Origin of the sequence: Mycolicibacterium brumae (genome assembly GCF_025215495.1) — a bacterium.
Taxonomy (GTDB): Bacteria; Actinomycetota; Actinomycetes; order Mycobacteriales; family Mycobacteriaceae; genus Mycobacterium; species Mycobacterium brumae.
The window spans coordinates 3,225,181-3,281,895 of record NZ_CP104302.1 but is presented as its reverse complement, the minus strand read 5'-3'; the positions used below and the strand labels follow the sequence as shown (position 1 = coordinate 3,281,895).

The 56,715-nt window shown below is 70.6% G+C and carries 59 protein-coding genes (2 of these 59 cut by a window edge); 42 read left to right on the top strand and 17 right to left on the bottom strand.

The genetic code is table 11. The annotated features are described in order from the left end of the window. The 13 genes from eccCb to glmM all read left to right on the top strand — a co-directional run. Window positions 1-3,032, top strand: partial view of a type VII secretion protein EccCb gene (gene eccCb, locus L2Z93_RS15905; protein WP_090588161.1) — the 3' portion only. Its footprint begins 304 nt before the window's first position; only the last 3,032 of its 3,336 coding nucleotides appear in the window; its start codon lies off the left edge, out of view; its stop codon occupies window positions 3,030-3,032. Continuing rightward, window positions 3,029-4,132: a type VII secretion-associated protein gene (locus tag L2Z93_RS15900; protein ID WP_090588159.1), complete on the top strand. Its 1,104-nt coding sequence runs from the start codon at window positions 3,029-3,031 to the stop codon at window positions 4,130-4,132. The genes eccCb and L2Z93_RS15900 overlap by 4 nt, the downstream gene beginning before the upstream one ends. A gap of 63 nt (window positions 4,133-4,195) precedes the next feature. Continuing rightward, a complete protein-coding gene (locus tag L2Z93_RS15895; RefSeq protein WP_090588157.1) occupies window positions 4,196-4,549 on the top strand; it encodes a WXG100 family type VII secretion target in 354 nt (117 codons plus the stop codon). 6 nt (window positions 4,550-4,555) lie between these two features. Then, window positions 4,556-4,852, top strand: a complete 297-nt coding sequence (locus L2Z93_RS15890) for a WXG100 family type VII secretion target (protein WP_090588154.1) — start codon at window positions 4,556-4,558, stop codon at window positions 4,850-4,852. A gap of 96 nt (window positions 4,853-4,948) precedes the next feature. Further along, window positions 4,949-6,238 carry a GAF domain-containing protein gene (locus tag L2Z93_RS15885; RefSeq protein WP_090588152.1) on the top strand — a complete coding sequence of 430 codons (1,290 nt, stop codon included), beginning with the start codon at window positions 4,949-4,951 and terminating at the stop codon, window positions 6,236-6,238. A 76-nt stretch (window positions 6,239-6,314) separates the two neighbouring features. Continuing rightward, window positions 6,315-7,838, top strand: coding sequence for an acetaldehyde dehydrogenase ExaC (gene exaC / locus L2Z93_RS15880; protein ID WP_090588149.1), 1,524 nt, complete (start codon window positions 6,315-6,317; stop codon window positions 7,836-7,838). Window positions 7,839-7,898: 60 nt separating this feature from the next. Then, complete coding sequence (gene eat / locus L2Z93_RS15875) at window positions 7,899-9,344, top strand: ethanolamine permease (RefSeq protein ID WP_090588147.1); 1,446 nt, start codon at window positions 7,899-7,901, stop codon at window positions 9,342-9,344. After that, window positions 9,341-10,753 carry an ethanolamine ammonia-lyase subunit EutB gene (locus L2Z93_RS15870; protein ID WP_090588145.1) on the top strand — a complete coding sequence of 471 codons (1,413 nt, stop codon included), beginning with the start codon at window positions 9,341-9,343 and terminating at the stop codon, window positions 10,751-10,753. Before eat ends, L2Z93_RS15870 begins: the two co-directional genes overlap by 4 nt. Then, window positions 10,750-11,517: an ethanolamine ammonia-lyase subunit EutC gene (gene eutC / locus L2Z93_RS15865; RefSeq protein WP_090588143.1), complete on the top strand. Its 768-nt coding sequence runs from the start codon at window positions 10,750-10,752 to the stop codon at window positions 11,515-11,517. The genes L2Z93_RS15870 and eutC overlap by 4 nt, the downstream gene beginning before the upstream one ends. Window positions 11,518-11,557: 40 nt before the next feature. Next, window positions 11,558-12,814 (top strand): haloacid dehalogenase-like hydrolase, encoded by a 1,257-nt coding sequence (locus L2Z93_RS15860; protein WP_090588874.1) that lies wholly within the window; start codon window positions 11,558-11,560, stop codon window positions 12,812-12,814. A 193-nt stretch (window positions 12,815-13,007) separates the two neighbouring features. Continuing rightward, on the top strand, window positions 13,008-13,451 hold the full coding sequence (gene rplM / locus L2Z93_RS15855; RefSeq protein ID WP_090588141.1) for a 50S ribosomal protein L13: 444 nt from the start codon (window positions 13,008-13,010) through the stop codon (window positions 13,449-13,451). Then, window positions 13,448-13,915 (top strand): 30S ribosomal protein S9, encoded by a 468-nt coding sequence (gene rpsI, locus L2Z93_RS15850; protein ID WP_370745847.1) that lies wholly within the window; start codon window positions 13,448-13,450, stop codon window positions 13,913-13,915. Before rplM ends, rpsI begins: the two co-directional genes overlap by 4 nt. An 85-nt stretch (window positions 13,916-14,000) precedes the next feature. Continuing rightward, window positions 14,001-15,335 carry a phosphoglucosamine mutase gene (gene glmM / locus L2Z93_RS15845; protein ID WP_090588872.1) on the top strand — a complete coding sequence of 445 codons (1,335 nt, stop codon included), beginning with the start codon at window positions 14,001-14,003 and terminating at the stop codon, window positions 15,333-15,335. A gap of 65 nt (window positions 15,336-15,400) precedes the next feature. On the opposite strand, the gene L2Z93_RS15840 is transcribed toward glmM, so the two are convergent. The 12 genes from L2Z93_RS15840 to L2Z93_RS15785 are packed head-to-tail and all read right to left on the bottom strand — an operon-like array spanning window position 15,401 to window position 28,077. Continuing rightward, window positions 15,401-16,093: a DUF3298 domain-containing protein gene (locus L2Z93_RS15840; RefSeq protein ID WP_234786085.1), complete on the bottom strand. Its 693-nt coding sequence runs from the start codon at window positions 16,091-16,093 to the stop codon at window positions 15,401-15,403. Continuing rightward, a complete protein-coding gene (locus L2Z93_RS15835) occupies window positions 16,090-17,529 on the bottom strand; it encodes a carotenoid oxygenase family protein (RefSeq protein ID WP_234786084.1) in 1,440 nt (479 codons plus the stop codon). The genes L2Z93_RS15840 and L2Z93_RS15835 overlap by 4 nt, the downstream gene beginning before the upstream one ends. Before the next feature lie 25 nt (window positions 17,530-17,554). Further along, window positions 17,555-18,247 (bottom strand): hypothetical protein, encoded by a 693-nt coding sequence (locus L2Z93_RS15830; RefSeq protein ID WP_128111816.1) that lies wholly within the window; start codon window positions 18,245-18,247, stop codon window positions 17,555-17,557. A 25-nt stretch (window positions 18,248-18,272) separates the two neighbouring features. After that, window positions 18,273-19,535 carry an MlaD family protein gene (locus L2Z93_RS15825; protein WP_234786083.1) on the bottom strand — a complete coding sequence of 421 codons (1,263 nt, stop codon included), beginning with the start codon at window positions 19,533-19,535 and terminating at the stop codon, window positions 18,273-18,275. Beyond that, on the bottom strand, window positions 19,532-20,656 hold the full coding sequence (locus tag L2Z93_RS15820; RefSeq protein WP_090588133.1) for an MlaD family protein: 1,125 nt from the start codon (window positions 20,654-20,656) through the stop codon (window positions 19,532-19,534). Before L2Z93_RS15820 ends, L2Z93_RS15825 begins: the two co-directional genes overlap by 4 nt. Beyond that, a complete protein-coding gene (locus L2Z93_RS15815; protein ID WP_090588130.1) occupies window positions 20,653-21,759 on the bottom strand; it encodes an MCE family protein in 1,107 nt (368 codons plus the stop codon). Before L2Z93_RS15815 ends, L2Z93_RS15820 begins: the two co-directional genes overlap by 4 nt. Then, entirely contained in the window at window positions 21,756-22,787 is a 1,032-nt protein-coding gene (locus tag L2Z93_RS15810; protein ID WP_090588128.1) for an MCE family protein, read from the bottom strand. The genes L2Z93_RS15815 and L2Z93_RS15810 overlap by 4 nt, the downstream gene beginning before the upstream one ends. Beyond that, window positions 22,778-23,818, bottom strand: coding sequence for an MlaD family protein (locus L2Z93_RS15805; RefSeq protein WP_260575448.1), 1,041 nt, complete (start codon window positions 23,816-23,818; stop codon window positions 22,778-22,780). The genes L2Z93_RS15810 and L2Z93_RS15805 overlap by 10 nt, the downstream gene beginning before the upstream one ends. Further along, a complete protein-coding gene (locus L2Z93_RS15800) occupies window positions 23,815-25,077 on the bottom strand; it encodes an MlaD family protein (protein WP_090588125.1) in 1,263 nt (420 codons plus the stop codon). The genes L2Z93_RS15805 and L2Z93_RS15800 overlap by 4 nt, the downstream gene beginning before the upstream one ends. Further along, window positions 25,074-25,928, bottom strand: a complete 855-nt coding sequence (locus L2Z93_RS15795) for an ABC transporter permease (RefSeq protein WP_090588122.1) — start codon at window positions 25,926-25,928, stop codon at window positions 25,074-25,076. The genes L2Z93_RS15800 and L2Z93_RS15795 overlap by 4 nt, the downstream gene beginning before the upstream one ends. 1 nt (window position 25,929) lies before the next feature. Next, window positions 25,930-26,784 (bottom strand): MlaE family ABC transporter permease, encoded by an 855-nt coding sequence (locus L2Z93_RS15790; RefSeq protein WP_090588118.1) that lies wholly within the window; start codon window positions 26,782-26,784, stop codon window positions 25,930-25,932. A 21-nt stretch (window positions 26,785-26,805) separates the two neighbouring features. Beyond that, window positions 26,806-28,077, bottom strand: a complete 1,272-nt coding sequence (locus L2Z93_RS15785) for a cytochrome P450 (RefSeq protein ID WP_128111815.1) — start codon at window positions 28,075-28,077, stop codon at window positions 26,806-26,808. Between the two features lie 143 nt (window positions 28,078-28,220). Between L2Z93_RS15785 and L2Z93_RS15780 the strand changes: the two genes are divergently transcribed. Continuing rightward, a complete protein-coding gene (locus L2Z93_RS15780; RefSeq protein ID WP_234786082.1) occupies window positions 28,221-28,610 on the top strand; it encodes a transketolase C-terminal domain-containing protein in 390 nt (129 codons plus the stop codon). On the opposite strand, the gene L2Z93_RS15775 is transcribed toward L2Z93_RS15780, so the two are convergent. Beyond that, complete coding sequence (locus L2Z93_RS15775) at window positions 28,519-29,346, bottom strand: FadR/GntR family transcriptional regulator (RefSeq protein WP_090588111.1); 828 nt, start codon at window positions 29,344-29,346, stop codon at window positions 28,519-28,521. The genes L2Z93_RS15780 and L2Z93_RS15775 overlap by 92 nt on opposite strands. A 113-nt stretch (window positions 29,347-29,459) precedes the next feature. Between L2Z93_RS15775 and L2Z93_RS15770 the strand changes: the two genes are divergently transcribed. From L2Z93_RS15770 to L2Z93_RS15705, 14 genes are all read left to right on the top strand, one after another. After that, on the top strand, window positions 29,460-30,239 hold the full coding sequence (locus L2Z93_RS15770; RefSeq protein ID WP_234786081.1) for an SDR family NAD(P)-dependent oxidoreductase: 780 nt from the start codon (window positions 29,460-29,462) through the stop codon (window positions 30,237-30,239). 26 nt (window positions 30,240-30,265) lie between these two features. Then, on the top strand, window positions 30,266-31,672 hold the full coding sequence (locus L2Z93_RS15765; protein WP_202971870.1) for an aromatic ring-hydroxylating oxygenase subunit alpha: 1,407 nt from the start codon (window positions 30,266-30,268) through the stop codon (window positions 31,670-31,672). 8 nt (window positions 31,673-31,680) lie between these two features. Then, window positions 31,681-32,292 carry a TetR/AcrR family transcriptional regulator gene (locus tag L2Z93_RS15760; RefSeq protein WP_234786080.1) on the top strand — a complete coding sequence of 204 codons (612 nt, stop codon included), beginning with the start codon at window positions 31,681-31,683 and terminating at the stop codon, window positions 32,290-32,292. 74 nt (window positions 32,293-32,366) lie between these two features. After that, window positions 32,367-33,815 carry a carotenoid oxygenase family protein gene (locus L2Z93_RS15755; RefSeq protein ID WP_090588105.1) on the top strand — a complete coding sequence of 483 codons (1,449 nt, stop codon included), beginning with the start codon at window positions 32,367-32,369 and terminating at the stop codon, window positions 33,813-33,815. A gap of 74 nt (window positions 33,816-33,889) precedes the next feature. Continuing rightward, complete coding sequence (locus L2Z93_RS15750) at window positions 33,890-34,876, top strand: thiamine pyrophosphate-dependent dehydrogenase E1 component subunit alpha (RefSeq protein ID WP_090588102.1); 987 nt, start codon at window positions 33,890-33,892, stop codon at window positions 34,874-34,876. Continuing rightward, a complete protein-coding gene (locus L2Z93_RS15745; protein ID WP_090588099.1) occupies window positions 34,873-35,892 on the top strand; it encodes an alpha-ketoacid dehydrogenase subunit beta in 1,020 nt (339 codons plus the stop codon). The genes L2Z93_RS15750 and L2Z93_RS15745 overlap by 4 nt, the downstream gene beginning before the upstream one ends. A gap of 2 nt (window positions 35,893-35,894) precedes the next feature. Further along, window positions 35,895-37,403, top strand: a complete 1,509-nt coding sequence (locus L2Z93_RS15740) for an AMP-binding protein (protein ID WP_090588096.1) — start codon at window positions 35,895-35,897, stop codon at window positions 37,401-37,403. Then, the gene (locus tag L2Z93_RS15735) at window positions 37,400-38,395 is read left to right on the top strand and encodes an acyl-CoA dehydrogenase family protein (RefSeq protein WP_234786079.1); all 996 of its coding nucleotides are present in this window, start codon (window positions 37,400-37,402) and stop codon (window positions 38,393-38,395) included. The genes L2Z93_RS15740 and L2Z93_RS15735 overlap by 4 nt, the downstream gene beginning before the upstream one ends. Further along, window positions 38,388-39,317, top strand: a complete 930-nt coding sequence (locus L2Z93_RS15730; RefSeq protein WP_090588094.1) for an acyl-CoA dehydrogenase family protein — start codon at window positions 38,388-38,390, stop codon at window positions 39,315-39,317. Before L2Z93_RS15735 ends, L2Z93_RS15730 begins: the two co-directional genes overlap by 8 nt. Window positions 39,318-39,327: 10 nt before the next feature. Beyond that, on the top strand, window positions 39,328-39,642 hold the full coding sequence (locus L2Z93_RS15725; RefSeq protein ID WP_090588865.1) for a 2Fe-2S iron-sulfur cluster-binding protein: 315 nt from the start codon (window positions 39,328-39,330) through the stop codon (window positions 39,640-39,642). Further along, window positions 39,635-40,057 (top strand): Zn-ribbon domain-containing OB-fold protein, encoded by a 423-nt coding sequence (locus tag L2Z93_RS15720; RefSeq protein WP_234786078.1) that lies wholly within the window; start codon window positions 39,635-39,637, stop codon window positions 40,055-40,057. The genes L2Z93_RS15725 and L2Z93_RS15720 overlap by 8 nt, the downstream gene beginning before the upstream one ends. Beyond that, a complete protein-coding gene (locus L2Z93_RS15715; RefSeq protein WP_090588091.1) occupies window positions 40,054-41,202 on the top strand; it encodes a thiolase family protein in 1,149 nt (382 codons plus the stop codon). The genes L2Z93_RS15720 and L2Z93_RS15715 overlap by 4 nt, the downstream gene beginning before the upstream one ends. After that, window positions 41,199-41,390, top strand: a complete 192-nt coding sequence (locus L2Z93_RS15710) for a ferredoxin (RefSeq protein WP_090588089.1) — start codon at window positions 41,199-41,201, stop codon at window positions 41,388-41,390. Before L2Z93_RS15715 ends, L2Z93_RS15710 begins: the two co-directional genes overlap by 4 nt. A gap of 13 nt (window positions 41,391-41,403) precedes the next feature. Then, entirely contained in the window at window positions 41,404-41,646 is a 243-nt protein-coding gene (locus tag L2Z93_RS15705) for a lipoyl domain-containing protein (RefSeq protein WP_234786077.1), read from the top strand. Here the strand turns inward: L2Z93_RS15705 and L2Z93_RS15700 are convergent. Further along, a complete protein-coding gene (locus L2Z93_RS15700) occupies window positions 41,643-42,656 on the bottom strand; it encodes an NADP-dependent oxidoreductase (protein ID WP_202971871.1) in 1,014 nt (337 codons plus the stop codon). The genes L2Z93_RS15705 and L2Z93_RS15700 overlap by 4 nt on opposite strands. Window positions 42,657-42,730: 74 nt before the next feature. Here L2Z93_RS15700 and L2Z93_RS15695 point away from each other — a divergent pair, with 74 nt between their 5' ends. The 4 genes from L2Z93_RS15695 (at window position 42,731) to L2Z93_RS15680 (ending at window position 45,016) form a co-directional block, all read left to right on the top strand. Further along, on the top strand, window positions 42,731-43,039 hold the full coding sequence (locus L2Z93_RS15695; protein WP_090588083.1) for a type VII secretion target: 309 nt from the start codon (window positions 42,731-42,733) through the stop codon (window positions 43,037-43,039). A gap of 1 nt (window position 43,040) precedes the next feature. Then, complete coding sequence (locus L2Z93_RS15690; protein WP_090588081.1) at window positions 43,041-44,402, top strand: hypothetical protein; 1,362 nt, start codon at window positions 43,041-43,043, stop codon at window positions 44,400-44,402. A 67-nt stretch (window positions 44,403-44,469) separates the two neighbouring features. Continuing rightward, on the top strand, window positions 44,470-44,703 hold the full coding sequence (locus L2Z93_RS15685; RefSeq protein ID WP_128111814.1) for a hypothetical protein: 234 nt from the start codon (window positions 44,470-44,472) through the stop codon (window positions 44,701-44,703). Continuing rightward, a complete protein-coding gene (locus L2Z93_RS15680) occupies window positions 44,693-45,016 on the top strand; it encodes a hypothetical protein (RefSeq protein WP_128111813.1) in 324 nt (107 codons plus the stop codon). The genes L2Z93_RS15685 and L2Z93_RS15680 overlap by 11 nt, the downstream gene beginning before the upstream one ends. Window positions 45,017-45,108: 92 nt before the next feature. On the opposite strand, the gene L2Z93_RS15675 is transcribed toward L2Z93_RS15680, so the two are convergent. After that, on the bottom strand, window positions 45,109-45,951 hold the full coding sequence (locus tag L2Z93_RS15675; protein ID WP_090588078.1) for a dienelactone hydrolase family protein: 843 nt from the start codon (window positions 45,949-45,951) through the stop codon (window positions 45,109-45,111). A gap of 66 nt (window positions 45,952-46,017) precedes the next feature. On the opposite strand from L2Z93_RS15675, the gene glmS reads away from it, so the two are divergent. After that, entirely contained in the window at window positions 46,018-47,886 is a 1,869-nt protein-coding gene (gene glmS, locus L2Z93_RS15670; protein ID WP_090588075.1) for a glutamine--fructose-6-phosphate transaminase (isomerizing), read from the top strand. Here glmS and L2Z93_RS15665 read toward each other — a convergent pair whose 3' ends face one another. Continuing rightward, window positions 47,887-48,219, bottom strand: coding sequence for a hypothetical protein (locus L2Z93_RS15665; protein ID WP_090588072.1), 333 nt, complete (start codon window positions 48,217-48,219; stop codon window positions 47,887-47,889). A 75-nt stretch (window positions 48,220-48,294) separates the two neighbouring features. Between L2Z93_RS15665 and L2Z93_RS15660 the strand changes: the two genes are divergently transcribed. The 9 genes from L2Z93_RS15660 to tsaD all read left to right on the top strand — a co-directional run bounded on the left by L2Z93_RS15660 (window position 48,295) and on the right by tsaD (window position 56,416). Further along, window positions 48,295-48,744 carry a putative quinol monooxygenase gene (locus L2Z93_RS15660; protein ID WP_090588070.1) on the top strand — a complete coding sequence of 150 codons (450 nt, stop codon included), beginning with the start codon at window positions 48,295-48,297 and terminating at the stop codon, window positions 48,742-48,744. Then, entirely contained in the window at window positions 48,666-50,081 is a 1,416-nt protein-coding gene (locus tag L2Z93_RS15655) for an NAD(P)H-hydrate dehydratase (RefSeq protein ID WP_090588068.1), read from the top strand. The genes L2Z93_RS15660 and L2Z93_RS15655 overlap by 79 nt, the downstream gene beginning before the upstream one ends. 11 nt (window positions 50,082-50,092) lie before the next feature. Beyond that, entirely contained in the window at window positions 50,093-51,487 is a 1,395-nt protein-coding gene (gene gad, locus L2Z93_RS15650) for a glutamate decarboxylase (RefSeq protein WP_090588065.1), read from the top strand. 26 nt (window positions 51,488-51,513) lie between these two features. Further along, window positions 51,514-52,686, top strand: coding sequence for an alanine racemase (gene alr / locus L2Z93_RS15645; protein ID WP_370745846.1), 1,173 nt, complete (start codon window positions 51,514-51,516; stop codon window positions 52,684-52,686). After that, on the top strand, window positions 52,683-53,810 hold the full coding sequence (locus tag L2Z93_RS15640) for an alpha/beta fold hydrolase (RefSeq protein ID WP_090588861.1): 1,128 nt from the start codon (window positions 52,683-52,685) through the stop codon (window positions 53,808-53,810). The genes alr and L2Z93_RS15640 overlap by 4 nt, the downstream gene beginning before the upstream one ends. Further along, a complete protein-coding gene (tsaE, locus tag L2Z93_RS15635) occupies window positions 53,807-54,277 on the top strand; it encodes a tRNA (adenosine(37)-N6)-threonylcarbamoyltransferase complex ATPase subunit type 1 TsaE (protein ID WP_162561902.1) in 471 nt (156 codons plus the stop codon). Before L2Z93_RS15640 ends, tsaE begins: the two co-directional genes overlap by 4 nt. Further along, window positions 54,274-54,912, top strand: coding sequence for a tRNA (adenosine(37)-N6)-threonylcarbamoyltransferase complex dimerization subunit type 1 TsaB (gene tsaB, locus L2Z93_RS15630; protein ID WP_090588062.1), 639 nt, complete (start codon window positions 54,274-54,276; stop codon window positions 54,910-54,912). Before tsaE ends, tsaB begins: the two co-directional genes overlap by 4 nt. 65 nt (window positions 54,913-54,977) lie before the next feature. Next, window positions 54,978-55,376, top strand: a complete 399-nt coding sequence (gene rimI / locus L2Z93_RS15625; protein ID WP_090588859.1) for a ribosomal protein S18-alanine N-acetyltransferase — start codon at window positions 54,978-54,980, stop codon at window positions 55,374-55,376. Continuing rightward, window positions 55,373-56,416, top strand: coding sequence for a tRNA (adenosine(37)-N6)-threonylcarbamoyltransferase complex transferase subunit TsaD (gene tsaD, locus L2Z93_RS15620; protein ID WP_090588060.1), 1,044 nt, complete (start codon window positions 55,373-55,375; stop codon window positions 56,414-56,416). Before rimI ends, tsaD begins: the two co-directional genes overlap by 4 nt. Here the strand turns inward: tsaD and L2Z93_RS15615 are convergent. Next, window positions 56,391-56,715, bottom strand: the 3' portion of a protein-coding gene (locus L2Z93_RS15615) for an NIPSNAP family protein (RefSeq protein ID WP_090588057.1). Its footprint extends 224 nt past the window's final position; the window shows 325 of its 549 coding nt (coding positions 225-549); its start codon lies off the right edge, out of view; it ends in the stop codon at window positions 56,391-56,393. The genes tsaD and L2Z93_RS15615 overlap by 26 nt on opposite strands.

Genomic DNA, 56,715 nt, shown 5'->3' with positions numbered 1-56,715 from the left:
ATGCCGCGCAACGGGATCAGCTGCTCACCGAGCATCCCGACCCGCGCACGCTGTGGCGCCCGGCGCCCGCCGCCCGGGCCGGCGAACCGGGCGTGCTGCGCGCCCGGATCGGCATCGGCGCCGCGCCGCCGGACACCCCGGTGACGATCGCCCCGGCCGACCCCGACGCCGACCCGGTGCTCGCGCAGGCGGCCGCCGACGTCGCCCATGCGCACCGCGAGGTCCCCGACGCGCCGGTCACCGTCGCGCTGCGCGGATCCACCGTCCTCGGCGTCCACGGCGACCCGGAGGACGCCCGCGCGCTGCTGCGGGCGATGCTGTGCGGGCTGGTCGCCGGGCGCCACGGCGGCGAACTGTCCATCACCGCCGTCGTCACCGAAGCGACGGCCGCGCACTGGGATTGGCTCAAGTGGCTGCCGCAGGCCCGCCCGCCGGCACTGGCGTGCGCCGCTGCGGCGGCAGCCGCGCACCCGGGCCCCGGGCTGCTGGTCCGCGTCGTCGACGTGCCCGGCGCCCCGGCGCCGGAACCGGCCGACGGGGTGTGCGCCCTGCGCCTCGGCGACACGACCGCAGACCCCGGCATCACTGTCACCCCGCAGCAGGTGCGCGTCGACGGCCTTGGTCCGGTGCTGCAGGCGCGACCCGACCTGCTCGGACCCGCGGCCGCGGCCGCCGCCGCGCGGGGGCTGGCCGCGGCCGCGCGACACGACGGCCCGGACCCCGCCGGGGCGCTGCGCGTCCCGCTCGGCCGCGACACCAGCGGCAACTCGGTGTTCCTGGACATCAAGGAAGCCGCCCACGGCGGCATGGGGCCGCACGGGCTGTGCGTCGGGGCCACCGGATCGGGGAAATCCGAGCTGCTGCGCACCGTGGCGCTCGGCATGATCGCCGGGCACCGCCCCGACGAACTCAACCTGGCCCTGATCGACTTCAAGGGCGGCGCCACCTTCCTCGGTCTGGCGGGGGCGAACCACGTCGCCGCCGTCATCACCAACCTCGCCCAGGAAGCCCACCTGGTGGACCGGATGGCCGAGGCGCTCACCGGGGAGATCAACCGCCGCCAGCAACTGCTGCGGGTCAGCGGGAACTTCGCCTCACTGGCCGAGTACCACGCCGCCCGCCGCGCCGGCGCCGCGCTGGCCCCGCTGCCGACGCTGTTCCTGATCATCGACGAATTCTCCGAACTGCTGGTCCAGCACCCCGAATTCGCGGAGGTGTTCGCCGCCATCGGCCGCGTCGGCCGCTCGCTCGGCATGCACCTGCTGCTGGCCACCCAGCGGCTCGACGAGGGACGGCTGCGCGGTCTGGAATCGCACCTGTCCTACCGGATCTGCCTGAAGACCCTGTCCGCGGGGGAATCCCACACCGTGCTCGGCAGCCCGCAGGCCTACCAGCTGCCCAACACCCCCGGCGCCGCGTACCTCAAGGCGGGCGCCGCGGACCCGGTGCGCTTCCACAGCGACTATGTCGGCGCGCCCGCGTCGCCGACACCGCCGCCGGTGGACCGACCGCAGCCGTTCGGCCCGCAGCCGGCCGCCACCGAGCCGGTCACCCGCACCCGGATCGAGGCCACCCTGGACGCCGTCGCCGGCCTCGGCGAACCCGCGCACCAGATCTGGCTGCCGCCGCTGCGCACGCCCCCGCAGCTCGCCGAGCTGGGATCGCCGCGCCGGCGCGGACTGACCGTCGCGATCGGGCTGGTGGACCGGGTCGCCGAGCAGCGCCACGGCGCCTGGGAACTGGACCTGACCGGAGCGCGCGGCAACGTCGCGGTGGTCGGCGGATCACGGTCGGGCAAGTCCACCGCGCTGCGCACCCTGATCGCCGCGCTGGCGCTGGGAAACGACCCGGGCGCGGTGCGGTTCTGCTGCCTCGATCTGGGTGGCGCGCTAGCGGATCTGGCGGAATTGCCCTGCGTCGGCGCGGTCGCCGGCCGGGGTGACCCGGACCTGGTCCGCCGCGTCGTGCGGCACGTCGAAGCCGAGATCGCCCGCCGCGAGCAGCGCCCCGCCCCCGACGCGCTGATGCTCGTGGTCGACGGCTGGTCCACCCTGCGTGCCGAGTTCGACGACCTGGAACCGGCCATCGCCGCCATCGCGGGATCCGGGCTGGCGCACGGCGTGCACGTGCTGCTCGCCGCCGCCCGCTGGGCCGAACTGCGCCCCGCCCTCAAGGACCACCTCGGCGCCCGGATCGAGTTGCGGCTCGGCGACCCGCTGGACTCCGAGATCGACCGAAACCGCGCCCGCGCGGTGCCCGCCGACCGGCCCGGCGCCGGGCTGTCCCCGGACGGGCTGCCCGCGCTGCTGGCGGCCCCCACCCCGGTCGCCGACCTCGCCGCGGACCTGCGCGCCCGCGCGCCCGGCTACCGGGCCAAGCCGGTGCCCGTGCTGCCCGACCGTCTCGGAGTCGCCGACCTGCCGGATCCGCGCGGGCTGTGGACCCCGATCGGCGTCCTGGACGACGACGAACTCAGCCCGGCCGCAATCGATTTCGGCCGCCAGTCGCACCTGCTGATCCTCGGCGACGCCGGCGCCGGAAAGACCGCCGCGCTGCGATTGCTGTGCGGCCGGCTGGCAGTCCCGGGCCATCGGTTCGCCCTCATCGACCCGCGCCGGACTCTCACCGGGGCGCTGCCGGGCGCGCTGCGGATCGCCCTGCCCGAACTCGTCGGGGAACTGAGAGGCGGCGCGCCGCAAACGTCGCGGACCCTCGTCGTGATCGATGACCTGGATCTCTGCGCGGGCGCGCCCGAGCTGGCGGAGCTGGCCGAATTGCTGCCCCGCGCAGCCGATTTCGGGTTGCACGTGCTGGCCGCCCGACGGATGGCCGGGGCAGCGCGCGGCATGTGGGAACCGTTTCCCGCCGCGCTGCGCGACGCCGACCCGGTCGGGTTGCAGTTGTCCGGGAACCCGGAGGAGCCCGCGCTGTTGGGCCGGGCCCGGCCGCGCCGACTGCCGCCGGGACGCGGCACGCTGGTCACCCGCGACCACGGCGAACAGCTGGCCCAACTGGCCTGGAGCACGCCGTGAGCGCTCTGCTGGAACTGCTCCCCGACGGCCCGGCCGCCGCCGCGCTGCACGCCGCCGACGATCCGCTGACCCTGCTGGGGGAGGAGGTTCGGGAGGTCGACGAGCTGTGGCGCGACCTGCTGGCGCCACTGCGCGACGAGCCGGCCGTCATCGCCCACCCCACCGGCTGGCCACCGCGCCGGATCGCCCGGGTCGCCGCCATCGCCGCCGAATTCGGGCCCGCCACCCTGGCGCCCCGGGCCGTGCTCTGCGCGCAGGCCGGCGCCGCGGTCGTCGAAATCGACGGCGACGCCGTGCTGATCGCCGACGACACCGGGACCCCGGTGGCCCTGACGCCGCGGCGCGGTGACCCCGCGACGGTCGCCGAGCAGGTGGCCGCGGCGGTGACCGCCACCGGCTTCGGCCGGGCCCGCCTCGACGCCCCGGACGCGGTTCCCGGCGCCACCGCGCTCGCCACGCTGATCATCGACCGGCTCCGCGACGCCGGCTGCGCCGCACTGCCGGTCACCGCGGCCATGCGCGCCGAGGCCGCCCGGGCACGACTGCCCCGGGCCGAGACCGCGCCGGCGCCCCGCCTCGCCCGACGGGTCGCAACAGCCGCGGCGGCGCTGATCCTGGCCGCGCTCGTCGCCGTCACCGTCATCCCCGGAAACGAACCCGAACCGCCGCCGGACACGGTCGCCCTGCTGGAGGGCCGGCTGGCGGTGCGGATCCCGGCCGGCTGGGCCACCCGACGGGTGACCACCGGGCCGGGCTCGGCCCGCGTCGAGGTGAGCTCCCCGGCGGACCCGACGCTGGCCCTGCACCTCACCCAGGCCCGGGTCGGCGCCGACGCCGACGGAACCGCCGCCGCCATGCGACGGGCCATCGTCGCCGCGGCGGCCCCCGAGGTGTTCGTCGACTTCCGCGCCGAGGACACCCGGGCCGGCCGGCCCGCGGTCACCTACCGCGAACTCCGCCCCGGACGGGAGATCCGCTGGACGGTGCTGACCGACCGGCAGCTGCGCATCGGCGTCGGCTGCCAGAGCGCGCCCGGGAACGCCGCGGACATCGACGCCGCCTGCGCCACCGCCGTCGCCTCCGCCCACGCCGTCGGCTGAGCCCAGGGAACCGAACGACCCCGCGCAGCGTCTGACACCGAACACCCGCCACAAGGAGGACCGATGAAGGGGACAACCAGCACACCCACCCCGCCCGGCGACGCCGGGCTGCGCAGCGACCTGACGCTGATGAAAACCGTGGCCGACCTGGCCGACGCTCGCAGCGCCGACCTCGCCCTGCTGCTCGGCCAGTTCGGCGCCGCCATGCAGGCCGTGCCGGATTCGGTGTGGGGCGGACCGGCCGCCGCCGAGTTCAAGAACGTGATGACGCGTTGGAACCTCGAGGCGCGCGCTCTGACCACCGCGCTGACGGCCATCGCGACGACGCTGCGCGCCAACACCAGCGGCCTGCGGGCCGCCGGCGGCGCCCATTCCGATCTCATCGCCCGCGCCGCGGTCGAACTTCCGGTCAGGTGAGCGGCGATGGACGGCGAAGTCATCAACTACCAGTTCGGGGCCATCGAGGACCAGGTCAGCTGGCGGATCCGGACCACCTCGATGCGGATGAACACCGAACTCGCGGACCTCAAAACCCGGATCGCGCCGTTGCGCGCGACCTGGACCCGGGAGACCGCCGCCGCGTTCGGCGCGGAAGCCGATCGTTGGGATCGGGCCGCCGGCGCGCTGAACACCATCCTGGACCGGCTCTACGGCGCGGTCACCCAGGGCGCCGCGGGAGTGTCGACCGCCGACCGCGCCGAAGCCGGCCGGTGGCGCTGACGGCCGGGCGGCCCGCCGGAGAGGAGAGCTCCGCGGGCCGCCCGGGTCATTCATCCGGCGTTCGCCGCCCGGCAAACAGGGCTACCCTGATGCGCAATGGCCAAGGCTGCGCTGCGATCGCCGGACCGGACATCGGCCCGGGCGGTTCTCGCTGCCCACGACCTGTTCGTGACGGGCGAGGTCGACGCCCCCGCGCTGGACCAAACCGTCCGCTCGGTGGTGGCCCGCAGCTGGCAGCGAAGCCGTGACAGCGGCGTCGACCCGGACCGGGTGGCCCGGGCGACCGACGTTCCGCTGGATCAGCTGCGCGCGGCGCACCCGCTGGCCGCCGCCCTGCCGGTGATCCGCCGGCTGCTGGTGCAGGACGCGCTGGACGCCGGGGTGGTCGTCGCCGTCACCGACGCCGACGGCGCGCTGCTGTGGGTCGAGGGCGATCCGCGGGCCTGCCGCCGCGTCGAGGCGATGAACTTCGTGCCGGGCGCGGACTGGAGCGAACGCGCCGCCGGCACCAACGCGCCGGGGACCGCGCTGGCGCTGGACGGCGAGGTGCAGATCCGCGGCGCCGAACACTTCTCCCGCATCGCGCGGACCTGGAGTTGCACGGCCGTGCCGGTCCACGACCCCGACACCGGGGCGGCGCTGGGCGCCATCGACCTGACCGGCGGCGCCCGGGTCGCCTCCGCGCAGACCCTGGCGCTGGTCCGCGCCACCGCGACCGCGGTGGAGAACCACCTGGCGTTGCTGCGGCTCACCGGCGCGAGCGCCGCGCCCAGCGCCGGCCCGCCGCACCTGGCGGTGCTCGGCGCCGAGCGCCCCCGCTGGATCACCGGCAGCGACTCCGGCTGCCCCCGGGTGGCCACCCTGACCGGACGCCACGCCGACATCCTGGTGCTGCTCAGCCGCCACCCCGAGGGTCTGTCCGCCGACCACCTCGCGATGCTGCTCGACGAGCGGGACCTCGACGTCGTCACCGTTCGCGCGGAGATGTCCCGGCTGCGCAAGGTGATCGGACCGGCGCACCTGGCGTCGCGGCCCTACCGGCTGCTCGAACCCATCACCTCCGATGTGGGCGGGGTGTTCGCCGCGCTGGACTCCGGCGACGTGCGGGCGGCGGTCTGCGGCTACCCGGGTCCGCTGCTGCCGCAATCGGTGTCCCCGGCGGTCGCCCGACTGCGCGCCGAACTGTCCGCGGCGCTGCGCGCGGCCGCGCTGGCCGAATGCGAACTCGGCGACGACACGGCGCTGCGGCGCTGGCTCGCGCTGCCCGAGGGCCGGGACGACCGTCGCGGCTGGCAACTGCTGCGCGACGGCGCGCCGGATGTGTCCGCCCGCGCCCGGGCGGCCGGCCAGATGGCCGGCATCGACTACGAATTCGGCAGCGAATAGTTCGGTAACGATGCAACGGTGATGCAACGGCGCCATCTTTAGGGTTTGTGACAACCGACACACTCTGGAGGCGCTGATGACCGTTTACGCACGACCTGGCACCGAGGGCGCGGTGATGTCCTACGACGCCCGCTACGACAACTACATCGGTGGGCAGTGGACCCCGCCGGCCGCCGGGCGGTACTTCGAGAACCGCACCCCGGTCACCGGCGAGGTGTTCTGCGAGGTCGCGCGCTCCGACGAGGACGACATCAACGCCGCGCTGGACGCCGCGCACGCCGCCGCGCCGGCCTGGGGCCGCGCCTCGGCCGCCGAGCGGGCGCTGGTGCTCAACCGCATCGCCGACCGGATGGAAGAACACCTGGAGTCCATCGCCGTCGCCGAGACCTGGGACAACGGTAAGCCGGTCCGGGAGACCCTGAATGCCGACGTGCCGCTGGCCATCGACCACTTCCGGTACTTCGCCGGGGCCATCCGCGCCCAGGAAGGCTCGCTGAGCGAGATCAACCACGACACCGTCGCCTACCACTTCCACGAGCCGCTCGGCGTGGTCGGCCAGATCATCCCGTGGAACTTTCCGATCCTGATGGCGGTCTGGAAGCTGGCACCCGCGCTGGCCGCCGGCAACGCGATCGTGCTCAAGCCCGCCGAGCAGACCCCGGTCTCCATCCTGTACTTGTTCTCCCTGATCGGGGACCTGCTGCCGCCCGGCGTGGTCAATATCGTCAACGGCTTCGGCGTCGAGGCCGGCAAACCGCTGGCCTCCAGCAACCGGATCGCCAAGATCGCGTTCACCGGCGAGACCACCACCGGACGGCTGATCATGCAGTACGCCACCCAGAACCTGATCCCGGTCACCCTGGAACTCGGCGGCAAGAGCCCCAACCTGTTCTTCTCCGACGTGCTGGCCGCCGACGACGAGTACCGGGACAAGGCGCTGGAGGGCTTCGCCATGTTCGCCCTCAACCAGGGCGAGGTCTGCACCTGCCCGTCCCGGGCGTTGATCCAGGCCGACATCTTCGACGAGTTCCTGGAACTGGCCACCGCCCGCACCAAGGCCGTCAAGCAGGGCGACCCGCTGGACACCGACACCATGATCGGCGCGCAGGCCTCCAACGACCAGCTGGAGAAGATCCTGTCCTACATCGAGATCGGCAAGAGCGAAGGCGCCAAGCTGCTCACCGGCGGTGACCGGGCCGAACTCGACGGCGACCTGGCCGGCGGCTACTACGTCACCCCGACGGTGTTCAGCGGGCACAACAAGATGCGGATCTTCCAGGAGGAGATCTTCGGCCCGGTGCTCTCGGTCGCGTCGTTCACCGACTACGACGACGCCATCGCCCAGGCCAACGACACCCTCTACGGGCTGGGCGCGGGGGTGTGGAGCCGGATCGGCTCGACCGCGTACCGCGCGGGCCGCGACATCAAGGCCGGCCGGGTGTGGACCAACACCTACCACCAGTACCCGGCGCACGCCGCGTTCGGCGGTTACAAGCAGTCCGGCATCGGCCGGGAGAACCATTTGATGATGCTGGATCACTACCAGCAGACGAAAAACCTCCTGGTGTCCTACGCTGCTGGAAGTCAGGGCTTTTTCTGATCCGGCCGACGACGTCCGAATCCTGAGTTGTCGTCCCGTCCGGAGTAGAAGGAGGCTGCCATGACGCACCCCGAACACCACGAGCATCACCTGAACCTCGGCGCCGAGGAACACCTGGAAAGCGCCGAATATCTACGGAAGCGCCAGCTGCGCAAGGGCAGTGCCGGCTGGCTGCTGCTCGCCGGGCTCGGGGTCAGCTACGTCATCTCCGGTGACTACTCCGGCTGGAACTTCGGGCTCGGGCAGGGCGGCTTCGGCGGGCTGGCGATCGCCTCGGTGATCATCGCCGGGATGTACCTGGCGCTGGTGCTGGGCATGGCCGAGCTGTCCTCGGCGCTGCCCGCCGCCGGCGGCGGGTACACCTTCGCCCGCCGGGCGATGGGCCCGTGGGGCGGGTTCGCGACCGGCACCGCCATCCTCATCGAGTACTCGATCGCTCCGGCGGCCATCGCCACCTTCATCGGGGCCTACGTCGAATCGCTCGGCCTGTTCGGCATCACCAACGGCTGGTGGATCTATCTGGGCGCCTATGTGCTGTTCATCGGCATCCACCTGACCGGCGTGGGTGAGGCGCTCAAGCTGATGTTCGTCATCACCGCCATCGCGCTGGTGGGCCTGGTGGTGTTCGCGATCGCCGCCGTCGGGCATTTCGACGCGGCCAACCTGACCAATATGGCCGTCGACGAGACCGCCGCCGGGGCGTCGGGCTTCCTGCCGCACGGCTACTTCGGCATCTGGGCGGCCATCCCGTTCGCGATCTGGTTCTTCCTGGCCGTCGAGGGCGTGCCGCTGGCCGCCGAGGAGACCGCCAACCCGGAGCGCAACGTGCCGCGCGGCATCATCGCCGCGATCAGCGTGCTGATGGTCACCTGCGTGACGGTGCTGGTGCTGGCCACCGGCGCCGGCGGCGCGGAGGCCATGTCGGACTCGGGCAACCCGCTGGTCGAGGCGCTCGGCGACGGCACCGCGGCCAAACTGGTCAACTACATCGGCCTGGCCGGCCTGATCGCCAGCTTCTTCTCCATCATCTACGCCTACTCCCGGCAGTTGTTCGCGCTGTCGCGGGCCGGCTATCTGCCCACCGCGCTGTCGATCACCAACAAGCGCAAGGCGCCGACGCTGGCGCTGATCGTGCCCGGCGTCATCGGCTTCCTGCTGTCGCTGACCGGCAAGGGCGATCTGCTGCTGAACATGGCGGTCTTCGGCGCGGCGCTGAGCTACGTGCTGATGATGGTCAGCCACATCGTGCTGCGGATCCGCGAGCCGCAGATGAACCGGCCCTACCGCACCCCGGGCGGCGTGGTGACCACCGGCTTCGCGCTGGCCATCGCCTTCGTCGCGGTCATCGCGACGTTCCTGGTCGACCCGGTCGCCACCGGCCTGTGCCTGCTGGTGTTCGCCGCCTTCATGGCTTACTTCGCGCTGTACAGCCGCCACCGCCTGGTGGCGAACTCGCCGGACGAGGAGTTCGCGATGCTCGCGGAAGCCGAGAGCGACCTGAAATGAAACGCCACCAGCAGGTCGCCGGGGTGAACTACAGCTTCGACGGGCTCGTCGAGCTGATGGCCAAGGCCACCCCGGAACGCTCCGGCGACCAGCTGGCCGGCTGCGCGGCCGAAACCGACGCCGAACGGGCCGCCGCGGCCTGGGCGCTCGCCGACGTGCCGCTGGACGTGTTTCTGGAAGAACAGGTGGTGCCGTACGAGACCGACGAGGTCACCCGGCTGATCATCGACGGCCACGACCGGACGGCGTTCTCGGAGATCTCGCACCTGAGCGTCGGCGGGTTCCGGGACTGGCTGCTGGAGGCCATCGCCGGCGACGACGCCGCGGCGCGCATCGGCGCCGTCACCGACGGACTCACCCCCGAGATGGTCGCGGCGGTCAGCAAAATCATGCGCAACCAGGACCTCATCGCGGTGGCCGCCGCGCTGCGGGTCAGCGCCGGATTCCGCACCACCATCGGCACGCCCGGCACGCTGGCCACCCGGCTGCAACCGAACCACCCCACCGACGACCCGCGCGGCATCGCCGCCGCCGTGCTCGACGGGCTGCTGCTGGGCAGCGGCGACGCCGTCATCGGCATCAACCCGGCCACCGACTCCCCGCACGCCACCTCCGACCTGCTGCACCTGCTCGACGACATCCGCACCCGATTCGCCATCCCCACCCAGTCCTGCGTGCTGTCGCACATCACCACCACCATCGGCCTGATCGAGACCGGCGCCCCCGTCGACCTGGTCTTCCAGTCCATCGCCGGCACCGAGGGCGCCAACTCGGCGTTCGGCGTCAACATGGCGCTGCTGCGCGAGGGCAACGAGGCGGCCCGGTCGCTGCGCCGCGGAACCGTCGGCGACAACGTCATGTACCTGGAGACCGGGCAGGGCTCGGCGCTGAGCTCCGGGGCGCACCTGGGCGTCGGCGGCAAACCGGTGGACCAGCAGACCCTGGAGACCCGCGCCTACGCGGTGGCCCGCGAACTGCAGCCGCTGCTGGTCAACACCGTGGTCGGGTTCATCGGCCCGGAATACCTCTACGACGGACGGCAGATCATCCGCGCCGGCCTGGAGGACCACTTCTGCGGCAAACTGCTGGGCCTGCCGATGGGCGTCGACGTCTGCTACACCAACCACGCCGAAGCCGACCAGAACGACATGGACGTGCTGCTGACCCTGCTGGCCGCGGCCGGGGTGGCGTTCGTCATCACGGTGCCCGGCGCCGACGACGTCATGCTCGGCTACCAGAGCCTGTCGTTCCACGATGTGCTGGTCACCCGGCGCACCCTGGGGCTGCGGCCCGCCCCGGAGTTCGAGGCGTGGCTGCGCAGCGTCGGGATGGCCGACGAGTTGGGCCGGCTGACACCCATCGACGTGGCCGGCTCACCGCTGCGGGCGATCGCTGGAGGCGGCGCATGACCGGAAACGAACCCGCCACCGACTTCTGGGGCGCGCTGCGCACCACCACCTCGGCCCGGATCGGGCTGGGCCGGGCCGGCAACTCGCTGCCCAGCCGCGACGTGCTGGACCTGGCCGCCGCGCACGCCGCCGCCCGCGACGCCGTGCACGAGCCGCTGGACACCGACGCCATGATCGCCGCGGCGCGCGAGGTGGGCCTCGGCGAGCCGACGGTGGTGACCAGCCGCGCGGCCAACCGGGCGGAGTACCTGCGCCGCCCGGACCTCGGGCGGCTGCCCGCCGAACCGATGAACCTGACCGCCGGCGACTGGGACGTCGGCTTCGTGCTGGCCGACGGGCTGTCCCCGGCGGCGCTGGCCAAACACGGCGCGGCGCTGCTCGGCGCGCTGACCGGGGCGCTGGCCGGGCTGACCATGGCCCCGCCGGTGATCGCCACCCAGGCCCGGGTCGCGCTCGGCGACCACATCGCGGCGGCGTCCGGGTTCCGCACCCTGCTGGTGATCATCGGGGAGCGTCCCGGGCTGTCGGTCGCCGACAGCCTCGGCGTCTACCTCACCCACCAGCCCCGGCCGGGCCGCTCCGACGCCGAACGCAACTGCGTGTCCAATATCCACCCGCCCGACGGCCTGGGCTACGCCGAAGCCGCCCGGATCACCGCCGGCCTGGTCACCGGCGCCCGCGCGCTGGGGCGTTCCGGGGTGGACCTCAAGGACACCTCCCGGTCGGAGCAGCTCAGCGCCGAGCGCCTCGACGAACTCGGCTGAAGGCCACCCACCCCACCCGAAACGGAGAATCACCGTGTCGATGCGCCGTCTGCTGCTCGTCCCCGCCGTCACCGCGCTGCTGGCCGCTGCCGGCTGCGGCAGCCCAGCCGAGGAAGCGTCGGAGACGACGGCCGCCGCGGACACCGGTTGCCGCACGCTGGCCGAGGACCCCGGCTGGTACGGCGACAACCGCGATCGCCTGGACGCCATGCTGGCCGAACTCGGCAGCTGCGACGCCCCCGATGGCGGCCCCGCGCCGCTGGCGTTGTTCGACTGGGACAACACCGTCGTAAAGAACGACATCGGCGACGCCACCTTCTTCTGGATGCTGCGCAACGGCAAGTTCCGCGCGCCCGCCGACGGCGACTGGACCACCACCAGCGCCTTCCTCACCCCGGCGGCCGCCGCGGCGCTGGGCAAGGCCTGCGCGGCGGCGAAGCCGGGCGCCCCGATGCCCACCGACACCGACACCGCGTGCGCCGACGAGATCCTGTCGGTCTACGCCGAGGGCGAAACCCGGGCCGAGGAGCCCGCCTTCGCCGGTTTCAACGCCCGACGGATCGAACCGGCCTACGCGTGGGCGGCGCAGCTGCAGGCCGGCTGGACCGAAGCGGAGCTGACCGAGTTCGTCGAAGCGGCCAAGGCGGAGAACCTGGCCGCCGCCGAGGGCGCCGAGCAGCGGGTGGGCAGCGAGGACGTGACCGGCTGGGTGCGCTACTACCCGCAGATGCGGGATCTGATCGAAACCCTGCAGGCCAACGGGTTCGACGTGCGGATCATCTCCGCCTCCGCCGAGCCGGTGGTCCGGGTCTGGGCCGCCGAGCTGGGCCTGCCCGCGGAGAAGGTGATGGGGGTGCGCACCGAGCGGGACGGGGACGTGTTGACCTCGCGGCTGGCCCAATGCGGCGGCGAGATCGCCATCCCGTACATCGAGGGCAAGCGTTGCCGGGTCAACGAGGAGGTGTTCGGGGTCAGCGGGGCCGCGGCGTTCGAGCAGCAACCCGAGCCCAACCGGCCCGCGTTCGGCGCCGGCGACTCCGACACCGACGTCACGTTCCTGACCGACGCCACCGCGCTGCGGCTGGTGATCAACCGGAACAAGACCGAGATCATGTGCTCGGCGTATGACAACGCCGACGGGAACTGGCTGGTCAACCCGATGTTCATCGAGCCGAAGGAGCAGGCCGAGCCGTACGAGTGCGCCACCGAGGGCTACATCGAGCCCGACGGCGGCGAGGGCCCGCTGCGCCGACCTGACGGCAGCGTGGTCGGCGAGCAGGTCGACGGCGTGTACTGACCGGAGGCTGTTTTGACCAGCGGGGATGCCCGCCGGTAAAGTGCCTCGTTGGCATGCGTCCGCCTCCGGCGGCACGGATCCCGGGTCAACGTCGGTCGCCGGGAATCCAGGTGGCTGCCAACTGACCGTCCCCCGGCTCACCCCGGGATCCACCAGCCTCGGGGCAACCCGGGGATAACCGAGAGGTAGCGCTGTGTCTACGTACACGCCGAAGGCGGGTGACACCACGCGAGCGTGGTACGTCATCGACGCCACCGACGTGCGGCTCGGCCAGCTCGCTGTCGCCGCGGCAAATCTGCTGCGCGGCAAGGGCAAGCCGACCTTCACGCCGAACACCGACGAGGGCGACTTCGTCATCGTCATCAACGCCGAGAAGATCTCCCTGTCCGGCAACAAGCTCACCGACAAGTTCGCCTACAGCCACTCCGGTTACCCGGGCGGTCTGCGCAAGCGCACCATCGGCGAACTGCTGGACAAGCACCCGACCCGCGTCGTCGAGAACGCGATCGTCGGGATGCTGCCGCACAACAAGCTGAGCCGCCAGGTTCAGAAGAAGCTGAAGGTCTACGCGGGCCCCAACCACCCGCACGCCGCCCAGCAGCCCCAGACCTATGAGATCAAGCAGGTGGCCCAGTGACCGAAATCGAAACCGTCGAGGTCGTCGAGACCCCCGAGGCCGTCGAGGTGACCGCCACCCGTGAGCCGGTCTACCTGGACCGTCCGATCCAGACCGTCGGCCGCCGCAAGGAAGCCGTCGTCCGGGTTCGCCTGGTGCCCGGCACCGGCAAGTTCAACCTGGACGGCCGCACCCTGGAGAACTACTTCCCGAACAAGGTGCACCAGCAGCTGATCAAGGCCCCGCTGGTGACCGTGGACCGGGTGGACGCGTTCGACATCTACGCCCACCTCGATGGTGGCGGCCCGTCCGGGCAGGCCGGCGCGCTGCGCCTGGCGATCGCCCGCGCGCTGATCCTGGTGTCGCCCGAGGACCGTCCCGCGCTGAAGAAGGCCGGCTTCCTGACCCGCGACCCGCGCGCCACCGAGCGTAAGAAGTACGGCCTCAAGAAGGCCCGCAAGGCTCCTCAGTACAGCAAGCGCTGATCGGCCTTTGGCACCACGGGCGGGCGCGCCGCACTTCCGGCGCGCCCGCCCGCGGTGTATCCGCAACTTCACGAAAGGGGTGGCCGTGTCCCGGCTGTTCGGCACCGACGGTGTGCGAGGCGTCGCCAACCGCGATCTGACCGCAGAGTTGGCGCTCGGCCTGAGTTCGGCTGCCGCCCGCCGGCTGTGCCGCCCCGGGAACCGTCGCCGCACCGCAGTGGTGGGCCGCGATCCGCGGGCCAGCGGCGAAATGTTGGAGGCGGCGGTCATCGCCGGACTGACCAGCGAAGGCGTCGACGTGCTGCGGGCCGGTGTGCTGCCCACCCCGGCCGTCGCCTACCTGACCGGCGCCTACGACGCCGACTTCGGCGTGATGATCTCCGCCTCGCACAATCCGATGCCCGACAACGGGATCAAATTCTTCGGCCACGGCGGCCACAAACTCGACGACGACACCGAGGACCGGATCGCCGAGCTGCTGGCCTCAGGGCCGGGGGAGCGCCCGGTCGGCGCGGCGATCGGCCGGGTCACCGAGGCGGTCGACGCCCTGGACCGCTACCTCACCCACGTCGGCGCCGCCGCCACCTCGCCACTGAACGGCCTGACCGTGGTGGTCGACTGCGCCAACGGCGCCGCGTCGCGGGCCGCGCCGGCCGCCTACCGGGCCGCGGGCGCCTCGGTGATCGCCATCAACGCCCGCCCCGACGGCCTCAATATCAATGACCGCTGCGGTTCCACACACCTGGACGTGCTGGCCGCCGCGGTCACCGAGCACGGCGCCGACCTGGGCTTGGCGCACGACGGCGACGCCGACCGCTGCCTGGCGGTGGACGCCGACGGCCGGGTCGTCGACGGCGACGCCATCATGGTGGTGCTGGCGCTGGCCATGTCGGCCGCGGGCCAGCTGGCGGCGAACACCTTGGTCGCGACCGTGATGAGCAACCTCGGTCTGCACCTGGCGATGCGCGCCGCCGGCATCGAGGTCCGCACCACCGCGGTCGGGGACCGCTACGTGCTCGAAGAGCTGCGCGGCGGTGATTTCAGCCTGGGCGGTGAGCAGTCCGGCCACATCGTGCTGCCATCGTTCGGCACCACCGGCGACGGTGTCGTCACCGGGCTGGCATTGATGTCGCAAATGGCCGCCACCGGCCGGTCGCTGGCCGAGCTGGCCTCGGCGATGCGCACGCTGCCGCAGGTGCTGATCAACGTGGCGGTCGCCGACAAGGCAGGCGTCGCGGCGGCCCCGGAGGTGCAGGCCGCCGTCCGCGCCGCCGAGGACGAGCTCGGCGATTCGGGGCGAATCCTGTTGCGCCCGTCGGGAACCGAGCAGTTGGTGCGGGTCATGGTGGAAGCCGCCGACTCCGACACCGCGCAGCGGCTGGCCGGTTTCGTGGCGGACTCGGTCGGCCGGCAGAGCTGAAATTGCCGGGCCCGCTGCGAAAAACCTCCGTTCCTCCGGTTTTCCTTGCGACCCGGCATTGCTGACTAGATGATCGCCTGGAACTCCGGGGCGATCAGGTCCCGCACCCGCTCCCACGGCACGGTGATCCAGGACTGACCGCGGCCGAATTGCCAATCGGCGAAATGCAATTCAATGCCCCCGTCGGTGGGGATCCAGTACCGGTAGTTGGCGTCCACCGGCGCGATCTCACTGCCGAACTGCCACACCCCGGTCCGCGACGGCGGGGCGTAGGTCTGCGGCAGGATCTCCCGGGTCGCCTCCGACAACCGGTTGAGCCCCTCCTGCTTGTTGACGAACAGATTGTCCCAGGAGATCAGGATGCCGCTGCGGGTGTCGAACACCCGGGTGCCGACGGTGTGGAACGGCATGTTCGGCAGGTCGGTGTCATAGAGCCCGGTGAACAGCGCCGAGACGGTCACCGGCCGGAACCCCAGCACCCCGTCGATGTCGAGGGTCCAGTCGGTGGTCTTGGACGCGCTGGCGTCGTAGGTGGACACCTGCCCGCGCGCCTCGGCGTCGATCACCTCGTTGATCCGGTCGATGATCGGGCCGGATCCGGCCAGCCGCTGATACCGAACCACCCAGTGCCCCAACCCATCCGGTCCGACACCGGAGATCTCGTGCCCGACCGCCGACAGCGGCGGATCGGCTGCCGCGGCGGGCGCGGCCGCGAGCGTGACAGCCACCGCCGCCAGCGCCGCCAGCGCCCGCCTCACCGCGGCGGCCTCGCCACGCGCGGGGTGTAGCAGCCGTGGAACGTCAACGGCAGGTGATGGCTCAGCCGGCCGGTGTACACCGGCCCGGCCTCGATATCGCGGGCGTCGACGATGGTCAGGTTGGCGATGTTGTTCACCGCGTCGAGCACCGGCATCAACAGCCAGCCGTCGTCCTCGGACTGCGCGTCCGGACGGGCGGCGAACACCGCCTCGTGCGGCAGGTGCCCGTCGGGCATCCGCAGCAGCGTCTCCTTGCCGGTGTCGGCGTCGATCTTGGCCAGCGCGTTCGGGACGACGCTGCCGTCCAGACCGGCCGACAGGTAGGTGTAGCGGTTACGGGTGGCCATCCGCTTGACGTTGATGGCCGGGAACTCGCCGTTGAGGCCGGAGAACTCCTCCACCGAGATGCGACCGCCGCGGCCGATCCGCATCCGGGTCGGGATCCCGCCGTAGGGCATCGTCCCGGTGTCGGCGAGCGAGTCGATCGCCGACAGCTGCCCGTTGAGCTGCTCCCAGGTGGCGTGGTAGTTCAGCAGTTCGACGACGGTGTCGTCGCCGTCCTCGTAGGCGTTGCACATGTGCAGGTGCAGTTGCGGATCGGTGTGCAGGATGCGGGGTTTGCCGCCGTCTCGGGGCACCAGCGCGATCATGGTGCCCCGCGACGCGTCGTACTCCAATGCGTCCATGTAGTTGCGCAACCCGAACGCCGCGCCGAAGAACTTCGGCAGCGGGAACACCAGCGGCGGCACCACGAACACCATGTGCTTCTTGGTCAGCCCGACGTCGTGGTTGAACATCGGGCCGGGCAGGTTCACATGCGCGAGCCGGCGCATCTTCCCGGCCCGGTCCACCCGGTAGCAGATCAGCCGCGGCACCGGCGCCATCGCCATCCCGAAGTTGAAGAGCTCCCCGGTGTCCCAGTCCCACTTGGGATGCGCGGAGAACGCGCCCAGCCATTTCAGCTCGCCGTCGAAGTCGTGCTCGCCCTTGGTGCGCAGCGTGTCCGGGTCCAGTTCGGTGGGCCGACCGCCCTCCCACAGCGCCAGCAGCTTCCCGGCGTGCATCACCACCGCGGTGTTGGCCACATTCGCCGGGAATCGCAGCGCGTTGGCCAGCACCCCGCCGGCGCGCATGGTGCCCAGCGCCCGGAACGGCGCCGCGTCGGAGACGATGGATTTCTGATAGTGCTTGGTCTGGATGAACCGGTTGCGGAAGTGCGTCTTCCCGTCGGCCATGGTGAACATCGACAGCATCCCGTCGCCGTCGAACAGGTGCCCCAGCGGGGTTCCGCCGGCCTCCATCTTCCCGGGCCCGTTGCGGTACAGCGTGCCGCGCAGGTCCTCGGGGAGTTCGCCCTCGACATCGTCGATGGTGTAGTTGTACTCGTCGTACAGCGGTGTGTAGGTCTTGATCTTGGGCTCGGCGACGTCGGTCACGGCGGGTTCCAATCTGGTGGGTGGGCTAGGTGGCCTTGCGCACCCGGAGGGTGCAGGACAGGCCGGGCAGGTGCGGATCGAACTCCAGCGGCATCGGCCCGCCGGCGTGGAACACCTTCTCGCAGGACGCTTTACACCCCATCAGGCACGAGTTCTCCTGCGCGGAGCCGGTTCCGGCGACGGTGTGCATGGCGCATTCGGGGATCTCGTAGAGCAGAGTGCCGTCGGGCTCTTCGCCCGCCGCGTGGATCGGGCCGACCAGGAACGTCGCGAACGCCACCCCGGCGTCCATCACCGGGGAGTAGATGGCGTCCGGCACCAGCTTCACCGAACCGAACATCGGCATCATCACCCGCAGCCACCGGTTCAACCGGGCGGCGACGGCGTCGGAGATCAGCTCGGTGGTGGCCTCCAGGCCGAGCTCGGCGCGCAGGCCGGTGGCGGTGAACTCCAGTTCCCGAACGAACTGGCCGTAGTGGCGTTCCCAGGCCTTGCTGGGGGATTCCCACCGCCGGTGGCGCTGCCGGGTGCCGATCACCTGCGCCCAGCCGGCGTCGACGGCGTCGCGGTCGGGCGCCAGCAGCCGCAGCATCGGCAGGAACATCGACTCTGGCAGGTCGCCGACCCGCTTCATCATGGACCGGATCAACCACTCGTCGCGCAGCATGGTCAGCGGCCCCATCCGGGCGACGCCGCTGCCGATCGACACTGTTGCCATGCGCTGTCCTCTTCTCCTCGTGGCCCTACCAGGCCGTTCCCTGGCGGATGGGCTGGGACTCCGGGGGGAGCACCGGTCCGCCATAGGGGATGTCGATGGTGTGTTCGGTTCTCGGCGTCGGGTCCGCGCGGCGCAGCGTGTCCAGCCCCTCGGGCGGGTTCGCGGTGTCGTCACCGGCCGGGCGCGGCGCGTTGCGGGCCCCGCGGACCAGCAGCGAGGGGTCGTCGTTCTGGCAGTAGGTGTAGAGGAACGGTTCCGGGTAGCTCGGAATGAACGGCACGTCGCGCGGGTGCGGGTAGTGGCACACGTAGCGGGGGTAGATGTCGGCGATGGCCCAGATCGCGCCGTCATGCATCAGCGAGGCGATGCCGTCGAGCATCGGCTGGCGCTCGTCGTTGAACAATTGGTCCAGCGCCGGCACCCGCACGTAGGACAGTTGGGCGACGGTGGTCAGGTTGCCGAGCAGTTCCACCATGGTCGGTGAGTTCTCCTCGATGACCCGGTCCACGCTGGCCAGCACATCCGGGGTCTGGGTGAGCATCCGGCGGATGCCGGCATCACGCGCGCCGACCCCGCGCAGCGTTCCGGACAGGTTCGCCGACATCGCCTGCATCCCCGACGACGAATCGGAGAAGACGCGGAACACCGTGCGGCTGCCGCGCATCAGCGTCATGGTCTCCGGCAGCACCCCGTCCAGCGCGGACAGCAGCACCTGCGCGCCGCCGAGCAGATCCCGCAGTTTCTGCGGGCCCGACGCGCTGACGCCGAGTTCGTCCAGCACACCCTGGATCCGCGCGGGTTGCGCCTGAGCGAGCACCCCGTCGATATTGGTCAGCAGCTGCCACAGCGGCACCGGCGTCACGGTGTGCTCCCGGTCGATCACCGCCCCGTCGCGCAGGTACGGGCCGGCGGTCCCGGTCGGCTCGAAGTTGACGTACTGCTCACCGGCAGGGGACAGCGCGGACACCCGAACCGCTGTGCCCTGGAACGGGATTCGGTGGTCGGCGTCGAGCACCGCGGTCGCGACGACCTGGTCTCCGGACAGGTCCACCGAGGACACCCGGCCGATCGGGACGCCGCGCAGGGTGACGTCCTGGCCGGCCAGCAGGCCGCCGGAGTCGGCGAGTTCGATCTGCACGGCGATCTGGCTGCGCAGCGGGTTCACCCCGAGCGTGCCGAACATCAGATAGCCGACGCCGGCCACCACCAGCAGCAGCTGGCCGACCACCGACAGGATCAGCCGGTGGGAGACGGCGGCGCGGACCGCCCGCAGCAGCAGCGCGCTCACCGGGGCGGCCCCCAGATCTGGTCGTCGTCGGGCCGGTCGTCCCACACCCGGTCGCCGAGTTGGGTGAGCACCTGCCGGATGGAGCCCACCAGGGCGTCCCAGTTGTGCCACTTCGGGCCGGTGAAACCCGGATCGGCGAAGTGGTTCATGTCCTCGATGTGGCCGAGCGCCAGCTGCTGCAGGTCGACGTCGGCGGCCGGGGCGTTGGTGGAGAACAGTTTGATGCCGACCGGGATGAAGCGCAGCAGGTTGTCCAGGGTGACCCGCGGATCCAGCGAGGTCTCGTTGAACGCCGCGGACAGCGTGTTCAGGTCCGCGATGAGGCTGCGGGTGTCGGTCCCCTGGATGGACGGGAATTTCTTGAGTTGTTCGGTGACCGAACCCATTTCGTTGATCAGCGTCACGATGGCGGTGGTGTTGTCGGCGATGGTCGCCAGCGCGGGACTCGACGCGTCCAACACGCCGTTGATGGTGTCGCGCCGACTGTCCAGCACGTCGGCGAGCTGCTTGGTCGCGGTGAGCATGGTGTGGATCTCCTCGGAGCGACCGGCCATGGTGGACACCAGGGCGCGGGACTCCCGGATCAGCTCCGTCAGCCCGGCGCCGTCCTTGCCGACCGCCGAGCCGACCCCGTTGAGCACCCGGGTCAGGTTGCGCACCACGCCGCCGTTGACCAACAGCGACGCCGAGGCGAGCACCTGCTCCACGGTGGCCGCGGCGGCGGTCGCGTCCAGCGCGATGGTGTCGCCGTCGGCCATCACCGGCCCGGCCGGACCGGCGTCGGCGGGCGGGCGCAGCGCCACGAAGACGTCGCCGAGCGGGGTTGCCGAACGCAATTCGGCGGTGGTGCCCTTCGGCAGCCGCACGTCGTTGATGATCCGCATCGACACCACCGCGGTGTAGTCGACGGCCTTCATCGCCACCACTTCGCCGACATCGGCGCCGTCGACACGAACCTTCGCGCGGTCCGGCAGGTTCAGCGCGTTGGAGAACTCGGCGCTGATCTGGTAGCTGGGCCCGCTCAGCCCGGGCGCGGGCAGCGGCAATTGCTCGACCCCGGCCGAGCAGCCGGTCAGCGTCACGGCGGCGGTGACGGCGATTCCCAGGATGCGGTGTCTCATTTGCCCGGCAACCTCGTCATCGCCTCCAGCATCGAGGTGACACCGAAATCGGGGCCCAGGTCCTTGATCGACCCGGTGCGGCAACCCAATTGGCGCAGACCCATGATGTTGCAGACCTCCTTGGTCATGGAGCTGTCGAAGAACACCGAGTCGAAATGCGCCCCGACGCGCAGCATTCCGTTCTGGGTGTCCATGGCGCCGGAGACGTTGTCGATGGCCAGCGGCGCCACGTCGAACACCTCGGAGAGTTCCCGGCGGTAGTCCGACAGTGATTTGGTCAGCCGGTTGGCGCTGCCCAGGGTGCTGGTGAGGTTCTCGCCGCCGGAGTCGAGCAGTTCATTGACCTGGGTGAGCACCTCGTTGAGTTTGCGGCCGGTGTCGCCACCACCGACGTTCTGCTCGGCCAGGATGTCGCTGACGGTCCGCACGTAGGTCCCGAATTCGCGCACCTGCGCGTCGTTTTGGGCGGCGGCGTCGGTGAGCGCGGCGAGTTGGGTGACGATCGCGGTGATGTTCTCCCGGGTCGCCGCGCCGCCGTCGGCCCCGGTCCGCAGCGCCTCCGAGAGCTGGGTCAGCGCGGTCTTGATGTGTTTGCCGTTGCCGGTGGTGATATTCGAGGTGGCGGTGAGCACATTGTCCAGCGGACCGCCGCCGTGGCCGTCGCCGCCCATCGCCACACCGAGCTTCTCCACCATCGCCAGCACCCGGTCGAATTCGATGGGGGTGCGGGTGGATTCCGGGCCGAGCACCGCGCCGTTGTCCAGTTTCGGCCCGCCGGCATACGGCGGGGTGAGTTCGACGTGCCGGTCGGTGAGGATGGAGGTGCCCACCGTGACGGCCTGGACGTCGGCCGGCAGGTCGTGGCCGGGGTCGATCTCCAACTCCACGTCGACGTGGTCGCCGGCCGGGGTGATCGAGCCGACCGTGCCGACCGGCATGCCCAGGATCGCCACCGAGTTCCCGCTGTAGAGGCCGATGACATTGTCGAACTGCGCGGTGATCACCATCTTCTTGGGCTCGTCGGGGCGCATCAGCACCGCGCCGCCGATCAACACCGCCACCGTGGCGAGCAGCGCGGCCAACCCGATCGTGCCCCGCCTCATTGGCAGTCCTTGAAGTACTGGTAGCGCTCGGGCCAGTGGTACTGCTCGGCGCGGCTCGCGATGGCGCACATCCAGGAGTCCACCATCAGCCCGCCGGGCAGCATGAAGTCCAGGAACGGGCCGGATCCGGTGGCGTTGGCGGCGTTGCGCATCGCCACCGGCATGATCTGAAACAGGTTGTGCAGCAGGTCTTCGTGGTCGCCCATCATGGCGGTGACCACCTTGAGGTCGGCGAGCATCTTGTCGATGTGCGCGCGGTCGGTGTTCATCACCTCGCCGGCGACGCTGACCAGGGTGGTCGCCGCGTTCAGCAGCCGCTCGACGCTGGCGCGGCGGTTGACCAGCTCGGCGGTCAGCGCCCGGCCCTGGGTGATCAGCGCGCTCAGATCCTCGCGTTGATCGCCGAGGATGTTCGAGACGCGGGCGGTGTTGCGCAGCAGATCGGCGATCTGGGAGCGACGGGTGGAGATCACCTCCGACAGCGCCGAGATGTTGTTCAGCGCGTCCGGCAACACCGACGGCACCCCGGCCAACTGGACCGACACGGTGTCCAGCGATTCGGCAAAGCGCTGGGCGTCGACCGCCTCGAAGGTTGTGGTGGAGTCTTCCAGCACCTTCTGTAGGTCATAGGGCACCGAGGTGTTGTGCAACCCGATCCTGTTGTCGGGCAGGGGATTGTCGCCGCGCGGGCGCAGTTCGATGTAGCGCGAGCCCAGCACCGTGGTCAGTTTGATCGAGGCCTGCGTCCCGTCGCCGAGGCGCACCTTCGGGTCGAGTTTCATGGTGACCAGCACCCGGTCGCCGGCCAGGTCGGTGGCCGACACCGCGCCGATGGGCACCCCGGCCACGCTGACCTGGTCGCCGGGCCGGATGCTGGCGGCCTGCGGGAACTCGGCGGTGTAGCTGGTCTTGCCGAGGTGCAGCGCCGACAGCGCGGTGGTGGCCAGAATCAGCGCGCCGAGGGTGGCCAGCGCGATGGCGCCCAGCCAGGCCTGGCTGAGATCCTCCAGCGGGCGTTTCACCTGCATTTCGCCGTGTACTTCCGTTTCCCGCCGTGGGTGGCGGCGTCGACGATGGTGGGGATGATCGGTTTGAGGAAATTGAAGATGGTGAAGTTGAAGTCGCACGGCATGGCGCTCATCGCGGTGGAGTCTCCGGTGATCCGCGCGACGCCCTTGAGCACGGCGGGCAGGTTCGCGCCGACTTCTGCCCACTTGTCCTGGTTGTCCACCATCACCGAGAGCATCCCGGGCTGGCGGCCGAGCATGTCCTGCAGATCGGGCTGAACGGCCGAGGTGATGCCGGCCAGCCGGGCCATCACGGTGGTGATGGAGCCGGTGGAGGCGACGAGTTCGTCGCGGCGGGCGTTGAGGCCGGCGACCACCACCCGCAGCTGCGTCAGCGTGCCGGAGAGTTCGTCGCCGGAGTCCGCTAGGTTCTCGGTGACCCGGTTGAGGCTGTCGATCAGGTCGCCGAGCACCTGGTCGGGGCCGGCCATGGTTTGCGCCAGCCGTGAGGTTTCGCTGATCAGCACCACCACCGAATCTGAATCCCCTTGCAGCGCATTGATCAACGCGTTGGACAGGTTGCCGCGGTTGTCGGCGTCGAGCATGGTGAACATCGGCTCGAAGCCGTTGAGCAGCACCGTCACGTCGAAGGATCCCTCGGTGCGCTCCAACGGGATCTCGGCGCCGTCGGCCAGGGTCTGGGTGTCACCGGCGTCACCCTTGGTCAGCCCGATGTAGCGCTGCCCGATGATGTTCTGGTAGACCACAGCGGCTTTGGTGTCGGCGTAGACCGGCTGCTCGGCCTGCACCCGGAACCTGACCCGGGCGATGTCGCCGTCGAGTTCGACGTCGTCGACCCGGCCGACCCGCACGCCGGCCATCCGGACGTCGGAGCCCGCCCGCAGTCCGGTGACGTCGGTGAACACCGCGCTGTAGGTGTGCGTGGGTCCTTCCACGTCCCGCCGCAGCGTGACGTAGATCATCCAGGTCAGCATGAAGCAGACGACGACAAAGAAGCTGATCCACACCAGGTTTCGGCTGTGCGTGGTCACGGCGTGCCTCCGGCGGGTTCCTCGGCGGGCAGCGGCGCCACGCCGACGGCGCCCAGCAGCAGGTCATCGGAGGCGGTGGTCTCCTCGGTGAGCACGGTCCCGGGCGGCGGCACGTAGCTGCGCGGATCGGGCAGGCCGCCGCGCGGGTCCAGGCCCACCGGGAACTCCGGGGCGGTATGACAACTCGGGCCCTGCAGCTGGCCGTAGCGCGGACAGTCCGCGCGGGTGTAGATCCGCAGCGGAGCCAGCGACACCACCAGTTTGAAGGTGAACGTCACCTTCTGGCCGGTGCGGGTCCACAACTGGTCGAAGAAGGTGTTGACCACGTTGTTGATGCCGACGCCGATCGCCGGGAACTTGTTCGCGCGCTGGGCCAGCACGCCGACGACGGGGCTGAGGTGGGTGGTGATGTCGACCAGGGTGTCGGTGTGGTTGTCCATCGCCGTTCCCATGGTGGCGACGGTGTGGTTGGCCCCGGTGAGCAGATTCGTCAGCGCCGCTTGCTGTTCGGCGACGGTGCGCATCGGGGTGATCGCTCCGTCGAGGACGTCCAGCAGGTCCGGCGCGGTGCTGCGCAGCGCGTCGATGGCCGCGGTCCAGGTGGCGATCGCGGGCGGCCCGGACTCGTCGACGCGCAGTTGGTTCATCTCCTCGACGATGCGGCCCAGGCCTTGGGCCGCCGAGGTCAGCTGCGGTCCCTTGCCGGCGGTGGCGTCGGAGATGGTCTGCATCAGGCCGATCGTGCGGTCGTTGCCGGGGCGGGCGGCCGCGCCGACCAGCTCCCGCAGCCGGGCCAGCGTGGTCTGGAACAGTTGCGTCGGCAGCGACTGGTCCTGGGTGATGACGTCGCCGGTCCGGATGGCCGGGCCGCCGAGTCCGTTGTCCACCAACTGCACGGTGGACACCGCGAACGCGTTGCCGGGCACCACCCGCGCGGTCACCGTCGCCGGGATCTGGCTGGCGTACTGCGGTTTCAGATCGATGGCGACGGTGTTGCCCTCGCCGGTCAGAGCGGGGTCGACGGAGCGCACCATGCCGACCAGCACGCCGCGGAACTTCACATCGGATTTGGTGGGCAGGCCGTCGCCGACAGTGAACATCGAGGCGACGATCTGCACCCGCGGATCCAGGGCCCCAACGGATTTCGCGTACATCAACGCCCCACCGAGGCCGATCACCACCAGGAACGCGACGAAGCTGACCAGCAGCGTGCGCTCTGATGGGCCGCGGCCGTCGAGTTCGAACGGGTTGCCACTCATCCGCCGAGCCTCCCGCCGGCGTCGATGCCCCAGAACGCCATCGTCAGCATCATGTTGACGACGACCATGACCGTGATGCTGGCGCGCATCGCCCGGCCCGCGGCCACCCCGACCCCGCGCGGACCACCGCTGGCGTAGTAGCCGTAGTAGCACTGCAGGGTGGACATCACCGCGACGAACACGCACACCTTGATCACCGCGTAGACCATGTCCGTGCCGGACAGCATCAGCAGGAAGTAATGCAGGTAGGTGCCCGATCCCTGGCCGCTGGCCAGGAACACCACCGCCTGGCAGACCAGGAAGTTGAGCACCAGGCACACCACGAACAGCGGCACCACGGCGACGGCCGAGGCCAGCACCCGGGTGGTGACCAGGTAGGGGATCGGGCGGATGGCGACGGCTTCCAGGGCGTCGATCTCCTCGGAGATCCGCATGGCGCCGAGTTGGGCGGTGAACCGGCAGCCAGCCTGGATCGCGAACGCCAGCGCCGCCATCATCGGGGCGAGTTCGCGGACGGTGGCCAGCGCGGTGATCAACCCGGTCGCCGGGCCCAGGCCCAACAGGTTCAGCGCGTTGTAACCCTCGATGGCGACCACGGCGCCGGCGGCGATGCCGACCACCAGCACCACCCCCGCGGTGCCGCCACCGACCACGATGGAGCCGTTGCCCCAGGTGACGTCGGAGGACAGCCGCAGGAACTCGCGCCGGTAGCGTTTGGCCACCATCGGGATGCCGGCCAGCATCCGGAAGAAGAACGCGACCATGTGCCCGATCCGCGCGGCGTGGAAGCGGGTGGATCGGGCGGCGACGGCCAGCGGCCGCAGGCCGGGGGGCAGGTAGATGGCGGCCATGTCAGAAACTCGTCTTGGGGAACAGCACGATGTACATCTGGCTGATCAGGGTGTTGGCCAGCAATAGCAACAGAATCGACTGCACCACAGCGGCGTTGACGGAGTTGGCCACCCCGGCCGGGCCGCCGTTGGCGTGCATGCCCTTGTAGCAGGACACGATCGCGACGATCACGCCGAACACGAACGCCTTGAACAGCGTCAGCGCCAGATCCTCCACGGTGGCGAAGGAGGAGAACGTCGAGGTGTAGGAGCCGGGGGTGCCGCCCTGCAGGATGACGGTGAACGCGTACCCGGCCAGAAACCCGATGAAGCAGGTGAAGCCGGTCAGCGCGATGGCCACCACCACGCTGGCGGCGAGCCGGGGGACCACCAGCCGCCGGATCGCCGAGACGCCCATCACCTCCATCGCGTCGATCTCCTCGCGGATGGTGCGGGACCCCAGATCCGCGCTGGTCGCCGACCCGACGGCGGCGGCCATCAGGATGGCGGCCACCAGCGGCGCGCCCTGTTTGATGACGGCCAGCCCGTTGGCGGCGCCGGCGAGCGCGGTGGCGCCGAGCTGTCCGGCGAGCAGGCTGAATTGGATCGCCAGCGTCACGCTGATCGGCACCGCGACGAACAGTGTCGGGACCACCGCGGTGCGGGCCATGAAAACGGCCTGGTCGATGAACTCGCGGAACGGGAAACGCATCCGGAGGGCGTCGAGCACCAGGAACTGGCAGGCGCGCACGGCGAGCACACACTGACCGCCGACGGTGCGCAGCGCCGTCACCGGGTGCCGGTCGAGGTATCCCTTGGACCACCGGGCGATGACCTCGCGGGGTGGTTCGGCGTTGGGTGATTGTTCGAGCGTCATATCGTCTGGGCTGTAGACGGTTTAGGCGCTCGCCTCGAAGATCAGCGACAGCCGTTTCAGGCCGCGCAGCATGAAGCTGGCGTCGTAGGTGAAGTCGTTGTCCGGTCCGAGTTGGATCGAGTCGAAGCGGGTGACGATGTCCTCCAACGCGATTCGGGCCTGCAGTCGGGCCAGGGCGGCGCCCAGACAGGCGTGGATGCCCTGGCTGAAGGCCAGGTGTGAGCGGGCGTTGGCCCGGTACGGGTCGAACTCCTCGCCGTCGTCGAACGTCGCCTCGTCGCGGTTGGCGGCGCCGAAGTTCAGGATGACCATCTGGCCGGCCGGGATGGTCTTGCCGCCCAGCTCGGTTTCGGCTTTGGTGATCCGGAACATGGCCTGCACCGGAGTGAGGAAGCGCAGCGATTCCTCCACCAGGTTCGCCGACCGCCCGGCCGGGTCTTCCTTGAACCACTGCCACCAGTGCGGGTGCAGCGCGAGTTGGTGCAGGGTCCCGGTCATCAGTTTGCGGGAGGTCTCGTTGCCGGCGATCAGGATCTGCTGCAGGATGCTCAGCGCCGCGCCGGTGGTCAGCGGCTCATCGCCGTCGACGCCAGCGGCCTGCACCAGACCGGTGATCAGATCGTCCTGCGGGTTGTTGCGCCGGTCCTCCAGCTGGGCGGCGAAGTACTGCTCGAACTGCAGCAGGTTGCGGGCCTGCTCGAGCGCGCCTTCCTCATCGATCACCGCGCCGATGGTCAGCGCGAACTGATCCGACCAGCGCCGGAAGTCGCCGATGCGGTCCTCGGGCACGTTGAGGGTGTGGGCGATGACCCGCAGCGGTAGCGGCGCCGCCAGCGCCTCGATGATCTCCACCGGTTCGCCGACCGGCAGCGCGCCGATCAGCTCGTCGGCGATCTGTCGGATGGCCGGCTCCCGCTGGGCCACGAACCGCGGGGTGAAGGCCCGCGACACCATCCGTCGGTAGTAGTGGTGATCGGGCGGGTCGCAGGTCAGCAGGGTGGGGATCAAATCCCAGCCCTGGGCGGTGATCTCGGCGACCTGGTCGGCGACGGCGGCGGGCGGTGGCATCTGGGGCAGGCCGAACGCCGAGGAGAACACCTCGTGGTTCTGCAGCGCCTGGCTCACCAGTTCCTTGGAGGTGACGACCCACATGCCCAGACCGGCCACGAAGTGCACCGGGTCCTCGCGCCGTAGCGCCTGGTACCAGGGGTAGGGGCACTGCATGGTCTGCGGGTCCATCGGGTTGAAGGACTCCACCGGGCATGCGGCGGCTGAGCTGATGGTGTCGGTCAAAACGGGCTCCCGATCTCTGGGCTGTGACGCCGGATGCGTTTGACTAATTAGTCGCCCAATATATTAGTGAGCTAGCTCATATGCAAGCCTTGGGGATCTTGACATCAAAAATAGAGGTTCAGAAGTCCGCATCGGAGGTGTCCGTGAGTTCGATCGACCTGGCCAAACGACACTTCAACCTGTTCAGCGACCCGTGGCTGGACTTCAACGTGGCGCCGCTGGACGTCGAAACCATCGCGGCGTCGGTGCGCGCGACCGGCCACCTGCTCGTCGTCGATCCGGCGAACCGGACCGCCGGCGCGGCGGCCGAGATCTGCGCGGCGATCGCCGAACGGGCGCCCGCCGGGCTGCGGGCGCCGATCCGACGGCACACCGCCCCGGATGTGCACGCGCCGTTCTCGCCGACCATGGAGAAACCGCTGTACCCCGACAAGGAGTCGATCATCGCCGAGATCTGGGCGACAATTCGTCCAGCACGCGCACCGCGCGGGGATCGGACAGCCGCAGCGTGGCGAGCTCCTCGTCGGCGGTGAAGTACTGCCGCTGATGGTTGAGGTAGCCGGCCATCGCCGCGGCCGCGGCTTCCGGGTCACCCTCGCGCACCGCCTCAAGGATGCGCATCCGATCGGATTGGAACTTCACGGTCTGGTCCTGCCAATACCGGATCCCTCTGCTGCGCAGCGCCTTCAACTGCATCTGCATGATCAGTGAGATCAGCACGGTCTCGATGGCGGAGGTCAGCTCGTTGCGCCCGGCGCGGGACAGCGCGATCTGAAACCCGGCCACCGCGCCGATCAGGGCGCTGTGATCGGCGAGCCCGGACACGTCGTCGAGCGCGCGGTAGGCGTCCTCCAGCGCGGCCAGGTCCGACTCGTCGGCGGCCAGCGCGGCGGCGCGCGCGGACTGCAGGCCCAGCGCGGTGCGCACGTCGAGGGCTTCGAGCAGCCCGACGTCCTTCATCTGCAGGAGGATCCGCAGCGCGGTGGCCATCAGGAAGTCGCTGTCACCGCGGACGTAGGCGCCGCTGCCGTGCCGGACCTCGATCAACCCCATGGCGGCGAGGGCGCGGACGGCCTCCCGGATGGTCGGCTGGCTGACCCCGTAATGCGCCGCAAGGTCGCGTTCGCTGGGCAGCCGCGCGCCCTGGGCCACCTGGCCGGAGACGATGTCGGACCGCAGAGCGTCGATCGCCCCGTCGACGGCCTTCTTCGCCCGCGGCGCATTCGACAGCGGCGCGGCCGGTTCACGCCGTGCGATGTCGCACTCCACGGTCTGGCCAACACATCAGGTCGCCAGGGTAGCGGGGACAGCCAGCATCCTTCACAGCTTGACTAATTAGCTCGCTAATATAATAGTGAGATGAATCATAAATAGCTGCCCGGATGGGCCGGAAGGGTGAGGTGGAGATGCCGACAGCCGTGGTGACCGGCGCCGGGCGGGGGATCGGACGGGCCGTCGCGGCACGACTGGCCGCCGACGGCGCGGAGGTGGTGGCCGTCGACGCCGACGCGGCCTCGGTGACCGAGGTCGCCGAACGGATCGGCGGCCGAGCGGTGGTCTGCGACATCGCCGACGAGGACGCCGTCGCGGCCCTGGCCGGCTCCATCGACCGCCTCGACGTGCTGGTCAACAACGCCGGCATCTGGCGCTCGGCGACCCTCGATGACAGCAGCCGGGACGACGTGGACGCGGTGCTGCGGGTCAACGTGGTCGGAACCTGGCAGCTCACCCGCGCGCTGGCCGGCCGCTTCGGCCCCGACGGCGGCGCGATCGTCAACCTCACGTCGGTGCTCGCCGAGGTCGGCGGCGCCGGCCGCGGCGTCTATCCGGCGTCCAAGGCGGCCGTCGTCGCGCTCACCAAGCAGATGGCCGTCGAATACGCGCCCCGGCGGATCCGGGCGAACGCGGTGGGGCCGGGCCTGGTCGTCACCGAGGGCACCGCGGGCGAGTTCGCCGATCCGGGTCTGCAGCAGGCGATCGGCTCGGCGATGCCGCTGGGCCGGCTCGGCACACCCGAGGACATCGCCGGCGCGGTGGCCTTCCTGGCAGGCCCGGACGCCGCCTACGTCACCGGCCAGGCGCTCTACGTCGACGGCGGGTGGGGTGTGAACGGGTCGGCGTTCATCGCCAACGCGGTCCTCGGCTACATCCAGTCGCTTTAAGAACAACGGTTGAACAGGAGGATTGCGTGACCGATATCAAGGACAGCCCCGCCCCCGGTGAAGCCCGGTCCATCGGCCCGACCGTGCAGAGTCTGCTGGCCGCCGACACCCGGGAGGTGCCGCTGCCGCTGCTGGAGGAGAGCTACGAGTACCTCGGCTGCGAGGACATCCCGAAGGACCGGTACCTGAGCAGGGAGTTCCACGACCTCGAGGTGGAGCACGTCTGGAAGAAGGTCTGGCAGTTGGCCTGCCGGGAGGAGGACATTCCCGAGGTCGGCGACTACCTGGTCTACGACATCGCCGACATGTCGCTGATCGTGGTGCGAGCCGACGACGGCATCCACGCGTTTCACAACGCCTGTCTGCATCGCGGCACCCGGATCTGCGACGACGCCGGCCGGGTCAAGTCGCTGCGCTGCCCGTTTCACGGCATCAGCTGGAACCTGCGCGGTGACCTCTCCGACGTGCCGTGCCGCTGGGACTTCCCGCACATCGTCGACGAGGAATGGGCGCTGCCGCAGGCCCGGGTCGGGACCTGGGCGGGCTACGTCTTCGTCAACCCGGATCCGGAGGCCAGCCCGCTGGAGGACTACCTGGGGGGCGTCGACAAGCATTTCGCCCCCTACGACCTGGCCGGTCGGTTCAAGGCGATCCACGTCGCCAAGGTCATCGACTGCAACTGGAAGGTCGCGCTGGAGGCCTTCATCGAGTCGTACCACGTCATCGCCACCCATCCGCAGCTGCTGGAGTACCTCGGGGACTCCAACACCCAGTACGACATCTACCGCGGGGCCGACGGCAGCCCCGGCTTCAACCGGATGATCACCCCGCAGGCCACCAGCAGCCCGCACCTGGAACCGCTGGAGCCCCAGGATGTGCTGGACGCCATGTTCCGGGACTTCTTCCCCGAGGGAGTGGGCGCTTTCGAGGTGCCCGACGGTCAGTCGGCGCGGCCCATCGTGGCCGCGGCGATGCGGGCGAACCTCGAGCAGCGCACCGGCGCGGACCTGTCGAAGACCTCCGATTCGGAGATGCTGGACGCCATCCAGTACTTCGTTTTCCCGAACATGGTGCCGTGGGCGGGGGCCGGGGCGCCGCTGACCTACCGGTTCCGACCCTACGGAAACAACCCTGATCGTTGTATCTTCGACATCATGCTGATGGTTCCGATGCCCGCGGGTGTCCCGAAGCCCAAGACCGGGCCGGTGCACTGGCTTGGGCAGGACGAGGACTACAGCGCCGCCCCGGAGCTCGGCGGGCTGGCCGCGGTGTTCAACCAGGACCTGTCGAACCTGCCGCGGATCCAACGCGGACTCAAGGCGATGACCAAACCCGGCGTCACCCTGGCCAATTACCAGGAGATCCGGATCCGCCAGTTCCACCAGGACCTGGAACGCCTCGTCTACGGAACCGAAGCCGGGCCCACACCGTGAAGTCGGGAGTGCGTTCGGGTCCCGGCCGGCCGGCCGGCGTCGACAGCCTGGAGACACGGCAGCGCGTCATCGACGCCGCGTGCAAGTGCTTCGCGAACTACGGCTACGGGCCCGCGACCAACAACCTGATCGCCGAGATGGCCGGTGTCACGGCGGGGTCGGTGTACTACCACTTCGGCACCAAACGCAATCTGTTCGAGGCGGTCTGCGACGACGTCTACGGCAAGATCCTAGAGCGCACCACCGCGCTGATGGCCGGGGCGGAATCCGTGTCCGGCCTGCTGCGCAAGGTGCTGGCCGAGTCCAACCGGATCAACCACGAATCGCCGGAGCTGGCCGGATTCGTCGCCACCGCGCCGGTGGACGCCCGTCGACACAGCGAACTGACCGAGGCGTTCGCCCACCAGGCCGAGCGGATGCGCACCACCCTGGTCGGATCGGTCATCGCCGGCCAGCAGGCCGGGCGCATCCCGGCCGGTCTGAACCCCGGCGAGGTGGCCGGGATGATCGGCACGATCGTCGACGGGTTCGCCCATGCCGCGGCGGCCACCGACGCGGCCACCCTGGACCGCATCACCGCGGTCTTCGACACCTTGATGCTCAGCTCCGACGAGAACTGAGCGCGTATCCCATCGCGATCCCGCCTAGGCCGGGATCGCCTCGCAGTCATCGCATCCTCAGCCCAGGAGACGCCATGGACGCCACCCTCATTCGTGAAAGCCCCTTCCTGACCGGACACCACAAACCGAACCGGATGGAGGTCGACGCCCCCGATCTGGAGATCCGCGGGCAACTGCCCGACGATCTGGCCGGGGTGTTCTACCGCAACGGCGCCGAACCGCTGTACCCGCCGACCGACGAGGACTACCACTGGTTCGACGGCGACGGGATGGTCTACGCCTTCCACATCGCCGACGGCACGGTCTCCATGCGCAACCGCTGGGTGCGGACCGAGAAATTCCTGCTGGAGCGGGGCCACGGCCGCCGGCTGTTCGGCGTGCTCGGCAACCCGATGACCACCGATCCCGCCGCCCGCGGCACCCGGTACAACACCGCCAACACCAACGTGATCATCCACGGTGGGAAGCTGCTGGCGCTGATGGAGGGCGCGCCGCCGGTGGAGCTGGATCCGCGCACGCTGGACACCATCGGCGAGCACACCTACGGCGGCGTGGTCACCTCCACGTTCTCCGCCCACCCCACCCTCGACCAGGCCACCGGGCAGTTGGTCAATATCGGCCAGGCCGCGCGCGGTTTGGGCCGGGAGGCCGTGATCCGTTACGACGTCATCGATTTCGACGGCAATCCGATCAAGACCGAGTGGATCGACATGCCGCATATGACGTTGATGCACACCTTCTTCCTCACCGAGAACTGGGTGGTGTTCCCGGTCATGCCGCTGGAGATGAGCCTGGCGCGCGCGATGTCCGGGGGGCCGATGGTCGCCTGGGTGCCGGACCGTCCGACCAAGCTCGGTGTCATGCCGCGCGCCGGCGGCGCCGACGACGTCCGCTGGTTCGAGGTGGAGCCCCGGCACATGCTGCATGAGGCCAACGTGTGGGAGTCCGACGGCAAGATCGTCGCCGACGTCGCCGCCGCCGAGGGCACCGCGCTGTTCCCCGACATCCATGGCAACCGGGCCACTCATCGCGCCACCCAGCAGAGCCTGCGCCGCTGGACCATCGACCCGACGGGCGCGTCGTCGCTGAACGAGAAGATCCTCAACGACCGCGACATCCAGTTCCCGCGTCCCGACGACCGCCTGATGGCCGCGCCGAGCCGGCACGCGTTCGCCAACAGCAACCTGCACTCGGTGGACGGCCGGGCCGACGGGATGGATTCGGTGCTGAGGGTGGACACCGCCACCGGGGCGGAGGACCTGTATCACTTCGGGCCGGGCGCGGCGGCCGGCGAGCTGATCTTCGCGCCCCGGGTGGGCGCGGCCGGGGACGCCGACGGCTACGCCCTCACCCTGGTGCACCGCGACGGGGCGCCGGAGACCGAACTCGTGGTGTTCGACGCGTTGGACATCGCGGCCGGGCCGATCGCCAGTGCGGTGATCCCGTTCCGGGTGCCCAGCGGCTTCCACTGCAGCTACTACAGCGCGGACAGCCCGCTCTACAGCCAGGCCTTCGACCGCTGAGGGTTCGGCGTTGACAGACCATAGTGACCCCTGTTACATATTAATTAGTCCACCAGCTAATACGAGGACGGCGTATGACAGCCCCCAGTAGTCGCCCCACCCCCGACGAGCTGACCGCGATCTTCCGCAGCGCCACCCGAATCAAGGTGTGCGACGAGAAATTCCGGTCCCTGATCCTCACCGGTCAGGTCAGCGCGCAGTACTACTCGCCACGCGGGCAGGAGATCATCTCCGCCGCCATCGGCGCGCTGCTGCGCCCGGACGATTACGTGGTCACCACCTACCGCGGCCTGCACGACCAGCTGGCCAAGGGAGTGCCGCTGCGCGAGCTGTGGGCCGAGTTCTTCGGCAAGGCCACCGGGACCTGCAAGGGCAAGGGTGGCCCGATGCACATCACCCACCCGGAATCCGGGCTGATGGTCACATCCGGCATCGTCGGCGGCGGCCTGCCGATCGCCACCGGGCTGGCGCTGTCCTCGCAGCTGCAGAAGACCGACCAGGTCACCGTGGTCAACTTCGGCGACGGCGCCACCAATATCGGCGCCTTCCACGAAGCCTGCAACCTCGCCGCGCTGTGGAAACTGCCGGTCATCTTCTGCTGCCACAACAATCGCTACGCCGAACACACCTCCTTCGAGGACGGCACCAGCGTCGACGCCATCGCCGACCGGGCCGCGGCCTACCGGATGCCCGGCGTCCGGGTGGACGGCAACGACCCGGTGGCCATGTACCGCGCGGCCGCCGAGGCCGTCGACCGGGCCCGCCGTGGGGAAGGCCCCACTCTCATCGAGGCGATGACCTTCCGCTTCTTCGGCCACCAGATGTCGGACAACAACGAATACATGAAGCCCGGCGAACTCGAGCGCGAACGCGCCGCCGACCCGGTGTTGCGGATGCGCGCCGCGCTGATCGCCGACGACGTGCTCACCGAGGAACAGGCCGCCGACATCGAAGCCGACGAAAAGGCCGCTGTCGCCGACGCTTTCGCGTTCGCCGAGGCCAGCCCCTACCCGGAGCTCAGCGAAGGGCTCACCGACGTCTACGAAGGAGTGCCGGTATGACCGAGACCACGCCGATGCTCGGCTTCCAGGCCCTCGGCAGCGCCCTGGACGACGCGCTGGGCCGCGACGACTCGGTGATCCTGCTCGGCGAGGACATCGCCGACCCCAGCGGGGGAGTGTTCAAGGTCTCCGCAGGCCTGAGCAGCAAGTACGGAACCGACCGGGTCCGCGCCACCCCGATCAGCGAACAGGCCATCATCGGCGCCGCGATCGGCGCGGCGATCGGAGGCATGAAGCCCGTCGCCGAGATCATGCTGATGGACTTCCTGGCGGTCTGCATGGATCAGGTGTCCAACCACGCCGCCAAACTGCGCTACATGTCCGGCGGGCAGACCTCGGTCCCGATCACCATCCGCTGCGCGGCCGGCGCCGGCATGCAGTTCGGCGCCCAGCATTCGGAGATGCTGGAAGCCTGGCTCACCCACATCCCCGGCCTCAAGGTCGTCGTCCCGAGCAACCCCGCCGACGCCAAGGGGCTGCTGACCGCCGCCATCTTCGACCCCGACCCGGTCATCGTCGTCGAGCAGAGCCTGCTGTACTTCGCACCGCCGCAACCGGTTCCGGTCGGGCATCACGTGGTTCCGCTCGGCGTGGCCGCCACCGTGCGCGCCGGATCGGACATCACGCTGATCTCCTACGGCCGGCAGGTGCACGAGGCGCTGGCCGCCGCCGAAACCCTCGCCGCCGACGGCGTCGACGCCGAGGTGATCGACCTGCGCTCGCTGGTGCCGCTGGACGAGGACACCGTGCTGGCGTCGGTGGCGCGCACCCGGCACGCCGTCGTCGTGCACGAAGCGGTGCGGCGCAACGGCTTCGGAGCGGAACTGGCCGCGATGATCAGTGAGAACCTGTTCGACGACCTGGGCGCCCCGGTGGCGCGGGTGGCCGGGCCCAACACCCCGATCCCGTACGCCAAGGTGCTCGAGGACGCCTTCCTGCCGGGCCGCGACGACATCGTCGCCGCGGCGACGGCGACCCTGGCGCGCTCCCGCGCGGTGTCCGGGGCCCGCCGGTAGCCGTGGCCCACGGAATCGCCGACCGGGCGCAGTCCGACCCGGACGCCATCGCGATCAGCGACGGCGGCGTCGAGCTGAGCTGGCGTCAGCTCAATCAGCGGCTCAACCGGCTGGTGAATCTCCTGCTGTCGCTGGATATCCCGGCCGGAGAGCGGATCGCGGTGCTCGGTGAGAACAGCGCGCACACCGCGGTCGCGCACCTCGGCGTCACCTATGCCGGGGCCTCGGCGGTGCCGGTGAACTACCACCTCACCGCCGACGAGGTCGGCTACATCCTGGCCGACGCGAACGCCCGGACGGTGCTGTGCAGCGCGCGCGCCGCCGACACCGCGCGCGCGGCCGCCCCCGACGCCCGGGTGCTCGCCTGGGGAGACAACCTTGAGGAGCTGCTGGCCGAATCGAGCGTGTCCGAACCGTCGGCGCGGATCGCCCCGGCCAAACCGCTGTACTACACCTCCGGAACCACCGGGCGCCCCAAGGGCGTGCGACTGCCGGACCAGATGTTCCCGGCCGGCCGATCCATCGCCGAGATGGTCGCGAACATCGCGGCCTCGCCCATGCGATCCGCGGGCCGGCACCTCGTGGTCGCGCCGATGCACCACACCGGGCCGCTGGTGGGAGTGCGATCGATGATGGCCGGCACACCGGTGGTGGTGCTGCCCAAGTTCGACGCCGAGCAGACCCTGGCGGTCATCGAAACCCACCGCGTCGAAGCCACCATGATGGTCCCCACCCACTTCTCCCGGCTGCTGGCGCTGCCCGCCGAGCTGCGCGGCCGCTACGACGTGTCCAGCCTGCGCAGCGTCGTGCACACCGGCGCCGCCTGTCCCGTGCCCGTCAAACGCGCCATGATCGACTGGTTCGGACCGATCCTCAATGAGGCCTACGGCTCCACCGAGATCGGCACGCTGACCATGATCGGGTCCGCCGAGTGGCTGGAACACCCCGGCTCGGTGGGCCGCGCCCTGCCCGGCTACGAGCTGACCATCCGCGACGAATCGGGCGCGGCGCTGGGCCCCGGCGCCGAGGGACTGGTCTGCGCCCGCCCGTTGAGCGGGCCCGGCCCGTCGTATCACGGCGACCCGGAGAAGACCCGGCGCAGCCACCTCGGCGACGGATCCTTCATCGTCGGGGAGATCGGCTACCTCGATGACGACGGCTACCTCTACCTCACCGACCGGGCCTCAGACCTGGTGGTCAGCGGCGGGGTGAACGTGTACCCCGCCGAATCCGAGGCGGTGCTGCGCACCCACCCCGGCGTCGCCGACGTCGCCGTGATCGGCGTCCCGCACGACGACCTCGGCGAGCAACTGTGCGCGCTGGTGCAACCGGCGGCCGACACCCAGGTCTCCGCCGACGAACTGGTGGCCTGGACCCGGGATCGATTGGCGCACTACAAGTGTCCGAACATCATCGAGTTCACAGAAGGCGAGATCCGAACCGCGATGGGAAAACTCGACAAACGTCGGCTGCGCCGCGAACACCTCGAACGCGCGGCGGCCCGCTCATGATGGGCGCCGCGACCGCGGCCGCGCCGATGTTCACCTTCACCGAGGAGCATCGGGCGCTGCGCGAGGTGCTGCGTGACTACTTCGCCGACGACCCCAGCTGGGCCGGACTACTGAGCGACGTCGGCGCCGACGCCATCCTGTTCGACCGCGCCGACGCCACCCCGATCGATGTGGCGATCCTCGCCGAAGAAGCCGGCGCCGCGCTGTTCGGCGGACCGATCGTTCCCGCCCTGCTGGCCAGCGGCTGCGCCGACGCGCTCGGCGTCACGGAACGGCTGGCGCCGGCCCGCGACGGCGCTCTCGGTGTGGCCGCCAACGTCGTTGGCGCAGAGCCGGTCTGGAACGCCGAGGGCGGCTGCCTGATCCTGCTGACCGGTCCCGGATCGGTGGCCTTGCTCGACAGCGCCGACGACGGTGTGCGGATCACCGCGCTGAACGGCCTGGACCCGACCCGGCCGCTGGGCCGGGTGCGCGCCGGCGGAGCGTCGGCCATCGCCGCGCTGCGCGGACCGGCGGCCGACTCCCTGCTGGCCGGGATCTGTCCGCTGGTCGAACTCGCGATCGCCGCGGAACTGCTCGGCGTCGCGCAACGGGTGCTGGACGGCACCGTCGAATACGTGCGCCAGCGTGTGCAGTTCGGCCGCACCATCGGAAGCTTCCAAGCCGTCAAGCACCGGCTGGCGGACCTCTACGGCGCGGTCGAACTGGCGCGCTCCGCGGTGTACGGCGCGGCCTGGGGACTCACCGCCGCGCCCGCCGACGAACAGACCGCGATCGACCTCGCGATCGCCGGGGCGCTGTCCCGGGACACCGCGCTGACCGCCACCCGCGCCGCGATCCAACTGCACGGCGGCATCGCGATCACCTGGGAACACTGGGCGCACCGCTACCTGCGCCGCGCCAACGCCGTCGTCTCCCTCACCGGTTCGGCGGGCGGCTACCGGAGCCGGCTCGCCGATCTGGTCGACCGACGGGACACCCACCATGGCTGAGACCGATCTGCCCAGCCACTTCTTCGTGCCGATCACCCTGATCGCCCCGGCGATCGCGGCCTGGGGCACCACCGAGCAGCAGCAGCGCTACCTGCCCGGCATCGCCGCCGGCGAGGACATGTGGTGCCAACTCTTCTCCGAACCCGGCGCCGGATCGGACCTGGCAGCCCTGGCCACCCGCGCGACCCCGGACGAAGGCGGCGGCTGGCGGATCACCGGGCAGAAGGTGTGGAGCTCATTCGCCACCATCTCGCGCTACGGCATGCTGCTGGCCCGAACCGACCCGGACCTGCCCAAGAACGCCGGCATCACCTGCTTCCTCGTCGACATGTCCGCGCCGGGGGTCAGCATCCGTCCGCTGCGCCAACTCACCGGCGACGAACACTTCTGCGAGGTGTTCTTCGAGGATCTGTGGCTTCCCGAGGACAGCGTGCTGGGCCCGGTCAACGGCGGCTGGAAGGTCGCGCTGAGCACGCTGAACGCCGAACGATCCGGGCTCAGTGAGACCAGCGAGGCCAGCGGCGTGCCGTTGCGCCCGGTGCTGGCCGCCGCGCGCGCCTGCGGGGCCTGGCGCGACCCGGTGACCCGCGACCGGATCGCCGGGCTGATCGCCACCGAACGCGCCCTGGCGCTGACCAACCAGCGCAGCGCGGCAGAAGGGTCCGTCACCAAACTGCTGCTCTCCGAAATGTCCCAGCGCATCGCCGAACTCGGCTACGAACTGGCCGGCCCGGCCGGCGCCTATTGGGAGGGTGAGCAGCCCGGCGCCGCCGCGCACGCGCTGCTGGACAGCCGGCGGCTCACCATCGCCGGCGGGGCCTCGGAGATCCAGCGCAACATCATCGGCGAGCGGGTGCTGGGCTTGGAACGCGAACCCGACCCGCAACGTGGACGGCCCTGGCGTGAACTGCGACGCGGGTGAGGACCCGGTGGTGACCGTGCAACCGGCCGGGGTGAGCTTTTCGGCTCAGGTCGGACAGACCGTGATGGCCGCCGCGCTGGCGGCCGGATACCGGTGGCCGACGATCTGCGGCGGCGAGGGCCTCTGCCAGGTCTGCCACCTCGAAGTGCTGCAGTCACCGGAGCACCTGGACCCGGCCGAACCTGACGAGGAACAGCTGCTGCGCGATCTCACCGGCGGTCCGGGCGGCCGGGGCGACCACGTCCGGCTGGCCTGCCAGGCGGTGGTCCGCGCCGACGTGACGGTGTTCAAACGCGGCGTGCGGAAGGCGAAGAACGTTGGCTGACGATGTCATCGACCCGACCATCATGACCCGGGTGGACGGCCGGGTCCGGCTGCTCGGTGGGCGCTGCGGGCAGTGCGGCGAAATCGACTTCCCCCGAAAGGAGTTCTGCCGCCGCTGCGGCGGCGGCGAGATCGAGGTGCTCACCCTCGCCGACCGCGGCGCGCTGTGGAGCTGGACCATTCAGCGGTTCGCGCCACCGTCGCCGCCGTACGGCCGCTACGACGACGACTTCGAGCCGTTCGGCGTGGGCTACGTGGAGCTGCCCGGTGAGGTCATCATCGAGGCCCGGCTGACCGAGAACGACCCGGCGCGATTGCGGATCGGCATGCCGATGACGCTGACCACCGCGGCGGTGCGCACCGGGGACGGCTCGCCGACGACGACGTTCGCCTTCGCCCCCGAGGAGCCCCAGTGACCGAATCCGTCGCCATCATCGGGGTGGGTTGCCGCCCGTTCGGCCGCTACGTGGACACCGGCGTGCGCGCCGAGGCGGTCGCGGCGGCACAGCTGGCGCTGCGCGACGCCGGGCTGCGCTGGCCGGACATCGGATTCGCGGTGGGCGGCAGCATGTCCGGCGGCGCGGCCGACACCCTGGTCGCCGAGCTGGGGTTGACCGGCGTGCCGTTTGTGAACGTGCTCAATGGATGCGCCACCGGCAGCAGTTCGCTGACCGTCGCGGTGCAGGCCATCGCCTCCGGGGCGGCCGAGTTCGCGCTGGTCCTCGGCTTCGACTCACACCCCCGCGGCGCCTTCGCGATCAAGCCCGAGGCGCTCGGCCTCGGTGGCTGGTACGGGCCCACCGGGCTGGCGTTGACCTCCCAGTTCTTCGCGCTCAAACTCCAGCGCTACCTGCACGAGCACGACCTGCCGGAGCGGCTGCTGGCCAAGGTCGCGGCCAAGGCGTTCCGCAACGGGTCGCTGAACCCGAATGCCTGGCGGCGCAAACCGCTGTCGGAGCAGGAGATCAACGCCTCGGCGATGGTGTCGGATCCGTTGCGCCAGTACATGTTCTGCTCACCCGGCGACGGCGCCGCCGCGCTGGTGCTGTGCAGCGCCCGGCGGGCCCGCGAGCTCAGCCCGCACCCGGTGTTCGTGGCGGGCAATGTGGTGCGCACCCGCCGGCCCGGCTCGTTCGAGGTGCTCAGTCCGTCGCTGTCGATCCACACCGGGGTCAGCCCCACCGTGGACGCCGCCGCCGCGGTGTTCGAGGCGGCCGGGATCGCGCCGTCGGAGGTGGACCTCGCCCAACTGCAGGACACCGATTCCGGGGCCGAGCTGATCCACCTCGCCGAAACCGGGTTGTGCGCCCACGGGGAGCAGACCGAGCTGATCGAACGCGGCGAGACCGAGCTGACCGGTCGGCTGCCGATCAACACCGATGGCGGCTGCCTGGCGAACGGGGAGCCCATCGGCGCGTCCGGGCTGCGGCAGATCCACGAGAACGTGCTGCAGCTGCGCGGCACGGCCGGTGACCGCCAGGCGCCCGGCCGGCCGCGGGTGGCGCTGTCGCACGTCTATGGCGCGCCCGGGCTCAGCGGCGCCACGGTGCTGGTCCGATGAGGGTCCGCGTCGACCGTGACCGCTGCGTCGGCAACGGTGTCTGCGAGGTGCTGGCCGAGTCGCTGTTCATGGTGGGCGATGACGGGCAGGCCGAAGTGCTGGTGGACGAGATCCCCGGCGACGCCGAAGGTTTGGCGCGGGAGGCGGCGGACTGCTGTCCGGCTCTGGCGTTGGTGATCGACGAATGAACGACGAGAGGTGTTGACCGAACCTATGGACATCAGGATGCCCAAGCTCAACGTCACCATGACCGAGGGCACATTCAGCGGTTGGCTGGCCCCCGACGGCGCCCAGGTCGACGAGGGCGAAGACCTCTACACCGTCGGCACCGACAAGGTGGAAACCGACATCCCGTCGCCGTGCGCGGGGGTCCTGCGCCACGGGGACGTCGCCGACGGCGAGACCTATCCCGTGGGCACGGTGCTGGGAACCGTCGGAACCTAGACGGGACTCACCCGGACGAACTGGGTGCCGCGGTTCTCTCCGCGGGCCAGCCGGTTCATCGCCTCCGGCGTGGAGTCCAGGCCGTCGCTGAACTCCTCGGTGTAGACCAGGGAACCGTCGAGCACCCACTCGGTGAGCCGGTCGCACACCTCCTGCGCCCGGTGCAGATAGTCCGAGACGATGAAGCCGCGCAGGGTGGCCCGCTGGTTCACCAGGTTCATCAACGCGTGGCCGCCGGCATTGTCACCGCCCTGGTAGCCGGACACCATGCCGCACAAGGCGATTCGGGCGCCGCGGTTGATCCGGGCCATGATCAGGTCCATCACCGGGCCGCCGACGTTCTCGAACTGCATGTCCACCCCGTCCGGGCACAGTTCGTCCAGCCGCGCGGCCACGTCGTCGTTCTTGTAGTCGATGGCGCCGTCGGCGCCGCAGGCGCGCACCAGCCAGTCGCACTTGGCCGGCCCGCCCGCGACGCCGATGACCCGCAGTCCGAGCTTCTTGCCGATCTGGCAGACCAGCGATCCGACGCTGCCCGCCGCGGCCGTCACCACCAGCGTCTGTCCCGGCTCGGGCCGGCACACATCGGTCAGCCCGCAGTAGGCGGTCATGCCCTGCAGGCCCAGCACCCCGCGGTAGCTCGCCAGCCCGATATCGGGGTGCGGGGTGATCCGCTGCAGGTGCGCGGTCTTAGCCAGCGCGTACTCCTGCCAGCCGCCCATCGCATTGACGTAGGCGCCGACCGGGAAGGCGGGATCCTCGGATTGCTCGACCACCGAGACGGTGATGCCGCGCATCACCGCGCCGAGGCGCTGCGCCGGCAGATAGGTGTCCTCGGCGTTCATCCACAGCCGCATGGACGCCGGCACAATGAGGTACAGATTGCGCAGCAGCACCTGTCCGGGCCCGGGTGTCGGCAGCGGTTCGACGCTGACCGAGAAATCCTCCCGGCGCACCGGGCCGTGGGGCCGTGAGGTCAGTCGCCAGACGGTGTTCATCGGATCGGACATAATTAGCCGATCATATAATTAACTCGGTGGCTCGGCGACGGAACCGCGGTGGCTGCCGCTGCGTCTGATCCGCTATGGCAGACCCCCAATCGTCCGCCCAGGTGGACACCGCCGTGTTGGACGCCGCCGCCACCGGCTTCGACCTGCTCTCGCGGACCCTGGATGCCCGCGCCGCCTGGTCCCGGTTGGCCTTCGGCGCCACGACGGCCGGCCGGTCCCACGTCGGCGCGGGTCAATCGCTGCGTCAGGCGCTGGACCCACTGGCCGCCGCGATGGCCGGGTGGGAGCGCGCCGCCGCGGGCATCGCCGCGGTCCTGCGTTCCGGATCGCAGCGCTACCGCGCCGGGGAGTCGGACGCCGCGGCGCTGATCGGGTCGGGCTGAGATGTCCGCCCGCTACGACGTCGCCTCCCGGCTGGCCGAGGGCGCCGCCGCGGTCGAGGAAGTCTCCGCCTACGTCTGGGCGGCGCATCTGCGTGGCTACCACCATCCGGACCTGACCCTGCACGCCCAGCAGGTTGGGGATTGGTACCGCTGCGACGACGGGATGGATCTTGGCGCGCTGGACAGCGATTGCGCGGTGCTTCGGTCGTTGGCGCAGATCGGCGCGGAGGCGGTGACGGCAACCGACAAGCAGCGCTCGGCGCTGGCCGCGGCGTGGTCCGGCGCTGGCGCGCAATCCTCGGAAGCATTCCTGACCCGGCACCGGGACGCGGCGCAGTCCGTCGTCGACCGGCTGTCGGCCGCCACCGGGATCTACCAACGGCTGCGTGAACGGCTGTGGCAGGCGGTGGACACCATGGTGGCCGGCGTCATCGCCGTGGCGGACCGGCCCGGCGGGCAACGCTCCGATTGGCTGGCCGCGGCCCGCGCCGTTGTCCTCGGTGGGGCCGGCGAGCAGGCCGAGGCCACCGTCGACGCCGCCGTCACCCCGTTCGTCACCGGCGTCGTCGCCGTCGACTGGCTGTCGGCGGTGCGGAACTGCCAGGCCGAGGTGTCCGAGGCCTACCGAGCGGCGGAGGCCGAGCTGTGCGCGGGCGCGCCGATCCAGTTCGAGACCCCCGGCGAGCTGGTCCCCGCCGCGCCGCGCCGCGATAATCCCACCCCGGCCCCAACCCAGCCCGCCGCGACTCAACCGGTTGCGACCGCACCCGGAGCGACCGCACCCGCAGCGACCGCGCCCGCCACCACTGCGCCATCGACTCCGTCTCAGCCCGTCGGCGCCGAACCGATCGGCGCCTCGCCGGTCGATGACTGGCTGCCGGCGGAGTCGGAGTTGCTCAGCGGCACAACGCCGTCCACGTCCGCCGCCCCGATGGACGCCGGGCTCGGCGCGTTGACCCCGTCGTCGTCCCCGGGCAGTTCCTCGGGTTTGGGCTCGCTACCGCAATTCAGCCTGCCCGAGTTCGCCCTGCCGGACTTCGGCGAGCCCCTGCCCGACGACGAGCAGCTGCTTGACGACGAGCAGCTGCTTGAGGAGGAGCCGGCGGAAGACCCCGAGGCCGAGGAGGGGAGCGACCCCGGGGAGGACGAACCGGAGGGGCCGGAGGAAGGGGAGAAGCCTGCGGAAGACGAGCAGGATGAGGCCGCCACCGAGAACGATGAGGAGGCGCAGGAGACGCCCACCGAGGATGGGACTCCCGCGCCCGCGGCCGAACTCGCCGCCCCGGCCGCCATTCCGGCAACAGACCCGACCGCCACGCCGTGTGAGATCGCCGCCGACGCCCTGCCCCAAGTTGGGGAATGAAGCGGTGGTCTCTCGTGAGGCGGAGGGGCTTGTGCCCGGGAGGATCGACCGCTCAAAGGTGCGACATGTGCTCCAACACGAGCTCGACACAGCGAAACGCGTTGCGGCGTGCGGGTTTGATGTCGAATTCAGGGCAGTGGACGACATGACTCGCTCAAGCATGACCTTTGGCGAAGCATCTGTGCTGGCCAGAGAATTGGTGGATCGATACGATGGTTTGCTGGCAGTCTGGATTATCAAGGAAGTGAATGGCGTTGTCGCTTCCGTTGTGGTGGGGAAGGAGGCGACAAGTGATTCTTGATGTGCAGATCCGACGTGGCGCAGCTTCGAGTGATGTCGCTGAGCTTCTCTCCCGCTGCCTTAAAGCTCCGGTCGCCGAGGATCGGTTCGGCAATCCGATGTTGCGACTGGATTCGGGCGAAATTGTCATAGCCGACGACTCATACAACGCCGGTCAGGTTTACGCCGAGGTGCGGGCTCGCGACAGTGTTCTCGCAAACCGCGTGTACGACGTGTTGGTGGATAACACCGCTTGGGACCTCAGCCTGGTCGATTCCACTGACAACAATCCGGAAGATGTTGTTCTTCGACACCGTGATGCCAGTGCTGCCTAGATCGCTCCCTGAGCCCGTGCTGAACGGCCGACCTTTTCCTCGCGCACTCGTTCCTCGCTTGCTCGTCGAGTCGGCCGGGCAAGGTCGTCGAATCAGCCGCGCAGCAGCGCGATGAACTTCTCCTCTGGGCCGACCGGCGCCAGTTCCGGCAGCGGCGCTGTGGTCTTGGGCAACTCCACCTCGGCGTCGGCGAATTCCCGGTAGGTCTTGTCGCCGGCCAGCGTGTAGAGCAGGTACCCGGTCAACAGTCCGCGCACCGCTTGTTGAGTGCGTTTGTCGGAACTCGGCAGGCCTAGGTACTTCAGCGCCCGCCGACCCGACGCCAGCCCGCGGGAGCGGCCCTTGGCCACCACCCGCAGGGTGGCGTCATCCCACGCGCCGGCCAGTTCGATCGCCGTCGAGGTGAAGCTGGTGGGGTCATCGGGCGCCCCGAAAACCACGCCGGGGATCTTCAGCGCCGACGCCGGGCCCAGCACCGACGGTTTGGTGACGGTCGGGAAGATGGCCGCGGCGGTGCGCACCCGCGCTCCGAGCCCGGCGGCCGCGAACACCGCCGCCGATCCACCGAAGCCGTGGCCGGCCACCGCGAGCTTGCCCGGGTCCACGCTGATCTTCCCGGGGCCCAACCGCACGCCGCAGACGATATCGAGCGCCACGCCCAGATCGTGGGACAGGTTGAGCACCGACGGCGCCAAGCCCTTCTCGGTCGCGGGCGCGGCCGCGACGATGCCCCAGGACGCGAGGTGTTCCAACAGCCCGGTGTAGCCGGAGACCGGTGTGACCCAGTCGTGGCCGAACGCCACCGCGGGCAGGCCGAGCCCTGATTCGGGGGTGTGCACCTCGCCGGGCACACCGGCAAACGCCAGGTCACCGCGGAGAACGCGATGGGGTCCGCGGCGGGTCAGCCGATTGAGCAGTCCCTTGGTTCTGGCCACCCGATGAACCTAGCTCACCGTCGGCGAGAGGGGGAGTGGTGGGACTCTGCACTACCCTGGGTGCTCATGTGTGGAATCGTCGGCTACGTCGGGCCTCGACCGGCCTGTGGCATCGTCGTCGATGCGCTGCGCCGGATGGAATACCGCGGGTATGACTCGGCGGGTTTGGCGCTGATCGACGACAACGACCAACTGGTCGTCCGCCGCCGCGCCGGTCGGCTGGCCAACCTGGAAGAGGCCCTGGCCGAGACCGATGCGGCCGAGCTCACCGGGACGACGGGCATCGGGCACACCCGGTGGGCCACCCACGGTCGGCCCACCGACCGCAACGCCCACCCGCACCGCGACGCCTCCGGTCGCTTCGCCGTCGTGCACAACGGCATCATCGAGAACTTCGCGTCGCTGCGCGCCGAGCTGGAAGGCTTCGGCGTCGAGTTCGCCAGCGACACCGACAGCGAGGTCGCGGTGCACCTGGTGGCCCGCGCCTACTACCACGGCCCGACCGCCGGCGATTTCGTCGCGTCGGCGCTATCGGTGCTGCGCCGGCTGGAGGGCCACTTCACCCTGGTGTTCACCTGCGCCGACGACCCCGACACCATCGTCGCGGCGCGCCGCTCCACCCCGCTGGTGGTGGGCGTCGGCGACGGCGAGATGTTCCTCGGCTCGGACGTCGCGGCGTTCATCGAGCACACCCGCGAGGCCATCGAACTGGGCCAGGACACCGCCGTGGTGCTGCGCGCCGATGGCTGCGACATCCTGGACTTCGAAGGCAACGACTCCGCGGCCAACGCGCGTCCCTTCCACATCGACTGGGACCTGTCGGCCGCGCAGAAGAGCGGCTACGACTACTTCATGCTCAAGGAGATCGCCGAGCAGCCCACCGCCGTCGGCGACACCCTGCTCGGCCACTTCGCCGACAATCGGGTGATCCTCGACGAGCAGCGCCTGTCCGACCAGGAGCTCCGCGAGATCGACAAGGTCTTCGTGGTGGCCTGCGGCACCGCCTATCACTCCGGGCTGGTGGCCAAATACGCCATCGAGCACTGGACCCGGCTGCCCGTCGAGGTCGAACTGGCCAGCGAGTTCCGCTACCGCGACCCGGTGCTGGACCGCAGCACCCTGGTCGTCGCGGTGTCGCAGTCCGGTGAGACCGCCGACACCCTGGAGGCCGTCCGGCACGCCAAGGAGCAGAAGGCCAAGGTGCTGGCCATCTGCAACACCAACGGCAGCCAGATCCCGCGCGAGTCCGACGCGGTGCTCTACACCCGCGCCGGGCCGGAGATCGGCGTCGCGGCCACCAAGACGTTCCTGGCCCAGATCGTCGCCGCCTACCTGGTCGGCCTGGCGCTGGCCCAGGCCCGCGGCACCAAGTACCCCGACGAGGTGCGCCGCGAGTACCGCGAGCTGGAGTCCATGCCGGCGCTGGTCGAGCAGGTGCTGGAACGGATGGAGCCGGTCGCCGAGATCGCCCGACGGTTCGCCACCTCGCAGACCGTGCTGTTCCTGGGCCGCCACGTCGGTTACCCGGTGGCGCTGGAGGGCGCGCTGAAGCTCAAGGAACTGGCCTACATGCACGCCGAGGGGTTCGCGGCCGGCGAGCTCAAGCACGGCCCGATCGCGCTGATCGAGGACGGGGTGCCGGTGATCGTGGCGATGCCGTCGCCGAAGGGCAACGCGTTGCTGCACTCCAAGCTGCTGAGCAATATCCGTGAGGTGCAGGCCCGCGGCGCGGTCACCATCGTCATCGCCGAGGAGGGCGACGACACCGTCCGGCCGTACGCCGACCACCTCATCGAACTGCCGGCGGTCTCCACGCTGCTGCAGCCGCTGCTGTCCACCATCCCGCTGCAGGTGTTCGCCGCCTCGGTGGCGCTGGCCCGCGGCTACGACGTCGACAAGCCCCGCAACCTGGCGAAGTCCGTCACCGTCGAGTAGTCAGAACGGCTGGGTCGCCACCGGCATCATGCACGGCGGCACCCCCGGCGCATACGGCGGCGTGCACGGCTGCGGAACGCACGGCTGCCCGTTGTAGTACGACGTCATATTCGGCGGGCAGACCTGCGTTACCGGCATGACGCACGGCGGCATCATGCCCTGCTGATACGGGGCCTGGCATGGCTGCGGCGCGCACGGCTGCCCGTTGTAATACGACGGCTGGTTGACCGGGCAGATCGGAATCGGGTCGTCGGCGGCCGCGATCGGAGTGGTCACCGCGAACATCGCGTACGGCGCCGCCAGCACCGCCGCCCACAGCCACCGCGCGTTCATCCCATCGAGGATAGGCGGCACGCCGGCGCTGCGTCCGGCATCTGCCCTAGATAGATCGATCGGATAATATCGGGTATGGCCGAGATTCAGATCCGGGGCGCCTTCCCCGACATCGCCTCAGCGCAGCTGCCGGAGTTCGCCGCCGTCGCCGAGGAGGTCCTCACCTCGATCCGGAACGAAGCCGGGGTCCTGCAGTACGACGTCTTCGTCGACGACGGCCGCCGCGCCGCGGTGGTGCTGCAGCGCTACGCCGACTCCGAGGCGGTCCTGCGCACCCTGGCGGCCACCCGCGAACACGTCCGCCGGCTCGCCCAACTCGGCGGCGGCCTCCGGATGGAAATCTTCGGCGACCCCTCACCACAACTACGGCAGGTGTTCGCGGCCTCGCACACCGCGTCGGCCGCGCCGACCTATTCCCCGGCTGATCGGGTTGTAGTCTCCGGGCCATGCGGCACTACTACCGGCCCGAACAGATCCGCGCTGCCGAGGCCCCGCTGCTGGCCGCCATGCCCGACGGCGCGCTGATGCGCCGAGCGGCCTGGCCGCTGTCGGTCGCCATCGCCGCCGAACTGCGCCGCCGCGCCGGCGGGGTGGCCGGACGCCGGATCTGCGCGGTCGTCGGCTCCGGCGACAACGGCGGCGACGCGCTGTGGGCCGCGACGTTCCTGCGCCGCCGCGGCGCGGCGGCCGACGCGGTGCTGCTCAACCCGGACCGCACCCACGCCAAAGCGCTCGCCGCCTTCCGCGCCGCCGGTGGCCGCGTCGTCGAAAAGATCTCCGACACAACCGATCTGGTGATCGACGGGGTGGTCGGCATCGGCGCGTCCGGCTCGCTGCGGCCGGCCGCAGCGGCGGTGTTCGCCGCCACCACCGCGCCGGTGGTCGCCGTCGACCTGCCCAGCGGCGTCGACCCGTCGACCGGCGCGATCACCGGGCCCGCGGTGCGGGCCGCGCTGACGGTCACCTTTGGCGGTCTCAAACCCGTGCACGCGCTTGCCGACTGCGGCCGGGTCGAACTCGTCGACATCGGCCTGGATCTGCCGCAGGCGGACCTGCTGGGCCTGCAGGCCGACGACGTCGCCGCGTGCTGGCCCACGCCGGGGCCCGCCGACGACAAATACACCCAGGGCGTCACCGGCGTGCTGGCCGGTTCGGCGGTCTACCCGGGCGCGGCCATCCTGTGCAGCGGGGCGGCGGTCGCCAGCCACTCCGGCATGGTGCGCTACGCCGGCCCGGCCGCCGCCGAGGTGGTTAGCCACTGGCCCGAGGTGATCGCCACCCGCGAGCACCGCGACGCCGGCCGGGTGCAGGCCTGGGTGGTCGGCCCGGGCCTGGGCGTCGGCCATGACGCGTCCGCGGTGCTGCGCTTCGCGCTGTCCACCGACCTGCCGGTGCTCGTCGACGCCGACGCGCTGACCGTGCTCGCCGCCCACCCCGAACTCGTCGTCGACCGGACCGCGCCCACCCTGCTGACCCCGCACGCCGGAGAGTTCGCCCGACTCGCCGGCGCCCCGCCCGGCGACGACCGGGTCGCCGCCACCCGAGCCCTGGCCGCCAAGTTCGGCGCCACCGTGCTGCTCAAAGGCAACGTCACCGTCATCGCCGGACCGGATGGGCCGGTCTACCTCAACCCCGCCGGCAACTCCTGGGCGGCCACCGCCGGTTCCGGCGACGTGCTCAGTGGCATCATCGGCGCGCTGGTCGCCGCCGGGTTGCCCCCGGCGACCGCGGCCGCCGCCGGGGCGTTCACCCATTCCCGCGCGGCCGAACTGGCCGCCGAAGACCCCGGGCCGACCGCCGTCCCGATCTCCGCCACGCGGATCCTCACCCATATCCGACCGGCGCTGGCCGCCATTCTGTAGAACAGACAGCCATGCCCAACGTTTCGCGCCACCCGACCGTCACGCCTGCCTACACCGGCCGGATGAGCACCTCGCCGATTCCCGCGCTCCGGCTGCCCGACGAGTCCCTGGAACCCCAGGTGGCCTACCGATTCATTCACGACGAGCTGATGCTCGACGGCAGTTCCCGGCTGAACCTCGCCACGTTTGTCACCACCTGGATGGATCCCGAAGCCGACCGGCTGATGTCCGAGACGTTCGACAAGAACATGATCGACAAGGACGAATACCCGATCACCGCCGCGATCGAGCAGCGCTGTGTCTGCATGGTCGCCGACCTGTTTCACGCCGAGGACCTGCGCGACGACGACCCGTCCACCGGAATCGGGGCCTCGACCATCGGCTCCAGCGAGGCCGTCATGCTGGCCGGGCTGGCGCTGAAGTGGCGGTGGCGCGCCCGCATCGAGGCCAAGCACGGCAAGGACGCCTGGAAGACCCGCACCCCGAACCTGGTGATGGGCTCCAACGTGCAGGTGGTGTGGGAGAAGTTCGCCCGCTACTTCGATGTCGAGCCGCGCTACCTGCCGATGGCCGAGGACCGCTACACGATCACCCCGGAGCAGGTGGTCGACGCCGTCGACGAGGACACCATCGGGGTGGTCGCCATCCTGGGCACCACCTACACCGGTGAGCTGGAGCCGGTGGAGGAGATCTGCGCCGCGCTGGACAAGCTCGCCGCCTCTGAACCCGATCGGGACGTGCCGGTGCACGTCGACGCCGCCAGCGGCGGATTCGTCGTCCCGTTCCTGAACCCGGATCTGGTGTGGGACTTCCGGCTGCCCCGGGTCGCCTCCATCAACGTCAGCGGACACAAGTACGGATTGACCTATCCCGGAATCGGTTTCGTGGTGTGGCGCAACGCCGCGGCGCTGCCCGAGGAGCTGGTGTTCCGGGTGAACTACCTCGGCGGCGACATGCCGACGTTCACGCTGAACTTCTCCCGGCCGGGAAACCAGGTTGTCGGCCAGTACTACAACTTCCTGCGGCTCGGCCGCGACGGCTACGCCCAGGTGATGCGAGCGCTGAGCGAAACCGCGCAGTGGCTGTCGCACCGACTGGCCGGGTCGGGCCGCTTCGAGGTCATCACCGACGGCTCGGTGTTGCCGGTGTTGGCGTTCAAGTTGATCGGCGACCCAGGCTTCACGGTGTTCGACATCTCCGCGGGCCTGCGCGAGTACGGCTGGCAGGTCCCGGCCTACACCATGCCCGCCGACGCCACCGACCTGGCGGTGCTGCGGATCGTGGTACGCGAGGGCTTCTCGGCGAACCTGGCCCGCGCGATGTACGAAGACCTGGAGGCGGTGCTGGCCAAACTCGACAGACTCAAGCCCGGCGGCTTCGCCGTCGAGGAGCATTTCGCCCACTGACCGCGCGCCTGGGACAATGGCCGACGGTGACTACTGAACCCGCCCAACTGGGCCACTCCACTGCGCCGTCGGTGACCCCGACGGCCCTTGTCGATCTCGACGCGATCGCCGCCAATGTCGCGACGCTGCGTGAGTTCGCCGGATCCGCGCAGGTCATGGCGGTGGTCAAGGCCGACGGGTACGGCCACGGCGCTGCCGCCGTGGCGCGCGCGGCGCTGGCCGCCGGGGCCGCCGAGCTGGGTGTCGCCACCCTCGGCGAGGCGCTGACGTTGCGTGCCGACGGGGTCGCCGGGCCACTGCTGGCCTGGCTGCACCCGCCCGGAACCGACTTCGCGCCGGCACTGACCGCCGATGTGCAGCTTGGTGTGACGAACCTGCGTCAGCTGCGCGATGTGCTCGACGCCACAGCGCGCACCGGGGTGACCGCCGTGCTGACCGTGAAGGTCGACACCGGGCTGAATCGCTCCGGGGCGGCCGCCGCCGATGTCGACGAACTGATCGACGCGCTCGGCGCCGCGGCCGCGACCGGCGCCGTCCGGTTGCGCGGCGTGATGTCGCACCTGGCCTGCGCCGACGAGCCGTCGCACCCCGCCAACGACGCCCAGGCCGCCCGTTTCACCGAGATCATCGCGGCCGCGCGCCGGCGCGGGGTGGTGTTCGAGACGGCGCACCTGGCCAACTCGGCGGCCACCCTGGCCCGGCCGGACCTGGCCTTCGACCTGGTCCGCACCGGCATCTCGGTGTACGGGATGAACCCGGTGGCCGGTTACGTCGAGGCCGCGCTGACCCCGGCCATGACGCTGAGCGCGCCGGTGGCCATGGTGAAACCGGTCAGCGCGGGCAGCGGCGTCTCCTACGGGCACACCTGGACCGCGCCGCGCGACACCACCGTCGCGCTGATCCCGCTCGGCTACGCCGACGGCGTGTTCCGCGGGCTCAGCGGACGCCTGCAGGTCGCGATCAACGGACGCCGCTACCCGAACGTCGGGCGGATCTGCATGGACCAGTTCGTCGTCGACCTCGGGCCGGTCCCGACGGGGGTGGCCGAGGGCGACGCGGCGATCCTGTTCGGCCCCGGCGCCGACGGCGAGGCGAGCGCGACCGAGGTCGCCGCGCTGATCGGCACCATCGACTACGAGGTGTTGTGCAGCCCGCGCTGGCGGGTGTCGCGCGCCTACCGCGGCGGTGGTTTGCGGTGAGCGGCAGTCGCCGCTGGCGCGCCGGCGCCGCGGGGCTCGGCGCGGTCGGCGTGATCGCCGGACGGTCGACGGCCCGGCGGGCGGTGAACCGGCGGGCGCGCCTCGCAGACCCCCACCACGGCGAGGACTTCGGCGTCTTCGAAGGTGATCGCACCTCGGTGCTCACCACGCCCGACGGGGTGGACCTGAAGGTTCGCGAAGTCGGCCCGTCCGACGCGCGGGTCACCGTGGTGTTCGCGCACGGCTTCTGTAACAGCATGCGCGCCTATCACTTTCAGCGCCGCGATATGACCGAGGTGTGGGGCGACCAGGTCCGGATGGTGTTCTACGACCAGCGCGGGCACGGCGAGTCCACCGCCGGACGGCCCCGCGACTACACCATCGAGCAACTGGGCCGGGATCTGGAGACGGTGCTGACGGTGCTCGCGCCACGCGGCGAAGTGGTGCTGGTCGGCCATTCCATGGGCGGTATGACGGTGCTCTCCCACGCCCGCCAGTACCCGGATCGCTACGGCCGCAATATCGTCGGCGCGGCGATCATCTCCTCGGCGGCCGAAGGCATCTCGCGCTCGCCGCTGGGGGAGATCCTGCAGAACCCGGCGTTGGAGGCCGCCCGGTTCACCGCCCGGTACGTTCCCGGCCTGGTGCACCGCGGACGCGGCCTGGCCCGGTCGATCCTGGCGCCGGTGCTGCAGGCCGCGTCCTTCGGCGACGAGGCAGTCAGCCCCACCGTGGTCCGTTACACCGAGGACATGACCCACACCACCCCGGTGCCGACCATGGTCGGATTCCTGCACGCGCTCGGCGTGCACAACGAGACCGCGGGGCTGATCGCGCTGGCCCGGATCCCGACGCTGATCGCGTGTGGCACAGCCGATGTGCTGACCACCCCGGAGCATTCCGAGGATATGGCCTCCATGCTGCCCAAGGCCGAACTGCTGCTGGTGGACGGCGCCGGGCACATGGTGCAGCTGGAGCAGCCCGAGATCGTCAACGAGGCGCTGGAGCGGCTGGTGGCCCGCGTCGGCCGCAAGAAGTTGACGGTGCTGGCCGAGCGGCTCCGGTTCAGCGAGGTGCGGATCGCCACCCGGCCGCGCCGCTGGGTCCGGCGGTGGCGACGGTGAACGCGCGGATCGCCGACGGCGCGGCGACGCTGCCCGCCCCCGAGGACACCCTGGCGCTGGGCGCCCGGATCGGCGCCGGCCTGACCGCCGGTGACGTGGTGGTGCTGTCCGGTCCGCTGGGCGCCGGAAAAACCTTGCTGACCAAGGGAATCGCCGAGTCGATGGACGTCGAGGGGCCGATCACCTCGCCCAGCTACGTGCTGGCCCGGGTGCACCCCGCCCGCCGGACCGGCGCGCCGGATCTGATCCACGTCGACGTGTACCGGCTGCTGGAGGCGGGCGCCGATCTGCTCGGCGAACTCGACTCGCTGGACCTGGACACCGAATTGACCGAGGCGGTGGTGGTGGTCGAGTGGGGTGAGGGGCTCGCCGAGCGGCTCTCCGATCACCACCTCGATGTCCGGCTGGAGCGGGCCCCGGACTCCGACGAACGCACGGCCCGATGGAGTTGGGGAGCGCCGCAATGAGCCGGATCGTGCTGGCCCTGGACACCGCGACGCCCGCGGTCACCGCCGGTGTGGTGCGGATGGACGAGGACAGCCGCGAGTTGCTGGCGCAGCGGATCACCGTCGACCCGCGGGCGCACGCCGAGCAGTTGACCCCGAATGTCCTTGCCGCCCTCGATGACGCCGGGCTGAGCATGGGCGACCTGGATGCCGTGGTGGTGGGCTGCGGGCCGGGTCCGTTCACCGGGCTGCGGGTCGGCATGGCCACCGGCGCGGCGTTCGCGCAGGCGCTGGGACGGCCGGTGCGCGGGGTGTGCAGCCTGGACGGCATCGGCGTCGGGACCGCCGGCGAGGTGCTCGTCGTCACCGACGCGCGTCGCCGCGAGGTGTACTGGGCGCGCTACCGCGACGGAGTCCGCACCGACGGGCCCGCGGTGGGCGCCGCGGCCGACGTGCCCCGCGACGACGTCGTCGCGGTCGCCGGACCGACTGCGGTCGCCGAATCCTTCGGCCTTCCGGTGCTTGGGATCGAGTACCCGTCGGTGCTGGGACTCGTTGCCGCGGTGCGGGATTGGGAGTCCGAACCGGAGCCGTTGACGCCGTTGTATCTGCGCCGCCCGGACGCCAAAACGCTGGCCGAGCGAGGCCTGGCGTGACCGACACCGCGGTGCTGGAGCCGCTGCGGCACTCCGATGCCGCCCGCTGCGCCGAACTCGAGTCCATGCTGTTCGGCGGCGATAACCCCTGGCCGGCGCGGGCGTTCCGGGACGCCGTCGTCTTCCCGGGGCACCACTATGTCGCCGCCCGGATCGACGGACGGCTGGTCGGCTATGCCGGAGCGGCCCGGCTCGGCCTGACCCCGCCGCTGGAGTACGAGGTGCACACCATCGGGGTCGACCCGGATTACCAGGGCCGCGGGATCGGCCGTCGGCTGCTGGCGGACCTGCTGGAGTTCGCCTGCGACGGGCCGACGTTCCTGGAGGTCCGCACCGACAACGCCGCGGCGATCGCGCTGTATGAGAGCGTCGGCTTCGAGACCGTCGGGCTCCGCAAGAACTACTACCCGGGCAGCCGCGCCGACGCGTTCACCATGCGCCGGGACCTTCAGGAGACGCCATGACCAACCCGCAGCGCACCGTGGTGCTCGCCGTCGAAAGCTCCTGCGACGAGACCGGTGTCGGCATCGCCGCGCTGGATCCCGACGGCACGGTCACCCTGCTGGCCGACGAGGTGGCCTCCAGTGTCGATGAGCACACCCGCTACGGCGGTGTGGTGCCGGAGATCGCGTCCCGGGCGCACCTGGAGGCGCTCGGCCCGACCATGAGCCGCGCGTTGGAAGTCGCCGGGGTCGACCGGCCCGATGTCGTCGCGGCGACCATCGGCCCCGGGCTGGCCGGCGCGCTGCTGGTCGGCGTCGCCGCCGCCAAGGCCTACGCCGCGTCCTGGGGTGTGCCGTTCTACGGCGTCAACCATCTGGGCGGGCATCTGGCCGCCGACGTCTACGAGCACGGCCCGCTGCCGGAATGCGTTGCGCTGCTGGTGTCCGGCGGCCACACCCACCTGTTGCACGTCCGTTCGCTCGGTGAGCCGATCGTCGAACTCGGCGGCACCGTGGACGACGCGGCGGGGGAGGCCTACGACAAGATCGCGCGGCTGCTCGGCCTCGGCTACCCCGGCGGTCGGGTGCTCGACGAGTTGGCCCGCGACGGCGATCCCGACGCGATCGCGTTCCCGCGCGGCATGGCCGGTCCGCGCGACGACCCGTACGCCTTCAGTTTCTCCGGCCTCAAGACCGCGGTGGCCCGGCATCTGGAGGCCCACCCCGAGGCGGATCGGGCGGATGTGGCCGCCGGCTTCCAGGAGGCCGTGGCGGATGTGCTCACCCGCAAGGCCGTCCGCGCCGCGACCGACCTGGGGGTGTCCACGCTGCTGATCGCCGGGGGTGTCGCCGCCAATTCCCGACTGCGGGAGCTCGCCGAAGCACGTTGCGCGGCAGTAGGTTTGACGCTGCGAGTGCCGCCGGCCCGGCTGTGCACCGACAACGGCGCGATGATCGCCTCCTACGCCGCCCACCTGATCGCCGCGGGCGCCGGACCGTCGGAGTTGACGGTGGCCAGCAACCCGGGATTGCCGGTCAGCGAAGCCATGATCGTTCGGTAGGCGCCAGCCGCCCGGGGTCTTCGTCGGCGTCGTCGGTCCATGCGAAGTCGACCGTGACCGGTGTGCTGCGCACCGGCATCGGGAAATCGTTTGGGCCCGTCTCGGTTTCGTAGGTCGCCATCGCCATCGCCGTCTCGTGGTCGGGTGCGTCGGCGTCCCGGATCCTTGCCCGTAGCCGCGCGCCGGGGCGCCCGCTGGGCGCCAGGCCCGGTGTCGCCACGCGCAGCAGGCGCACATCGGTGAAGTCGGCCAGCAGCGACGTGGCGGCGCCGCCGTGCGTCTTCCAGGCCGCGCTGTCG

Coding starts and splice junctions, on each gene's coding strand:
- L2Z93_RS15790 (WP_090588118.1), bottom strand. CDS start 26,784: ATGACGCTCGAACAATCACCCAACGCCGAACCACCCCGCGAGGTCATC.
- L2Z93_RS15800 (WP_090588125.1), bottom strand. CDS start 25,077: ATGAGTGGCAACCCGTTCGAACTCGACGGCCGCGGCCCATCAGAGCGC.
- L2Z93_RS15810 (WP_090588128.1), bottom strand. CDS start 22,787: ATGCAGGTGAAACGCCCGCTGGAGGATCTCAGCCAGGCCTGGCTGGGC.
- rimI (WP_090588859.1), top strand. CDS start 54,978: ATGCTGTTCGGCGGCGATAACCCCTGGCCGGCGCGGGCGTTCCGGGAC.
- L2Z93_RS15730 (WP_090588094.1), top strand. CDS start 38,388: ATGGCTGAGACCGATCTGCCCAGCCACTTCTTCGTGCCGATCACCCTG.
- gad (WP_090588065.1), top strand. CDS start 50,093: ATGCCCAACGTTTCGCGCCACCCGACCGTCACGCCTGCCTACACCGGC.
- L2Z93_RS15820 (WP_090588133.1), bottom strand. CDS start 20,656: ATGAGACACCGCATCCTGGGAATCGCCGTCACCGCCGCCGTGACGCTG.
- glmS (WP_090588075.1), top strand. CDS start 46,018: ATGTGTGGAATCGTCGGCTACGTCGGGCCTCGACCGGCCTGTGGCATC.
- L2Z93_RS15710 (WP_090588089.1), top strand. CDS start 41,199: ATGAGGGTCCGCGTCGACCGTGACCGCTGCGTCGGCAACGGTGTCTGC.
- L2Z93_RS15885 (WP_090588152.1), top strand. CDS start 4,949: ATGGCCAAGGCTGCGCTGCGATCGCCGGACCGGACATCGGCCCGGGCG.
- eutC (WP_090588143.1), top strand. CDS start 10,750: ATGACCGGAAACGAACCCGCCACCGACTTCTGGGGCGCGCTGCGCACC.
- L2Z93_RS15860 (WP_090588874.1), top strand. CDS start 11,558: ATGCGCCGTCTGCTGCTCGTCCCCGCCGTCACCGCGCTGCTGGCCGCT.
- L2Z93_RS15895 (WP_090588157.1), top strand. CDS start 4,196: ATGAAGGGGACAACCAGCACACCCACCCCGCCCGGCGACGCCGGGCTG.
- L2Z93_RS15890 (WP_090588154.1), top strand. CDS start 4,556: ATGGACGGCGAAGTCATCAACTACCAGTTCGGGGCCATCGAGGACCAG.
- tsaB (WP_090588062.1), top strand. CDS start 54,274: ATGAGCCGGATCGTGCTGGCCCTGGACACCGCGACGCCCGCGGTCACC.
- L2Z93_RS15750 (WP_090588102.1), top strand. CDS start 33,890: ATGACAGCCCCCAGTAGTCGCCCCACCCCCGACGAGCTGACCGCGATC.
- L2Z93_RS15665 (WP_090588072.1), bottom strand. CDS start 48,219: ATGAACGCGCGGTGGCTGTGGGCGGCGGTGCTGGCGGCGCCGTACGCG.
- L2Z93_RS15660 (WP_090588070.1), top strand. CDS start 48,295: ATGGCCGAGATTCAGATCCGGGGCGCCTTCCCCGACATCGCCTCAGCG.
- tsaD (WP_090588060.1), top strand. CDS start 55,373: ATGACCAACCCGCAGCGCACCGTGGTGCTCGCCGTCGAAAGCTCCTGC.
- L2Z93_RS15690 (WP_090588081.1), top strand. CDS start 43,041: ATGTCCGCCCGCTACGACGTCGCCTCCCGGCTGGCCGAGGGCGCCGCC.
- L2Z93_RS15695 (WP_090588083.1), top strand. CDS start 42,731: ATGGCAGACCCCCAATCGTCCGCCCAGGTGGACACCGCCGTGTTGGAC.
- exaC (WP_090588149.1), top strand. CDS start 6,315: ATGACCGTTTACGCACGACCTGGCACCGAGGGCGCGGTGATGTCCTAC.
- L2Z93_RS15830 (WP_128111816.1), bottom strand. CDS start 18,247: ATGGCAACAGTGTCGATCGGCAGCGGCGTCGCCCGGATGGGGCCGCTG.
- eat (WP_090588147.1), top strand. CDS start 7,899: ATGACGCACCCCGAACACCACGAGCATCACCTGAACCTCGGCGCCGAG.
- L2Z93_RS15770 (WP_234786081.1), top strand. CDS start 29,460: ATGGGCCGGAAGGGTGAGGTGGAGATGCCGACAGCCGTGGTGACCGGC.
- L2Z93_RS15870 (WP_090588145.1), top strand. CDS start 9,341: ATGAAACGCCACCAGCAGGTCGCCGGGGTGAACTACAGCTTCGACGGG.
- L2Z93_RS15745 (WP_090588099.1), top strand. CDS start 34,873: ATGACCGAGACCACGCCGATGCTCGGCTTCCAGGCCCTCGGCAGCGCC.
- L2Z93_RS15815 (WP_090588130.1), bottom strand. CDS start 21,759: ATGAGGCGGGGCACGATCGGGTTGGCCGCGCTGCTCGCCACGGTGGCG.
- L2Z93_RS15755 (WP_090588105.1), top strand. CDS start 32,367: ATGGACGCCACCCTCATTCGTGAAAGCCCCTTCCTGACCGGACACCAC.
- L2Z93_RS15655 (WP_090588068.1), top strand. CDS start 48,666: ATGCGGCACTACTACCGGCCCGAACAGATCCGCGCTGCCGAGGCCCCG.
- L2Z93_RS15735 (WP_234786079.1), top strand. CDS start 37,400: ATGATGGGCGCCGCGACCGCGGCCGCGCCGATGTTCACCTTCACCGAG.
- L2Z93_RS15700 (WP_202971871.1), bottom strand. CDS start 42,656: ATGTCCGATCCGATGAACACCGTCTGGCGACTGACCTCACGGCCCCAC.
- L2Z93_RS15795 (WP_090588122.1), bottom strand. CDS start 25,928: ATGGCCGCCATCTACCTGCCCCCCGGCCTGCGGCCGCTGGCCGTCGCC.